Annotated in this window: 61 protein-coding genes and 2 tRNA genes; 44 read left to right on the plus strand and 19 right to left on the minus strand. The window is 70.2% G+C overall.

Annotation, left to right across the window (positions count from 1 at the left end):
• The 7 genes from ABZ215_RS24485 to ABZ215_RS24515 form a co-directional block, all read left to right on the plus strand.
• Positions 1–249: aldehyde dehydrogenase family protein (locus ABZ215_RS24485; RefSeq protein WP_354951841.1), on the plus strand; the 249-nt coding region annotated here is incomplete at its 5' end.
• On the plus strand, positions 249–608 hold the full coding sequence (locus ABZ215_RS24490) for a DUF779 domain-containing protein (RefSeq protein WP_027934342.1): 360 nt from the start codon (positions 249–251) through the stop codon (positions 606–608). The genes ABZ215_RS24485 and ABZ215_RS24490, both read left to right, overlap by 1 nt.
• Before the next feature lie 214 nt (positions 609–822).
• Entirely contained in the window at positions 823–2,115 is a 1,293-nt protein-coding gene (mdo, locus tag ABZ215_RS24495) for an NDMA-dependent methanol dehydrogenase (protein ID WP_017984507.1), read from the plus strand.
• Between the two features lie 63 nt (positions 2,116–2,178).
• Positions 2,179–3,210 carry a MoxR family ATPase gene (locus ABZ215_RS24500; RefSeq protein WP_027934344.1) on the plus strand — a complete coding sequence of 344 codons (1,032 nt, stop codon included), beginning with the start codon at positions 2,179–2,181 and terminating at the stop codon, positions 3,208–3,210.
• Positions 3,211–3,219: 9 nt separating this feature from the next.
• The gene (locus ABZ215_RS24505) at positions 3,220–4,722 is read left to right on the plus strand and encodes a VWA domain-containing protein (RefSeq protein WP_354951843.1); all 1,503 of its coding nucleotides are present in this window, start codon (positions 3,220–3,222) and stop codon (positions 4,720–4,722) included.
• Positions 4,719–5,594: a mycofactocin oligosaccharide methyltransferase MftM gene (gene mftM, locus ABZ215_RS24510; RefSeq protein ID WP_020420250.1), complete on the plus strand. Its 876-nt coding sequence runs from the start codon at positions 4,719–4,721 to the stop codon at positions 5,592–5,594. Before ABZ215_RS24505 ends, mftM begins: the two co-directional genes overlap by 4 nt.
• Positions 5,595–5,623: 29 nt before the next feature.
• Positions 5,624–6,238, plus strand: a complete 615-nt coding sequence (locus ABZ215_RS24515; protein ID WP_027934347.1) for a GPR1/FUN34/YaaH family transporter — start codon at positions 5,624–5,626, stop codon at positions 6,236–6,238.
• A 36-nt stretch (positions 6,239–6,274) separates the two neighbouring features.
• Here the strand turns inward: ABZ215_RS24515 and ABZ215_RS24520 are convergent, their stop codons facing one another.
• From ABZ215_RS24520 to ABZ215_RS24530, 3 genes are read right to left on the minus strand one after another with little or no spacing between them, the layout of a single operon-like run.
• A complete protein-coding gene (locus tag ABZ215_RS24520; RefSeq protein WP_027936198.1) occupies positions 6,275–6,922 on the minus strand; it encodes a response regulator transcription factor in 648 nt (215 codons plus the stop codon).
• Entirely contained in the window at positions 6,922–8,259 is a 1,338-nt protein-coding gene (locus tag ABZ215_RS24525) for a histidine kinase (RefSeq protein WP_345070715.1), read from the minus strand. The genes ABZ215_RS24520 and ABZ215_RS24525 overlap by 1 nt, the downstream gene beginning before the upstream one ends.
• Before the next feature lie 3 nt (positions 8,260–8,262).
• The gene (locus ABZ215_RS24530; protein WP_354712399.1) at positions 8,263–9,615 is read right to left on the minus strand and encodes an iron-containing alcohol dehydrogenase; all 1,353 of its coding nucleotides are present in this window, start codon (positions 9,613–9,615) and stop codon (positions 8,263–8,265) included.
• 212 nt (positions 9,616–9,827) lie between these two features.
• Between ABZ215_RS24530 and ABZ215_RS24535 the strand changes: the two genes are divergently transcribed.
• Positions 9,828–10,895: a HoxN/HupN/NixA family nickel/cobalt transporter gene (locus tag ABZ215_RS24535; protein WP_354951846.1), complete on the plus strand. Its 1,068-nt coding sequence runs from the start codon at positions 9,828–9,830 to the stop codon at positions 10,893–10,895.
• Positions 10,896–10,908: 13 nt separating this feature from the next.
• Here ABZ215_RS24535 and ABZ215_RS24540 read toward each other — a convergent pair whose 3' ends face one another.
• A complete protein-coding gene (locus ABZ215_RS24540; RefSeq protein WP_354951848.1) occupies positions 10,909–12,435 on the minus strand; it encodes a TROVE domain-containing protein in 1,527 nt (508 codons plus the stop codon).
• Positions 12,436–12,739: 304 nt separating this feature from the next.
• Here ABZ215_RS24540 and ABZ215_RS24545 point away from each other — a divergent pair, with 304 nt between their 5' ends.
• Both ABZ215_RS24545 and ABZ215_RS24550 read left to right on the plus strand, forming a co-directional pair.
• Positions 12,740–13,951 carry a cytochrome P450 gene (locus ABZ215_RS24545; protein WP_354951850.1) on the plus strand — a complete coding sequence of 404 codons (1,212 nt, stop codon included), beginning with the start codon at positions 12,740–12,742 and terminating at the stop codon, positions 13,949–13,951.
• A gap of 455 nt (positions 13,952–14,406) precedes the next feature.
• A complete protein-coding gene (locus ABZ215_RS24550; protein WP_354951852.1) occupies positions 14,407–14,553 on the plus strand; it encodes a hypothetical protein in 147 nt (48 codons plus the stop codon).
• Positions 14,554–14,786: 233 nt separating this feature from the next.
• Here the strand turns inward: ABZ215_RS24550 and ABZ215_RS24555 are convergent.
• Positions 14,787–14,859, minus strand: a tRNA-Lys gene (locus tag ABZ215_RS24555).
• Between the two features lie 173 nt (positions 14,860–15,032).
• Here ABZ215_RS24555 and ABZ215_RS24560 point away from each other — a divergent pair.
• On the plus strand, positions 15,033–16,223 hold the full coding sequence (locus ABZ215_RS24560) for an Ig-like domain-containing protein (RefSeq protein ID WP_354951854.1): 1,191 nt from the start codon (positions 15,033–15,035) through the stop codon (positions 16,221–16,223).
• A 273-nt stretch (positions 16,224–16,496) separates the two neighbouring features.
• Here the strand turns inward: ABZ215_RS24560 and ABZ215_RS24565 are convergent.
• The 4 genes from ABZ215_RS24565 to ABZ215_RS24580 all read right to left on the minus strand — a co-directional run bounded on the left by ABZ215_RS24565 (position 16,497) and on the right by ABZ215_RS24580 (position 19,118).
• Positions 16,497–16,572: transfer RNA gene (locus tag ABZ215_RS24565), tRNA-His, on the minus strand.
• A 72-nt stretch (positions 16,573–16,644) separates the two neighbouring features.
• Positions 16,645–17,253 (minus strand): oligoribonuclease, encoded by a 609-nt coding sequence (gene orn, locus ABZ215_RS24570; protein ID WP_084506149.1) that lies wholly within the window; start codon positions 17,251–17,253, stop codon positions 16,645–16,647.
• 83 nt (positions 17,254–17,336) lie between these two features.
• Positions 17,337–18,263 (minus strand): trypsin-like peptidase domain-containing protein, encoded by a 927-nt coding sequence (locus ABZ215_RS24575; RefSeq protein ID WP_020420214.1) that lies wholly within the window; start codon positions 18,261–18,263, stop codon positions 17,337–17,339.
• A gap of 75 nt (positions 18,264–18,338) precedes the next feature.
• Positions 18,339–19,118 (minus strand): rRNA adenine N(6)-methyltransferase family protein, encoded by a 780-nt coding sequence (locus ABZ215_RS24580; RefSeq protein WP_354951856.1) that lies wholly within the window; start codon positions 19,116–19,118, stop codon positions 18,339–18,341.
• 247 nt (positions 19,119–19,365) lie between these two features.
• On the opposite strand from ABZ215_RS24580, the gene ABZ215_RS24585 reads away from it, so the two are divergent.
• On the plus strand, positions 19,366–20,313 hold the full coding sequence (locus tag ABZ215_RS24585) for a DNA-3-methyladenine glycosylase 2 family protein (RefSeq protein ID WP_354951858.1): 948 nt from the start codon (positions 19,366–19,368) through the stop codon (positions 20,311–20,313).
• A gap of 78 nt (positions 20,314–20,391) precedes the next feature.
• On the opposite strand, the gene ABZ215_RS24590 is transcribed toward ABZ215_RS24585, so the two are convergent.
• Positions 20,392–20,712: a hypothetical protein gene (locus ABZ215_RS24590; protein ID WP_354951860.1), complete on the minus strand. Its 321-nt coding sequence runs from the start codon at positions 20,710–20,712 to the stop codon at positions 20,392–20,394.
• Positions 20,713–21,163: 451 nt separating this feature from the next.
• On the opposite strand from ABZ215_RS24590, the gene ABZ215_RS24595 reads away from it, so the two are divergent.
• A complete protein-coding gene (locus tag ABZ215_RS24595) occupies positions 21,164–21,865 on the plus strand; it encodes a M50 family metallopeptidase (RefSeq protein WP_235716212.1) in 702 nt (233 codons plus the stop codon).
• Between the two features lie 51 nt (positions 21,866–21,916).
• Positions 21,917–23,158 (plus strand): aldehyde dehydrogenase family protein, encoded by a 1,242-nt coding sequence (locus tag ABZ215_RS24600; RefSeq protein WP_354951862.1) that lies wholly within the window; start codon positions 21,917–21,919, stop codon positions 23,156–23,158.
• Positions 23,159–23,222: 64 nt separating this feature from the next.
• Here ABZ215_RS24600 and ABZ215_RS24605 read toward each other — a convergent pair whose 3' ends face one another.
• Both ABZ215_RS24605 and ABZ215_RS24610 read right to left on the minus strand, forming a co-directional pair.
• Positions 23,223–24,431, minus strand: a complete 1,209-nt coding sequence (locus tag ABZ215_RS24605) for a tyrosine-type recombinase/integrase (protein ID WP_354951864.1) — start codon at positions 24,429–24,431, stop codon at positions 23,223–23,225.
• Entirely contained in the window at positions 24,418–25,389 is a 972-nt protein-coding gene (locus ABZ215_RS24610) for a helix-turn-helix transcriptional regulator (RefSeq protein ID WP_354951866.1), read from the minus strand. The genes ABZ215_RS24605 and ABZ215_RS24610 overlap by 14 nt, the downstream gene beginning before the upstream one ends.
• 217 nt (positions 25,390–25,606) lie before the next feature.
• On the opposite strand from ABZ215_RS24610, the gene ABZ215_RS24615 reads away from it, so the two are divergent.
• The 27 genes from ABZ215_RS24615 (at position 25,607) to ABZ215_RS24745 (ending at position 44,143) form a co-directional block, all read left to right on the plus strand.
• Complete coding sequence (locus tag ABZ215_RS24615) at positions 25,607–25,813, plus strand: helix-turn-helix domain-containing protein (protein ID WP_354951868.1); 207 nt, start codon at positions 25,607–25,609, stop codon at positions 25,811–25,813.
• A 31-nt stretch (positions 25,814–25,844) separates the two neighbouring features.
• Positions 25,845–26,375 carry a hypothetical protein gene (locus ABZ215_RS24620; RefSeq protein ID WP_354951870.1) on the plus strand — a complete coding sequence of 177 codons (531 nt, stop codon included), beginning with the start codon at positions 25,845–25,847 and terminating at the stop codon, positions 26,373–26,375.
• Positions 26,372–26,548, plus strand: a complete 177-nt coding sequence (locus ABZ215_RS24625; protein WP_354951872.1) for a hypothetical protein — start codon at positions 26,372–26,374, stop codon at positions 26,546–26,548. The genes ABZ215_RS24620 and ABZ215_RS24625 overlap by 4 nt, the downstream gene beginning before the upstream one ends.
• Positions 26,541–27,059 carry a hypothetical protein gene (locus tag ABZ215_RS24630; RefSeq protein ID WP_354951874.1) on the plus strand — a complete coding sequence of 173 codons (519 nt, stop codon included), beginning with the start codon at positions 26,541–26,543 and terminating at the stop codon, positions 27,057–27,059. Before ABZ215_RS24625 ends, ABZ215_RS24630 begins: the two co-directional genes overlap by 8 nt.
• Positions 27,056–27,466: a hypothetical protein gene (locus tag ABZ215_RS24635; protein ID WP_354951876.1), complete on the plus strand. Its 411-nt coding sequence runs from the start codon at positions 27,056–27,058 to the stop codon at positions 27,464–27,466. The genes ABZ215_RS24630 and ABZ215_RS24635 overlap by 4 nt, the downstream gene beginning before the upstream one ends.
• Positions 27,467–27,500: 34 nt before the next feature.
• Positions 27,501–28,124, plus strand: coding sequence for a hypothetical protein (locus tag ABZ215_RS24640; RefSeq protein ID WP_354951878.1), 624 nt, complete (start codon positions 27,501–27,503; stop codon positions 28,122–28,124).
• 82 nt (positions 28,125–28,206) lie between these two features.
• Complete coding sequence (locus ABZ215_RS24645) at positions 28,207–28,449, plus strand: hypothetical protein (protein WP_354951880.1); 243 nt, start codon at positions 28,207–28,209, stop codon at positions 28,447–28,449.
• A 514-nt stretch (positions 28,450–28,963) separates the two neighbouring features.
• Positions 28,964–29,365, plus strand: a complete 402-nt coding sequence (locus tag ABZ215_RS24650; RefSeq protein ID WP_354951882.1) for a hypothetical protein — start codon at positions 28,964–28,966, stop codon at positions 29,363–29,365.
• 82 nt (positions 29,366–29,447) lie between these two features.
• The gene (locus ABZ215_RS24655) at positions 29,448–30,773 is read left to right on the plus strand and encodes a terminase (RefSeq protein ID WP_354951884.1); all 1,326 of its coding nucleotides are present in this window, start codon (positions 29,448–29,450) and stop codon (positions 30,771–30,773) included.
• Between the two features lie 11 nt (positions 30,774–30,784).
• Positions 30,785–30,946, plus strand: a complete 162-nt coding sequence (locus ABZ215_RS24660) for a hypothetical protein (RefSeq protein WP_354951886.1) — start codon at positions 30,785–30,787, stop codon at positions 30,944–30,946.
• Complete coding sequence (locus ABZ215_RS24665) at positions 30,946–32,196, plus strand: phage portal protein (protein WP_354951888.1); 1,251 nt, start codon at positions 30,946–30,948, stop codon at positions 32,194–32,196. Before ABZ215_RS24660 ends, ABZ215_RS24665 begins: the two co-directional genes overlap by 1 nt.
• Positions 32,193–33,023 (plus strand): HK97 family phage prohead protease, encoded by an 831-nt coding sequence (locus ABZ215_RS24670; protein ID WP_354951890.1) that lies wholly within the window; start codon positions 32,193–32,195, stop codon positions 33,021–33,023. Before ABZ215_RS24665 ends, ABZ215_RS24670 begins: the two co-directional genes overlap by 4 nt.
• A gap of 139 nt (positions 33,024–33,162) precedes the next feature.
• Positions 33,163–34,455 carry a phage major capsid protein gene (locus ABZ215_RS24675; protein ID WP_354951892.1) on the plus strand — a complete coding sequence of 431 codons (1,293 nt, stop codon included), beginning with the start codon at positions 33,163–33,165 and terminating at the stop codon, positions 34,453–34,455.
• A 2-nt stretch (positions 34,456–34,457) separates the two neighbouring features.
• Positions 34,458–34,811 carry a phage head-tail connector protein gene (locus ABZ215_RS24680; protein ID WP_354951894.1) on the plus strand — a complete coding sequence of 118 codons (354 nt, stop codon included), beginning with the start codon at positions 34,458–34,460 and terminating at the stop codon, positions 34,809–34,811.
• On the plus strand, positions 34,808–35,164 hold the full coding sequence (locus ABZ215_RS24685) for a hypothetical protein (RefSeq protein WP_354951896.1): 357 nt from the start codon (positions 34,808–34,810) through the stop codon (positions 35,162–35,164). Before ABZ215_RS24680 ends, ABZ215_RS24685 begins: the two co-directional genes overlap by 4 nt.
• Complete coding sequence (locus tag ABZ215_RS24690) at positions 35,164–35,592, plus strand: hypothetical protein (protein WP_354951898.1); 429 nt, start codon at positions 35,164–35,166, stop codon at positions 35,590–35,592. Before ABZ215_RS24685 ends, ABZ215_RS24690 begins: the two co-directional genes overlap by 1 nt.
• Position 35,593: 1 nt before the next feature.
• On the plus strand, positions 35,594–35,938 hold the full coding sequence (locus ABZ215_RS24695) for a hypothetical protein (protein ID WP_354951900.1): 345 nt from the start codon (positions 35,594–35,596) through the stop codon (positions 35,936–35,938).
• Entirely contained in the window at positions 35,935–36,204 is a 270-nt protein-coding gene (locus tag ABZ215_RS24700) for a hypothetical protein (protein ID WP_354951902.1), read from the plus strand. Before ABZ215_RS24695 ends, ABZ215_RS24700 begins: the two co-directional genes overlap by 4 nt.
• 228 nt (positions 36,205–36,432) lie before the next feature.
• Positions 36,433–36,888 carry a hypothetical protein gene (locus tag ABZ215_RS24705; RefSeq protein ID WP_354951905.1) on the plus strand — a complete coding sequence of 152 codons (456 nt, stop codon included), beginning with the start codon at positions 36,433–36,435 and terminating at the stop codon, positions 36,886–36,888.
• The gene (locus tag ABZ215_RS24710; protein WP_354951906.1) at positions 36,888–38,900 is read left to right on the plus strand and encodes a hypothetical protein; all 2,013 of its coding nucleotides are present in this window, start codon (positions 36,888–36,890) and stop codon (positions 38,898–38,900) included. Before ABZ215_RS24705 ends, ABZ215_RS24710 begins: the two co-directional genes overlap by 1 nt.
• Positions 38,897–40,294, plus strand: a complete 1,398-nt coding sequence (locus tag ABZ215_RS24715; RefSeq protein ID WP_354951908.1) for a hypothetical protein — start codon at positions 38,897–38,899, stop codon at positions 40,292–40,294. Before ABZ215_RS24710 ends, ABZ215_RS24715 begins: the two co-directional genes overlap by 4 nt.
• Positions 40,291–41,403, plus strand: coding sequence for a DUF5047 domain-containing protein (locus tag ABZ215_RS24720; RefSeq protein WP_354951910.1), 1,113 nt, complete (start codon positions 40,291–40,293; stop codon positions 41,401–41,403). Before ABZ215_RS24715 ends, ABZ215_RS24720 begins: the two co-directional genes overlap by 4 nt.
• Positions 41,400–42,119, plus strand: coding sequence for a hypothetical protein (locus ABZ215_RS24725; RefSeq protein ID WP_354951912.1), 720 nt, complete (start codon positions 41,400–41,402; stop codon positions 42,117–42,119). The genes ABZ215_RS24720 and ABZ215_RS24725 overlap by 4 nt, the downstream gene beginning before the upstream one ends.
• 12 nt (positions 42,120–42,131) lie before the next feature.
• Positions 42,132–42,848, plus strand: coding sequence for a hypothetical protein (locus ABZ215_RS24730; RefSeq protein ID WP_354951914.1), 717 nt, complete (start codon positions 42,132–42,134; stop codon positions 42,846–42,848).
• Between the two features lie 10 nt (positions 42,849–42,858).
• A complete protein-coding gene (locus ABZ215_RS24735) occupies positions 42,859–43,104 on the plus strand; it encodes a hypothetical protein (protein ID WP_094004633.1) in 246 nt (81 codons plus the stop codon).
• Between the two features lie 11 nt (positions 43,105–43,115).
• Positions 43,116–43,952, plus strand: coding sequence for a hypothetical protein (locus ABZ215_RS24740; protein WP_354951928.1), 837 nt, complete (start codon positions 43,116–43,118; stop codon positions 43,950–43,952).
• An 8-nt stretch (positions 43,953–43,960) separates the two neighbouring features.
• A complete protein-coding gene (locus ABZ215_RS24745) occupies positions 43,961–44,143 on the plus strand; it encodes a hypothetical protein (RefSeq protein ID WP_354951916.1) in 183 nt (60 codons plus the stop codon).
• 71 nt (positions 44,144–44,214) lie between these two features.
• Here the strand turns inward: ABZ215_RS24745 and ABZ215_RS24750 are convergent, their stop codons facing one another.
• Together ABZ215_RS24750 and ABZ215_RS24755 are read right to left on the minus strand one after the other, a co-directional pair.
• On the minus strand, positions 44,215–44,388 hold the full coding sequence (locus tag ABZ215_RS24750; protein WP_354951918.1) for a hypothetical protein: 174 nt from the start codon (positions 44,386–44,388) through the stop codon (positions 44,215–44,217).
• Positions 44,385–44,642, minus strand: a complete 258-nt coding sequence (locus ABZ215_RS24755; protein ID WP_354951920.1) for a hypothetical protein — start codon at positions 44,640–44,642, stop codon at positions 44,385–44,387. Before ABZ215_RS24755 ends, ABZ215_RS24750 begins: the two co-directional genes overlap by 4 nt.
• Before the next feature lie 107 nt (positions 44,643–44,749).
• Here ABZ215_RS24755 and ABZ215_RS24760 point away from each other — a divergent pair, with 107 nt between their 5' ends.
• On the plus strand, positions 44,750–44,926 hold the full coding sequence (locus ABZ215_RS24760) for a MerR family DNA-binding transcriptional regulator (RefSeq protein ID WP_354951922.1): 177 nt from the start codon (positions 44,750–44,752) through the stop codon (positions 44,924–44,926).
• 32 nt (positions 44,927–44,958) lie between these two features.
• Here the strand turns inward: ABZ215_RS24760 and ABZ215_RS24765 are convergent, their stop codons facing one another.
• From ABZ215_RS24765 to ccrA, 5 genes are all read right to left on the minus strand, one after another.
• Positions 44,959–45,438 (minus strand): hypothetical protein, encoded by a 480-nt coding sequence (locus ABZ215_RS24765; protein WP_354951924.1) that lies wholly within the window; start codon positions 45,436–45,438, stop codon positions 44,959–44,961.
• Between the two features lie 171 nt (positions 45,439–45,609).
• Positions 45,610–46,563 carry an adenylate/guanylate cyclase domain-containing protein gene (locus ABZ215_RS24770; RefSeq protein WP_157358679.1) on the minus strand — a complete coding sequence of 318 codons (954 nt, stop codon included), beginning with the start codon at positions 46,561–46,563 and terminating at the stop codon, positions 45,610–45,612.
• A 6-nt stretch (positions 46,564–46,569) separates the two neighbouring features.
• Positions 46,570–47,019: a universal stress protein gene (locus ABZ215_RS24775; RefSeq protein ID WP_017984484.1), complete on the minus strand. Its 450-nt coding sequence runs from the start codon at positions 47,017–47,019 to the stop codon at positions 46,570–46,572.
• Between the two features lie 662 nt (positions 47,020–47,681).
• On the minus strand, positions 47,682–48,743 hold the full coding sequence (locus tag ABZ215_RS24780) for a chromosome segregation protein (RefSeq protein WP_354951926.1): 1,062 nt from the start codon (positions 48,741–48,743) through the stop codon (positions 47,682–47,684).
• Positions 48,744–48,757: 14 nt separating this feature from the next.
• The gene (gene ccrA, locus ABZ215_RS24785; RefSeq protein ID WP_237339243.1) at positions 48,758–50,095 is read right to left on the minus strand and encodes a crotonyl-CoA carboxylase/reductase; all 1,338 of its coding nucleotides are present in this window, start codon (positions 50,093–50,095) and stop codon (positions 48,758–48,760) included.
• Positions 50,096–50,306: 211 nt separating this feature from the next.
• Here ccrA and ABZ215_RS24790 point away from each other — a divergent pair, with 211 nt between their 5' ends.
• Both ABZ215_RS24790 and ABZ215_RS24795 read left to right on the plus strand, forming a co-directional pair.
• The gene (locus tag ABZ215_RS24790; RefSeq protein WP_020420204.1) at positions 50,307–50,681 is read left to right on the plus strand and encodes an SPW repeat protein; all 375 of its coding nucleotides are present in this window, start codon (positions 50,307–50,309) and stop codon (positions 50,679–50,681) included.
• A gap of 81 nt (positions 50,682–50,762) precedes the next feature.
• Positions 50,763–51,353 (plus strand): TetR/AcrR family transcriptional regulator, encoded by a 591-nt coding sequence (locus tag ABZ215_RS24795; protein WP_020420203.1) that lies wholly within the window; start codon positions 50,763–50,765, stop codon positions 51,351–51,353.
• The last annotated feature ends 91 nt before the right edge of the window (positions 51,354–51,444 follow it).

The following is a 51,444-nucleotide window of genomic DNA, read 5'->3' on the forward strand; positions in this document are numbered from 1 at the left end:
ATGGGGCACGGCGCGATGCCCGGGATGTCCGGCGTGGGCAAGTCCAACGTGCTGGGCGGCGACGCCGGGGACGTCAGCTACCCGTACATGCTGGCGAACTGCTACCACGCCTACCCGGCGCACGCGGCGTTCGGCGGCTACAAGAAGTCCGGCATCGGGCGCGAGACCCACAAGATGATGCTGGACCACTACCAGCAGACCAAGAACCTGCTCGTCAGCTACTCGGCCAAGAAGCTCGGCTTCTTCTGATGGTGCAACGGGTCTCGATGACCGGGGCCGCGGTCGCCCTGCTGCGCCGGCTGATCGAGCAGCACGGACCGGTGATGTTCCACCAGTCCGGCGGCTGCTGCGACGGCAGCGCACCGATGTGCTACCCGGACGGCGAGTTCCGGGTGGGCGACTCGGACGTGCTGCTCGGCCACGTCGGCGACGGCACACCGTTCTGGATGAGCGCCGACCAGTACGCCTACTGGCGGCACACCCACCTGACGGTGGACGTCGTGGCCGGGCGGGGCAGCGGGTTCTCGCTGGAGGCGCCCGAAGGCGTGCGCTTCCTGATCCGGTCCCGCCTGCTCACCGACGAAGAACTGGCCCTGCTGGACAACTGAAGAACCGCGAAGAAGGCCCGGACCCCGCGTCCGGGCCTTTTTCGCGTCCACGGGCACCTGTCCGATCGGGCAGGTGCGCGCCCCGCCGGTCGTGCGGAGTCGCGTGCCGGGCGAGGAGTATTGCGCCACAAGCGTTTCCGCGCCGTGCCAGGGGAGCTAGCTTCGGTGTGCGCGTCACCACAGTCGCTCGTCGCGCAGGAAGGAAAAGTGCGTCATGCAGGTCGACGAATTGCTGAAGCCGTTCCCCATCAAGGAGTTCCACCCGTTCCCGCGGGCGCTCCTCGGCCCCGGGGCCCACGAGATGATCGGCCCGGAGGCGCTGAAGCTGGGCTTCAAGAAGACGCTGGTGATGACGAGCGGGCTGCGCGGGTCCGACATCGTCCACAAGATCACCGAGTCGATGAAGTACCACGGGCTCGAGGTCGTGCTCTACGACAAGGTCGAGTCCAACCCCAAGGACTACAACGTCATGGACGCGGTGAAGCTGTACCAGGAGAACAAGTGTGACAGCTTCGTCTCCATCGGCGGCGGGTCGTCGCACGACGCCTGCAAGGGCGCCCGCATCTCGGTCGCGCACGACGGTCGCAACGTCAACGACTTCGAGGGCTTCAACAAGTCCGAGAACCCGCGCAACCCGCCGCACATCGCGGTGTCCACCACGGCAGGCACGGGCTCCGAGACGTCCTGGGCCTACGTCATCACCGACACCACCACCGACCCGGACAACCCGCACAAGTACGTCGCGTTCGACGACGCCTCGGTGGCGACGCTGGCGATCGACGACCCGGTGCTGTACTACAGCTGCCCGATCGACTACACCGCGCAGTGCGGTTTCGACGTGCTGGCGCACGCTTCCGAGCCGTACGTGTCGCGGCTGAACTTCGAGCCGTCGCTGGGCAACGCGCTGCGGGCCATCAAGCTCACCGCGGAGAACCTGCGCCAGGCCACCTGGAACCCGAGCGAGCTGTCCGGCCGTGAGGGCATGATGTACGCGCAGTACATCGCCGCGCAGGCGTTCAACTCCGGCGGGCTCGGGATCATCCACTCCATCTCGCACGCGGTCAGCGCCTTCTACGACACCCACCACGGCCTGAACAACGCGATCGCCCTGCCGCGCGTGTGGGCGTTCAACATGCCGGTGGCGTACAAGCGGTTCGCCGACATGGCCGAGGCGATGGGCGTCGACACGCACGGCATGACCGACGTGCAGGCGGCGGACGCCGCTCTGGCGGCCGCGATCCGGCTGCTGCGCGACGTGGGCATCCCGGAGAAGTTCACCGACGTCACCCAGGACAGCTACTCGAAGAACCGGCTCGGCCAGGGCCCGACGAAGTTCTACGAGCAGGCGAGCGTCATCAAGGGCGACGACGAGGACGTGGACCGCATCACGAACCACGTCCTCGGCGACGCCTGCACGCCGGGCAACGCCAAGGAATGCACCTTCGAAACGGTCCGCCCCGTCGTCGATCACTGCATGAACGGCGACCTGGACGACCTGCTCAGCTGACTCAACTGCCGGGGGCGGGCTGGACGGGGCCGCCCCCGGCACCCCTACCGAGGAGGGTTTGGCGTGACCGCATTCGACTCCGTCGAGGAGGCGGGGAAGGCGCTCGCGGCGCAGGGTTACCTGACCGACGACCGGCTCGCGACGATGGTGTTCCTGATGACCCGGCTGGAGAAGCCGGTGCTGCTGGAGGGCCCGGCCGGCGTCGGCAAGACGGAGCTGGCCAAGTCGCTCGCCGCGGCCACCGGGCGGCGGCTGCTGCGCCTGCAGTGCTACGAGGGCCAGGACGAAGCCAGCGCGCTCTACGAGTGGGACTACGGCAAGCAGCTGCTCTACACCCAGATCCTCCGCGAGAAGATCGGCCAGCTCGTGGCCGACGCGCCCGACCTGCACGACGCGGTCGACCGCATCGGCGCGCAGGAGAGCGTGTTCTTCTCCGAACGCTTCCTCGCCGCGCGCCCGCTGCTGGAGGCGGTCCGCTCCGAGGAACCGGTGGTGCTGCTGATCGACGAGATCGACCGCGCCGACGAGGCGCTGGAGGCGGTGCTGCTGGAGATGCTGGGGGAGTACCAGATCTCGGTGCCGGAGATCGGCACGTTCACCGCCCGCAACCGCCCGTACGTGATCCTCACCTCGAACAACACCCGCGACCTCGCCGCCGCCCTGAAACGCCGCTGCCTGCACCTGTTCCTCGACTACCCGTCGGCGGAGCGCGAGCTGGACATCGTGCGCAGCAAGGACACCGGCCTGCCCGAGGCGCTGGCCCGCCAGCTCGTGGAGATCGTGCGCGGCCTGCGTGAGCTGGAACTGCGCAAGTCGCCCAGCATCTCGGAGACCATCGACTGGGCGCGCACGCTCGCCGTGCTGGGGGTCGACGAGCTGACCGCGCCGGTGCTGTCGGACACCGTGTCGGTGGTGGTGAAGTACGACAAGGACGTGCGCAAGGCCCTCGAAGCCCTGCCGCGGCTGGTCGACCCGAACGCCGAGGTGCCCGAGACCCTGCACGGCCACGGACACGGGCACGGCCACGGCCACTCGCACGAGGCGCCGAAGGTCAGCGCCGACCGCGGCAGCCGGTCGTTCGGCCGGCGGTCCTAGGGACACGCGATGGAGGCCAGTCTGCACCGGTTCGTGCGGCTGCTGCGGCTGCGGGACGTCCGCATCTCGGTGCCGGAGACCATCGACGCCCTGCGCTGCGCGGCCGAGCCCGGCATCCTCGCCGACCGGGCCGTGCTCAAGGAGGCGCTGCGGCTCGCGCTCGTCAAGGACCACCGCGACGACCCGGCGTTCGACGAGATCTTCGACGCCTTCTTCGCGCTGGTGCGGGTCGGGCCGTCCGAGCACGGGCACGGCCACGGGCACAGCCACGACGACCTGTCCGACACCGGCGAGCTGGAGAGCTTCACCCTCTCCGAGGAGCCGAGCGAGACCCCGCAGCAGGGGCACGAGCACGGCAAGCCCAGCGACATCCGGGACTTCTTCGACCAGTCGGACCTGGCGCAGCAGTACAACCTGCACCAGGAGGCCAACAAGATCGACCTCGCCTCGATGACCGACGAGATCGTGTTCTCCACGGACAACGCCGTCGCCGGCGACGCCGGCTACCGGGTGCAGCTGGACACCGACCGCCTGCACGGCGCGGGCGCGCCCGGCCGGCTGTCCCAGGAGACCGGCACGAAGGTGGACGCCGAGCTGAGCATCGCCGAGCAGGACGCGCTGCTCGGCTGGCTCGAACAGGCCGCGGACGGCGACGAGGACGACGCAGCCCAGTTGCGCCGCCGCCTCGCCGGGGTGCTGGAGAACCTGCCGGAGGCGTTGAAACGGCACCTGGAAGCGTTGCTGGAGCTGGAGAACACGGTCGTCGAGACGCGGGAGAAGCGGGCCGCCCACGTCGACCAGGCCAGGGAGAGCGAGCGAGCAGAACTGGAGGAGTCGTTGCGCCGGCTCGCGTCGTCGCTGCGTGGCGCGCTGACGCACCGCAGGCGCATCGCCAGCGCGGGCCGGGTCGATCCGGGCCGCACCATGCGGCGCAACATGCGCTTCGACGGCATCCCGTTCAGCCCGGTCACCGTGCGGCGCGCGGAGGACCGGCCACGGCTGGTGGTGCTCGCCGACGTCAGCCTGTCCGTGCGGGCCACCGCGCGGTTCACCCTGCACCTGGTGCACGGCCTGCAGAACCTGTTCGCGCAGGTCCGCTCGTTCGCGTTCGTCGACGACATCGCCGAGACCACCGAGCTGTTCGCCGAGCACCCGGTGGAGCGCGCGCTCGGCCTGATCTTCGGCGGCGACGTCCTCGACGTGGACGCCAACTCGAACTACGGCGCCGCGTTCGGTGAGTTCCTGGCCGAGCACTCGTCGGCCGTGACCCGCCGGACCACCGTGCTGGTGCTGGGCGACGGGCGGGGCAACGGCAACGACCCGAACCTGGGCGCCTTCGCCGAGATCTCCCGCCGCGCGCGGGAGACCATCTGGCTCACCCCCGAGCCGCGTTACTCGTGGGGCCTGGGCGGCTGCGACCTGCCCGCCTACGCCGAGTACTGCAGCAAGGTCCGAGTCGTCCGCGATCTGTCCGGATTGGACCGCGTCGCGCTGGACCTGGTGACCCGATGACCGCCGCGCTGGACCCGCTCGCGCCGTTCCCGGTCGCCGAGTACCTCGACGACCTGGTGCGCGTGGTGCGCGCCGAGGACGACGGGCGGTCCGCGGTCGTGCGCACCCCGCACTTCCGGCTGCACCGCGCCGGGCGGCGCATCGAGGTGAGCCACTGCTTGCGTCCCGACCAGCTGCACAACGGCCTGACCGCGCTGCTGATCGACGAGCTGTTCACGCCCGGCTGGCTGTGCGGCCAGGACATCTTCGAGCGCGTGTTCTGCGGCGTCGTCCGCAGCACCGTGCCCGACCCGGCCCGCGCCTGGGAAACCTTCTACGCCAACACCCTGGAGCACCTGCGCGATCCCCGCACCGCGCCCGGACTGATCGCGGGGATCGCGCCGGTGTACGCGCGGGTGCTGCGGCTCGTGCCGCCGGGCAGCGTGCTGGACCTGGGCTCGTGCTTCGGGTTCCTCGCGCTGATGCTCGCGCAGCGCCCGCGCACGACCGTGATCGCCTCCGACATCGTGGCCGGAACCATGCGGGTGCTGGAGACGGTCGCCGCCGCCATGGACACACCGCTGCGCACGATGGTGTGCGACGCGGCGCGGGTGCCGCTGCCGGACCGGTGCGTCGACACCGTGACGGTCGTGCACCTGCTGGAGCACCTCGATCCCGCGACCGGCGCCGCGGTGCTGGCCGAGGCCCAGCGGCTGGCCCGGTCCCGGGTCGTCGTCGCCGTCCCCTTCGAGGAGGTCCCCAACGCCGACTACGGTCACGTGCGCCGCTTCGACCTCGCGACGCTCACCGGACTCGGGTCGGCGAGCGGATGGCGCCACCGCGTCTCCGGTTTCCACGGTGGCTGGCTGATCCTGGACCGCCGTCCCGCCTGACCGCGTTACCGCTCAACGAGGAGCACACGATGACCACTGCCGTTGCCACCGAAGCCCCCGTCCGCACCGAGATCACGGGCGATCCGGCCCTGATCGGGGTGCCCACCTTCATCGTCGGCGCGATCGCGCTCGGCCTGGTGCTGACCGGTTACGTCCCGGCCGGCGCCGTCGGCGCGTCCATCGCGATCATCCTGCCCGCCACCGGCCTGGGCCAGCTGGTCGCCGCCGTCTGGGCGGCCGCGCTGGGCCAGAACGCGGTGGCCGCCGTCTTCGGCGTGTTCACCGGTTTCTGGCTCAGCTACGCCGCGCTCGTGCTCGGCCTGATCCACGGCTGGTTCGGCATCACCGCCGACGCCGCGGTCGCCACGCAGGGCCTGTTCCTGATCGCCTGGCTGGTCACGGTGGTCCTGCTGACGCTGGGGACCCTGCGCCTGCCCGCCGCGTTCACGCTGTTGTTCACGCTGATCGACATCGCGCTCGCGCTGGTGCTCTACGGCACCGTGAGCGGTTCCACCTCGGCCACCACCGCAGGCGGGTACGTCGTGTTCGCCTTCACCGCGGTCGGCGTCTACCTGTTCGCCGGCGCCCTGTCGACGGCGACCGGCGGTCGCGGCCTGCCGCTGGGCCGTCCGGTCCTGCGCTGAGGCCGGGGCACCGGGCGGGCCACCCCGCCCGGTGCCTCAGATCAGGCCCCGCTTGCTCGCCTCGTACACCACTTCCGCGCGGCTGGAGGCGTCGATCTTGCGCATGATGTTGCGGACGTGGAACTTCACCGTCGTCTCGGAGATGAACAGCCGCGAGCCGATGTCGCGGTTGCTCAGCCCGCGTGCGAGCAGCTCCAGGACCCCCTGCTCGCGGCTGGTCAGCACCGGCTCCTCGGGCGCGGTGCGGATCGACCGGACCATCGCCGAAGCGGACCGCGAGTCGAACGCGCTCTCGTTGCGCGCCACCGCCCGGATCGACGACACCAGCCCGGTCGTGTCCACGTCCTTGATCACGTAACCGCGTGCGCCGCGGTGGATCGCCTCCACCACCAGCGCGTCGTCGAGGAACGTCGTCAGCACCAGCACCCCGAGGTCCGGGTACCGGGCGGTCAGCTCCGAGCAGATCTCCAGGCCCTCGGTGTCGGAGCCGGTCGACAGCTTCAGGTCCAGCAGCACGATGTCCGGACGGGTCCGCTCGACCACCGCGCGCGCTTCGGCCGCCGTGGCCGCCTCCCCGATGACGGTGATGTCCTCCTCGCGCTCCAGGATGGACCGCAACCCCTGCCGGACGATGGCGTGGTCGTCCACCAGCACGATCTTCAACGTCCGCTCACCCGTGATCATCACGCCGCCTCCGTGTCCAGCGGCAGCGGTATCTCCAGCAGCAACAGGATTCCCCCGATCCGGGACCGCCGGATCGACAGCGTCCCGCCCAGTTCCTCGGTACGGGCCCGCATGTTCGCGAGCCCGCGGTGCGCACCCGCCAGGTCCGTCGCCGAGGACAGCCGCAGCATCCGGCGCAGCTGCGCCGGATCACCGTCCCCGTCGTCGGCGATGGACAGCCGGATGGAGTCCGCGCGGTAGTCCAGCCGGATCCGCGCGCGGGCCGCGTTGGTGTGCATCACGGTGTTGAACAGCGCCTCGCCGGTGATGCGCAGCAGCGAGTGCTCGGCCTCGCCGGGCAGCGGGACCGGCTCGCCGTGCACCGACACGCTCACCGTCAGGTCCGTCGGCAGGTGCACTGTGGACAGTCGTTCCAGCAGCACCGGCAGCGAGCCGGACGGCTCGGACTCGGAGTGGTGCAACGCGTAGATCGCCGCGCGCAGCCGTTCCACCGCGTGCCGGGTCAGGTCCTTCGCCCCGGTGAGCTTCTCCCGTAGCGCAGCGAGGTCCGCACCCGGCTCGGTCATCTCGGCGCGGCAGATCTCGATCATCATCCCGGCCGATAGGACGTCCTGCGTGACGCTGTCGTGCAGCTCGCGCGCGATCCGGTGCCGCTCGTCGTCGAGCGCCTGCCGCTGCATCACCTCGATCAGCCTGCGCTGCGTCTCCTGCAGCTCGGCGTTGCGGGCGGCCAGGTCGCGCGCCTGCTGCTCGGCCGCTTCGGACAGCGCCTCGGTCCGCCCGCGCAGCTGCATGGTGGCGTGCACGAGGTAGGAGTTGTGCAGCGCGACCGCGGCCTGGTTGGCCAGCACCCGCAGCACCGCCAGGTCGGTGTCGGCGATGTCCATGCCGGGCGCGGGCCGGGCGGCGATCCCGCCGACGGGCTCGCAGTCCAGGGTCATCGGCACCCGCACCCCGGACTCGGCGGGGTCCCCGGCCTCCCACGGCCTGCTCCGCAGGATCCGCAGGTGCGCGAGCGCGTCGGGCGGGAACAGCCGCTCGTCCTCGACCAGCTCGCCGCCGGTGAGCAGCAGGAATCGTGGCCGCGCCGCCCGCAGCGCGCCGTCGGCGACCGCGAACAGCAGCCAGTCCGCCTGCACGTGTTCCGCCGCGGCCCGCACCACCGCCTCGACCAGCGCCCGGGGGCCTTCACCGGTGCGCACCAGCGCGCGGGAGATGCGGTCGAGGGCGCCGACCGCGCGCTCCAGCCGCTCCGCCGTGCGCACGTACTCCGGGTAGAAGGACCGCTTACCCGACCGCACACCGGTCAGCGCGCCGAGGTAGTTCTCCGTCGTCATGGTCTACAGCGCCTGCCGGAACAGAGCCGCCACGTCCGCCGCGCTCGCCGTGCGCGGGTTGGTCGCCAGGCACGCGTCCTGCAGCGTGGTGCGGGTCAGGGTGTCGATGTCGGCCTCGGTGACGCCGAGCGCGGCCAGCCCCCGCGGCACGCCGACGGCGTCGGCCAGCTCCCGCACCCGGCAGGCGAACAGCTCGGCCACCTCGTCCGCGGGCTTGCCGGCCACGTCGATCCCGGTCGCCGCGGCCAGCGGGACGAACCGCTCCGGCTCGGTGGCAGCGTTGAAGCGGATCGCGTGCGGCAGCAGCACGCCGTTCAGCACGCCGTGCGGGGCGTCCAGCAGGCCGCCGACCTGGTGACTCATCGCGTGGGTGATGCCGAGGATCGCGTTGGTGAACGCCATCCCGGCCTCCAGCGCGCCCTGCGCCATCGCGATGCGCGGGTCGGCCGCCCGTGGGTGGACCATCGTGTGCAGCAGGTTGCGGGTGATGAGCGTGGCGGCGTGCAGCGCGTGCTGATCGGTCAGCGGGTTGTGCGCGCGGGACACGAACGACTCGACCGCGTGGGTGAGCGCGTCCAGCCCGGTCGCCGCGTTCAGCTCGTCCGGCATCGTGATGAGCAGGCGCGGGTCGACGATCGAGATGTCCGGGACCAGCGTCCGGCTGATGATCGTGATCTTGGTGTGCTGCGTGGTGTCGGTGACGACCGCGAACTGCGACACGTCCGCGCCGGTGCCGGACGTCGACGGGGCCATGACCAGCGGCGGGATCGGCTGCACCACCTTGTCCACCCCGGCGTAGCCGAGGATCGTGCCGCCGTTGCCGGACAGGATCGCCACGCCCTTGGCGGCGTCGATGCACGACCCCCCGCCGACCGCGATGATCACGTCCGCGCCGACCGAGGCGTACTGCTGGTAGGCGGCCTCGATCTCGTGGTCCTTGGGGTTCGGGGTGACACCGGAGAACACCACCGGCCGCAGCCCGGCCAGCCGCAGGTGGCTCTCCGCCTCGTCGACCCAGCCGGCCTCGATCAGGCCGGGGTCGGTGACGACGAACGGGCGCCGCGCGCCCACCCGCAGCGCGGCGTGGCCGAGTTCGGCGAGCGAACCCGGGCCGAACACGACTTCCGGCACGTGGAACTTGGCCAGCTCAGCGGGCTCGGACCGGGTCCGTGCGACGCACGGTCCGGTGAGGCGCTCGGACTTGTCGAGGACCCTGCCCGTCACGGCGACCTCCCGCGGCTCACGGTCCCCGCGGCGGCGCGGCGACCGCTCCCACGGTACGTGACGGGGGCTGTCCGCGAGAACAGCGCCGGCCACGGCGCCGGGCAGTTTCGGCAGGTCGGACAGTCGTGGCATGGGGTGCTCCTTGTCCTTCGACCGCCTCGACGCTACCCCCTGAGGTGACGGCCGACACACTGTCCGGGTGGCTGCCCGCACCTGTCCGATCGGACAGGTTCTCACCCCTTGACCGGCGCCGTCCCCTCCGATCGGGCAGTGCCGCCGCCGGCGCCCGGCTGCGACGGTGCTGGTACCGGCGACGAGGCCGGGTGCGGCGGAGGGAGCGGGACATGGCGGTCCTCGACCGGCAGGGCAGGCGCAGCATCACCGGGATGGCCGTGACGGTGGCCCTGTTGCACGTGATCGGCTGGGGCACGCTGATGCTGCTGGTGGTGCCCGGCCACTACGCGATCGGGCAGGCGGGGGTGTTCGGCGTCGGCCTCGGCGTCACGGCGTACACCCTGGGCATGCGGCACGCGTTCGACGCCGACCACATCGCCGCCATCGACAACACCACCCGCAAGCTGATGATGGACGGCAGGCGCCCGCTGTCGGTCGGGTTCTGGTTCTCGCTCGGGCATTCCAGCGTGGTGTTCGGGCTGTGCCTGCTGCTCGGGCTCGGGGTGCGGGCGCTGGCCGGGCAGGTCACTTCGGACGGCTCGACGCTGCACGCCGTGACCGGCCTGATCGGCACGCTCGTGTCCGGCGGGTTCCTGCTGCTGATCGGGGTGCTGAACCTGGTGGCGCTGCGGCACATCGCCGCGGTGTTCCGGCGGATGCGCGCCGGCGACTACGACGAGGCCGAACTGGAGCGGCGGCTGGACGAGCGCGGTTTCCTGAACCGGATCCTGGGCCGGGTCGCGCGGTCGGTGCGCAAGCCGTGGCACATGTACCCGCTCGGCCTGCTGTTCGGGCTCGGGTTCGACACCGCGACCGAGGTGTCGCTGCTGGTCCTCGCCGGTGGCGCGGCGGCCTTCGACCTGCCCTGGTACGCGCTGCTGACGCTGCCGGTGCTGTTCGCGGCCGGGATGAGCCTGCTGGACACCGCGGACGGGGTGTTCATGAACTTCGCCTACGGCTGGGCGCTGGTCACGCCGGTGCGGAAGGTGTTCTACAACCTCACGGTCACCGCGTTGTCGGTCGCGGTCGCCCTGGTCATCGGCGGCATCGAACTGCTCGGCCTGCTCGCGGAGCGGCTGAACGTGACGAGCGGACCGCTGGCCTGGGCGGCGAGCATGGACCTGGCCGACGTCGGGTACCTGCTGGTCGGCCTGTTCGCGGTCACCTGGCTGGTCGCGCTCGTGGTGTGGCGCGCCGGGCGGATGGGGCAGCGCTGGGCGCCCGAGGCCGCCGACTGACGGCGGCCCCGGGTCAGAACGGCCAGCGCGCGACGCGGCCGGCTTCCAGCAGCGGGATCATCCGGAACGCCGCGTCGGTCAGCCCGCCGAACGTGTGCCGGTTGCCCAGCCCGGACGGCGTGCCGCCGTAGCGGTACCCGGCGACGTTCCACACGTACAGCGGAACCCGGCGCGGCAACCCGGCCGACGCGTCCGCCGTCGCGGACTGCTCGTCGGTCAGGAGGACGACCCGGTCGTGGCGGCGGTAGTGCCTGCGCACCGCCGCCGCGGTGTTCGTGGCCGAGTACATGTCGAGGCTTTCCACGAACGGCAGCAGCGCGCCGTCACGCGGAACCTCGACCTCCCGGCTGTCCCAGCCGAACACCACGACCGTCGGCTTCTCCGCCCGCACCGCCAGCGCGCACCCGAACACGGCCGCCTGATCGGCGAACGTGACGGACGAGCGCCGGTCCCGCGTCCACATGGAGGCGGACCGGTCGATCAGAATCAGCGTCCGCCCAGGCAGGGCGGGCACGTTGGCCAGTGACGCGTCCAGGGCACGCTCCAGAGCCGCGTGCCACCGCGACCGCGCGGAGCGGTAGGCGGACAGGAACCGGAACGGGAACTGCCGCGACCGCGCCACCTGGTCCGGATCGGCGAGCCGCGCCGCCACCTGGTCGGCCACCTCGTCCGGGATGCCGGCCTGGTCGAAATTCCGGAGGTTGCGCAGGAGCGCCATGTACCCCATGCCCGGGATGACGGCCTGCCAAGCCTCGGCGTCCAGCGGCCCCTGCAGCCACCCGGCCAGCGCCTCCCACGTCATGCCCGCCGCGCGCAGCTCCGCCGGGTCCAGTGCCGCCCGGCGCTGGTCGGCCGGGAGCGCCATGAGCGCCCGCCGCCGGGTCAGCACGGTCAGCTCCGGCGGCGGCGAACCGTCGCGCAGGATGTGCTCGAAGAGCGCGTCCTGCACGGCGTCCCGCGGCGCCGGGTGCACCAGCCGCAGCACGTCGGCGAACCGCACGCCGCGGTTGCCGCTGTCCCACTTCAGGAAGGACCGCTCGCCGTACAGCACGCGCACCGCGTCGGCGATCCCGCGCTTGACCGGCTTGGGCAGGCGGCGGCCGTACCGCGCGAACCAGTACGCGATGAGCTCACCCGGCTCGTCCGCGCGCTGCAGGACGCTCGTCACCACGGCGCGGTTCGACGGACCGTCGTCCACGCGGTTGTTCAGGCGTGCCTTGACGAACTCGGCCGCGCCGACGAGCGACGCGGAGCGCATGTTCGCCTCGGTGCGCAGCCAGCGCAGGAACCGGGCCGTCCACTGTGGATCGTCCAGGGCGACGCGGCGGACCAGGCCGGCGTACCGGCTGTCGCGGTCGTCCGCGGCCTCGTAGAAGGTGTCCTCGCCGACCATGTTCGCGACCGCGAGCAGGAACAGCTCGGACTTGGCGTCGCGGATGTGACCGGCGCCACCCTGGTGGTTGACGAGTCCGGGCACCGCGACCGTGACGATCGGGGATCGGGCCGCCGGTCTTCGGCGGAGCAGGTTGAACTTGGACATGCCGGCCTCGCAGGGGGAAGGGGAGAGCCGGCGACCTCGGACAGGCCCGAGAAGGGAGTCGGTGAAGGTCTTCACCTCCCGAGGGGAGGGCAGGAGTCGAACCTGTGGACCAGAAGTAACCCTCGCCTGCGCACCGGGCCTGTCCGAAGTGGCCGGCGTGCGGAGATCAGCATACGAGCGCCGCGCCCTGGCACAAACCGGTTTTCCGCTCCCGGTGACGCTGCGTGCCCGGCAGTGGATCACACTAGTCCGGATGGAGGCTTTTCCTTGCCCCGAGCTGGGCGAGTGTGGATTGTTGAGCGACGTGAGCCAGCCCAGTGATCCGGCGACCGCCGACCCGGTGCGGGACCGAGCCCGGACCTTCGACCACCTCGACCCGGCCCAGGCCGCGACGATCCACGAGACGCTGGCAGCGTTCCGCAAGACGTGCCCGGTGGCGCACAGCGAGGCGCACGGCGGGATGTACGTCGTGACGAGGTTCGACGACCTGCGGCACGTGGCCCGCCACGGCGACACCTTCTCCTCCGCGGCCGAGGTCGGCGCCGTGGTCGTGGCGCCGGAGACCGGCGGGGTGATCGCGCCGCTGTTCGAGCAGGACCTGGAGGAGCACGCGGGCTGGCGCCGTCACCTGCAGCCGTTCTTCACTCCGCCCGCGGCGGCCGCGCACGAGGACTACATCCGGCGCGTGGCGCGGGAAGTCGTGGCCGGGCTGGCGCCGCGTGGGCAGGCGGACCTGGTGCCGGACCTGTGCGCGAAGATCCCGCCGCTGGTGATCGCGTCCCTGCTGGGACTGCCGGAGGAACAGCGGCCGACGCTGGCCGCGCTCGTGCACGGCCTGGCGGCGGCCGACAGCGCGGCGGCCGCGGAGGCGATCGGCCGCGAGTACACCGAGTTCCTGCTGGCGCACATCCGCTCCCGCCGCGGCAAGACCGGATCGGACGTGCTCACGTCGGTGGTCAACAGCGAGATCAACGGCAGGCTCGCGAGCGACCACGAGCTGCTGAAGTTCGCGTTCCTGCTGATCGCGGCGGGCAACCTGACCACGACCGACCAGCTGGCCAGCATCCTGCTCGAACTCGCGCAGGACCCCGCGCTGTGCCGGCGGGTCGCCGCCGAGCCGGGGCTGATCCCGCAGCTGGTGGAGGAAAGCGTGCGGCACGAGTCGGCTGTCGCCGCGACCGGCCGCACGGTCGTGCGCGAGACGGAGCTGGCGGGCGTCCCGCTGCGCCCCGGCGACCGGATGCTGCTGACGTGGGGTTCGGGCAACCGCGACGAAGAGCACTTCCCGGACGGCGACGAGTTCCGGCTGGGCCGCCCGCGCCGGCCGCACCTCGGCTGGGGCGCCGGCGCCCACCGCTGCCTCGGCCTGCACGTCGCGCGGGTCGAACTGCGGGTCATCTGCGAGGAGTTCCTCGCGGCGATCCCGGAGTTCACGCTCCCGGAGGGCTTCGAGCCCGAACGAACCTACGGCGTCATCCGCGGTGTGAAAGCGCTTCCGGTGACCTGGCCCGTCTAGGTCGTACCCTCCGCCCGCCGCGAGCGGCCCAGCGTGATGAAGAAGCACTCGTGGCACTCGAACCAGATGTTGTGGCAGGAGCCGACGAGCACGCCCGTCAGGTGTGTGTCCGAACCGGACTCGAAGACCTCCCGCCGAGCGCGACATCCGGCCCGTCCACCTCAACACGAGAGATCACGACGACCGCGGGGCGCTGACGACCACCGGTGGCGGCGAACACCGCAGCCGCGAAGGCTCGGAGCGGCAACGGATCGCACGGGCAACGAGACATGCGGAGAACAAGCTCAGAGACGGCTCCTTGATCGTCAGACCGGATCCGGACAGATCAAGCCCGACACCAAAGCCGTGATGGTGGGGGAGAAGGGGCTGGAGGAGTTCCGTGAGCAAGTCGATCTGGGCAATCGGAGCGGGACGTCTCTCGACACCTACGAGCAGCGCTGGCGCACACTCGTGGGGTGCCGCGGATCGAGGGGCTGTCGATCTCCGAACTCACGGCAGGGCGTGATGAAGTCCTGGACATCTTCGTGAAGGCGGACGGTGCGAAGATCAACGAGGGTAACAGCGCCAACGCGCTCCGTGGCGTTCCGCTGGCTCCGACGTGACTGGCGAGCCTTCCGCAAGCGTCACGGCATCGGCGACTGGTTCACGCCTCGCACGTTCCGCCGGACGGCGGCGACGCCGGTCACTGACGCGCTTCCGGGTGTCGCAAACCACAGGCACCACGGGGGCCGCAACCTGCCGTCCCGGCGGTGGTGCTCGGCGTGCTGGACGTCGCCAAGAAACAGCACCAAGATCAGAAAGCAAAAACCCCAGGCCCTAGGACCTGGGGTGACTGTGCGCCATCAGGGACTCGAACCCCGAACCCGCTGATTAAGAGTCAGCTGCTCTGCCAGTTGAGCTAATGGCGCTTGCTCCGGCCGCCTGGTCTCCCTGGCGACGAAGAAAAGATTAGCACGCCTCCGAGGGCCCCTTCACGGAGGGTCCCCAATCACGTTTTGGCAGGTCTGGCCCCTGTGTGCGCGAAGATCGGGCAGACTGGGAGCAGGAAAACGAAGCGGGCGATCTTCACCTGATTGGGGGCATGATGCGGCGTTCGGTGGTGGCGGGCAGATGGGCTTGCCTGGTGTTGGCGGCTGGGCTGCTGGCCGGCTGCACGACGGAGCCGGCTGGTGGCGGGCAGGGGGCGCCTGCGTCGCAGTCGGCCGAAGCCGCCCGTCCGGCGTCGCTCGCGGTCGTGCCCTCCTCGGGTGCCGCTGACGTCGCGCCGGGGGAACCCGTTTCGGTGAAGGTTGCCGACGGCAAGTTGACCGAGGTCACGCTGCGCAACCCCGAGGGTGAGGCCGTGCCCGGCGCGCTGTCGGCGGATGGTTCGTCGTGGGAGTTCGCGGACGGGCTCGGCTACGGCAAGCAGTACACGTTGACCGCCGTGGCGGTGGGTGCCGACGGCAAGCAGGTGACGTCGACCTCGACGTTCACCACCGTCGCGAAGCCGCGGAAGACCATCTCCGTCTCGTTGAACATGCAGGACGGGGAGACGGTCGGGGTCGGGATGCCGTTGATCTTCACCTTCAACTCGAAGGTGGCGGACCGGGCGGCGGCGGAGCGGGCGGTGAAGGTGGTGACGGAGCCGGTCACCGAGGGCGCGTTCCGTTGGATGAGTGACAGCCAGCTGATCTGGCGGCCGAAGGACTACTGGGTGCCGGGCACGAAGATCTCGGTGGACGCCGCGATCTACGGGAAGTCGCTGGGCGGCGGGGCGTACGGGCTGGAGGACCGTGCGGCGAAGATCACGGTGGGCGACCGGGTGGAGGTGCTCGCCGATGGTGGTTCGCACCAGGCGAGGGTGTTGGTGAACGGCGCCGAGGTGCGGTCGATGCCGATCTCGATGGGCAAGCCGGGGAACACCACGCCGGTGGGGACGTACACGGTGATGAGCGAGCACGTGGGCTACACGATGGACTCGGGCACGTACGGCGTTCCCGCGGACACGCCTGGTGGTTACCGGACGTTCGTGCAGTACGCGGTGCGTTTGTCGAACAGCGGGATCTTCTACCACTCGGCGCCGTGGTCGGTGGGTTCGCAGGGGCGGCGGAACGTGAGCCACGGCTGCATCAACTTGTCGACCGACAACGCGAAGTGGCTGATGGACTTGTCGAAGAAGGGCGACCTGTTCACGGTCTCCAACAGCGGAGGCCAGCCCCTGGAGCCGACGGACGGCTGGTCGGTGTGGCAACTCCCCTGGTCAGCCTGGACAACCCCCACAACAAGCTGACAGCCCAACCCAGGCCCCAGCCCCGCAAGCCAGCGACAGCGGGGCTGGGCTCACCCCCACCCGAGGCGACCTAGCGAGACAGGTGCGGAGGTCACCAAACCCCACGAGGTCGACCAGCGACCGAGTAGGGGCACACGCTGGTCCCCGCCTTTCGTGCCCAGCGCTCGCCAGGGTGAGGAGCTCGCACCGTGGGGGCCCGGGGGCTCGGCCCCCGGACGAAATGACGAACCCCACCCGGCGAGGCCGCGAAGCGACCGAGCAGGGTGGGGCCATTGGGGTGAGTGACGGGACTTGAACCCGCGACTTCCTGGACCACAACCAGGTGCTCTACCAGCTGAGCTACACCCACCATGTGGGGCGTCTTGCGATCGCCACCAGCCGGGATATCGTAGCGTGCCCGTCGCGGGGGCCTCGCGGGGGGTCAGTTGCTGTGTTTGCGCTGCACTTCGGCGGCCGCGGCGCGGGCGTCGTCGCTGCTGGGCCCTGGCATGGGCACGAACGCGGTGCGCCGGTAGTAGTCGAGTTCGCTGATGGATTCCTTGATGTCGGCGAGGGCCCGGTGGGCGAGGCCTTTCTCGGGCTTGGCGTAGTAGACGCGCGGGTACCAGCGGCGGACGAGTTCCTTGACCGAGGACACGTCGACCATGCGGTAGTGCAGGTGGGCGTCGAGGGCGGGCATGTCGCGGGCGATGAAGCCGCGGTCGGTGGCGATCGAGTTGCCTGCGAGCGGCGCGCTGTTGGGTTCGGGGACGTGGGCCCGGATGTAGTCGAGGACGCGTTGTTCGGCTTCCTCGAGGGTGGTGACGGAGCGGCGGACCTCGTCGGTGAGCCCGGATTTGGCGTGCATTTCGCGCACGACGTCGGGCATGCCGGCGAGGGTGTCGTCATCGGCGTGGATGACGATGTCGAGGCCGTCGCCGAGGATGTTGAGGTCGGCGTCGGTCACCAGGGCGGCGATTTCGATCAGGGCGTCCTTCGCGAGGTCCAGCCCTGTCATTTCGCAGTCGATCCAGACAAGACGGTCGGTCACCGGGAAACCCTAACGCGGGCCGCGTGCGGGGACCGCCCGGCACAGCGGAACGGGCCGCCCCGACCGCGGCCCGTTCCGGTGTGTCAGTTGTTCTCGATCTGCTGGATGATCGTTTTGGCGTCGTTGATGGGGATGGCGAAGCCGATGCCGACCGATCCGGCGGAGGTCGACGAGGGGCTGTAGAGGGCGGAGTTGATGCCGATGACCTCGCCGTTCATGTCGACGAGCGGGCCGCCGGAGTTGCCCTGGTTGATGGACGCGTCGGTTTGGATGGCGGTGTAGCTGGGGCTGTCGCTGCTGGTGTCGGCGGTCTGTCCGAAGGGGGTGTCCGGTTCGCCGCTGGAGATGTCGGAGAGGTCGCGGTTGAGGGCGCTGACGATGCCCGAGGTGACGGTGTTCTGCAGGCCGCCGGGTGAGCCGATGGCGACGACTTCTTCGCCGACCTGCACCTTGCTGGAGTCGCCGAGGGTGGCGGCGGTGAGGCCGCTGGCGCCCTCGGCCTGCAGGACGGCGATGTCGGCCTTGGTGTCGGCGCCGACGACGCTGGCCTGGTACTTGGTGCCGTCGGACAGGGTGATGGTGACGTCGCCCACGGCGTCGGACACGACGTGCGCGTTGGTGAGGATCTTGCCGTCGGAGCTGAGGATGACCCCGGAGCCGATGGCCTCGCCTTGGCGGGTGGTGACGTTGACCTGCACGACGCTGGGCAGCACCTTCGCGGCGACGGCGCTGACGTCGGTGTTCGTGGTACTGGACACCGTGGTGGCGGAGGCGGCCGAGCTGGTCGGCGATCCGCTGTCGAGGCCCACGATGGCAGCTCCGCTGGCGCCGCCGATGACCGCCGCGGCGAGGGTGCTGGCGGTGACGAGCGCGGCGACGCGCTTCTTCTTGGGCCGCGGGGGCGTGAGCACCGGCGCGGCCGCGACCGGCTGCTGGTAGTAGGGGTGGCTGTAGGTCGGCGGGACTCCGCCGGCCTGGCTCGCCCGGAACTCGTTCTCGTTCATGCCCATGAGGTTCGTCCCCGTTCTTGTGAGAATCCTGTGGAGCAACCCAGAAATCCCCTGAGAAGAATTTCCTGAGAGTTCTCAGTCGCGGATCCGTTTCGGCAGGGCGGGCCAGGCGCGGCTGGGGGACAGGTGGCGGGCGAGGTGCGCCCAGCGCTGCGGCGTGACGGTGCCCGCGGGCTCCGTCGGCTGGATTCCCACGTGGCGCAGGGCGCGCCGGTCGAACAGCAGCTGCGCCGGCGCGGTGGGATGGCGGTAGGCGGTGGACAGCACCGTCCACAGTGCTCGTTCGGCCGATCGGGGGAAGTCGGTGCGGCGGATTGCCAGGTGCGCGGAGTCGACGCGGGGTGGCGGGGAGAAGTGCCGCGCGCCGACCCGGGACACCAGTTCGAGGTCGAAACGGGCGGCCCACCACGCTTGTTCGAGCCGGCTGGGCACGCTGGCGCAGATCCGTTTGGCGAAGCCCCATTCGACGAGCAGTGCCGCGCGGTGGAGCGCCGTGGGGCCGGTGAGGACGCGGCGGAGGATCGTGGTCGACAGCGCGTACGGGATGTTGGCCACGAGGTGGAACCGCCGTCGCGGCAAGGGAATGTCGCGGACGTCGGCGTGCACGACGCGAACGTTCGGCCGATCACCGAATCGGGTGGTCAAGCGGCGCACGAAGTGTTCATCTCGCTCGACAGCGAGAACACGTGCGCCGGTGGCGGCGAGGTGGCGGGTGAGGGCGCCCTGGCCGGCGCCGATCTCCAGGACGAGATCGTCGCCGCCGATGGCGCAGGACTGGACGAGCTGTGCGGCGATCGCCGGTGTGGCAAGGAAATGCACGCCGGCGGACCGCCCGGCACGAGGTGCCGAGGGCATGGGTACTCCACGTCATGAGAGCGGGCAGGAGCTCATGACGCAGCGACTGGCGTTGTGGTGGCTGGAAAAGCCGAAGTGTGCGAGGCAGCCGCTGCGTTAGGCGCGCCGCAAGCGGGCGAACACCACGCAGGACTGCAACAAGGTACCCATGGCTCCACCGTAGCGAGGCCGGCAACTGCTTTTCCCGGAATTGTCGGTGGGTCCCGCTACCGTCGTCCCATCATCGTCCGACCGAAGGAGAGCAACGATGACGAGCAGTGTGACGGGCACCGTCGAGATCGCCGTGCCGGGGCCGTTCGACCTCACGGCGGCGGCCGGTTTCCTGGAGGGGTTCGCGCCCGCGTCGCGACCGGATGCGGCGGAGGAGCCGGGCACGCTCCGGTTCGCCTTCCCGTTGCCGGGCGGGTGGGTGCACACCGGGGTGCGGGTGCGGCAACGAGCGCCCGGATCGGTCGAAGTGTCAGTGGTGGCGGGGGAAGCCGATGTCGCCGAGGCCGCGCGGCACGTGGCGCGGATCCTGTCGCTCGACGTGGACGGCTCCGGTTTCGCCGCGGTCGGCGAGCGTGATCCGGTGGTGGGTGCGTTGCAGGCGCGGTACCCCGGGTTGCGGCCGGTGTTGTTCACGTCCCCGTACGAGGCCGCCTGCTGGGCGATCATCGGGCAGCGGATCCGGTTCACGCAGGCGGCTCTGTTCAAGCAACGGATCGCCGAACTGCACGGCAGGCAGCTCGATGTGGATGGGCGTCCGTTGTGGTCGTTCCCGGCGCCGGCGGAGTTGCTGGAGATGCCCGCGCCGCCGTGGCTGCCGGAGATCAAAGTGGACCGTCTGCGCGTGGTCGCCGAGGCCGCGCTGACCGGTGTCCTCGACCCGGCTGCCCTGCGCGCCGCGGACCCCGCGGACGCCCTGGAGACGTTGCGGGCCTTGCCCGGCATCGGAGCGTTCTCGGCGCAGCTGATCCTGATCCGCGGTGCCGGGCACCCGGACGTCTTCCCCGCCGACGAGCGGTACCTGCTGGAGGAGATGCGCCACGCCTACACCCGCCCCGCCGCAACGCCTGCGGAACTAACGTCGATCGCCGACGCGTGGGCCCCGTACCGCAGCTGGGCGGCCCTGTTGTTCCGCGTGGCCCGCGACCGCCGCTCGAAACCCGCAGCAGCGGCGGCGACGAAGGAGGCGCCGACGCAAGCCGCCTGAGCCCGGCCGCCCTCCCCGCGCCAGCCCTCACCCAGCCCCGCCCGACAGCGGGCGCCCGCTTGCGACGATCTGGGTGGGTCAACGAGCCTTGCCGTTGCCGTTGCCGTTGCCGTTGCCGTTGCCGTTGCCGTTGCCGTTGCCGTTGCCGTTGCCGTTGCCGTTGCCGTTGCCGCTGCCGTTGCCGCTGCCGCTGCTGTTGGTGTTGGCGCCGGCGTTGGCGTTGCCGTTGCCGCTGGCGTTGGCGCTGGCGTTGCCGCTTCCGTTGGCGTTGCCGTTGCCGCTGGCGCTGGCGTTGGCGTTGGCGTTGCCACTGCCGCTGCCGCTGCCGCGCTTCGGTGCCGTCTTTCGGTGCCCGTGCCCGGTGCCGGTGCCGCTGCGCTCGGTGCCCGGTGCCGGCATCGGGCACCGGCGCGGTCGCGACATCGATGGCTCCCGGTGCCGGCGCCCGCCCGCGTGCGGTGCAACCAAACCACCGCACCTCGCAGGGTGCGGTTCCCGCTCGTGGGCGGCGTTCAGCTGAGCGGCCGGGTGCCGCCTGGTGCCCCAGCCCGGCCCCGTGGCCCGCTCGGCAGCCCTCCGGCCACTCCGCCAACGGGACGCCACCTGCCCGCGGCTGGGGCGCCGCAGCGGTGCCGGGCTGTGTCATCGGTTGCCGGCTCAGCCGACGGTCTCGCTCAGCCGCGGAACCCCCGGCGGGGCAGCTTCGGCGCCATCCCCACAACGGCACCACGCCGCCCCGCCCATCCCAACTACCAGTGAAGGAGCTGTGATCACGATGGGGGTGATAACAGGGAGCGCACTTCACATGTGGTGAGCTTCGCGCGTGAACGAGGCGACGGCAGAGCTCGACGTGCTGGCGGGTCTCTTCGGGGCGCAGCCGGATCCGTCCATCCCGGTGCCGCTGGTCACCGGCGGTGTGGCGCTCCTGCTGGTGTTGTCCGGCGCGCCCTGGCGGATGGCCCGCAACGTGATCACCATCGTCCACGAAGCGGGCCACGCGTTGATCGCGGTGCTGGCCGGGCGCCGGTTGCAGGGCATCAAGCTGCACTCGGACACCTCGGGCGTCACGGTCTCGCGGGGCAAGCCCGAGGGGCCGGGCATGGTCCTGACCGCGCTCGCGGGCTACCCGGCCCCCGGGATCCTCGGCCTGGCCTTCGCCAGCCTGCTGGCCGCGGGACGCATCACGGTGCTGCTCGCGCTCGCCGCGTTGCTGCTGCTCGGCGTGCTGGTCATGGTCCGCAACGCGTACGGCGTGCTGTCCGTGGTGCTCACGGCCGCCGGGCTGGCGGTGGTCGCGCTCGTCGCCGGGCCGCAGGTTCAGGCGTGGTTCATCTACCTGATCACCTGGTTCCTGCTGTTCGGCGGGCTCCGGCCGGTCATCGAGCTGCAGATCAAACGACGGCGCGGCGCGGCGCGGGACTCCGACGCCGACCAGCTCGCCCGGCTGACCGGTGTGCCGGCGGCGCTGTGGATGCTCATGCTCGGCGTGCTCGCGGTCACTTGTCTCTTCGTCGGCGGCGCGTGGCTGCTGGAACCCGCGCTGCAGCCCTGACCTGCCCGTGCGGCACACTGGAGGCTCCCAGTTCCCAGCGTGGAGGTAGCGGTGTCCGACGAGGTGGCGAAGGCTGTTGAGGAGTGCGCGCGGGCGGCCAAGGCGGCGTCCCCGTCGTTGGCCACCGCGTCCGACGAGGCCATCGACGCGGCCCTGACCGCCATGGCGAACCGCCTCCTCGACGCGCGTGAAAGCGTCCTGGAGGCCAACCGGGCCGACGTGGCGCGGGCGCAGCAGGAAGGCATGAGCGCCGGACTGCTCGACCGCCTCACGATCACCGAGGAGCGGCTCACCGGCATGGCCGAGCAGCTGCGCCTGCTGGCCGGCTCGCCCCACGGCGAGCGCGAGATCCCGGTGAAGGAGCTGTCCGACGGCCTGCGGCTGGTCGAGCGGCGCCGTCCGGTCGGTGTGATCGGCGCGAACTACGAAGCCCGGCCCAACGTGACGGTCGACGTGGCGTCGCAGCTCGTCAAGTCCCGCAACGGCGGGGTGCTGCGCACCGGCTCGGCCGCGCTCGGCTCGGCCCAGCGGCTCCTGGAGGTCGTCATCGCCCCGGCGCTGTCCGAGGCGGGCATCGACCCCGCCGTCGTGCAACTGGTGCCGCGCGTCGAACGGGAGGCCGCGGCCGCCCTGGTGCGGTTCCCGGACCTGGTGCCGCTGGTCATCCTGCGCGGCAGCGGCGAGAGCACCCGCGCGCTCGCGCTCGAGGCCGCCCAGCACGGCGTGCGCACGCTCGCCCACGCCGACGGCGGTGGCGTGCTGTACATCGACGAGGCTGCCGACGCAGGCAAGGTTCGCGACCTGGTGTTCAACAGCCTCGACCGGCTGGGCGTCTGCAACCGCCTCAACCTGCTGCTCATCCACTCCGCGGTGCACGACCAGCTGTGGCCGGTCATCTCCGAGGCGCTGGCCGAGCGGAAGGTGACGCCCTCGCTGCCGCCGCACGAGCACGCCATCGGCTACGAGTGGGCGCTCGACTCCGACCACGAGGCCACGGTGACCGTCGCGCAGGTCGCCGACGTGACCGAGGCCGTGTCGATCGCCAATGAGCAGACCTCCGGCCTGGCGGCGGGCATCGCCACCGAGGACGCCGGAACCGCCTCGGCCTTCCTCGACGGCTACACCGGCACCGGCGTGTTCTGGAACGCGCCGACCCGCCTGCTGGACGGTTTCAAGCTGCTGGCCGTGCCCGAGACCGGCATCAACCTGGACAAGGTGCCGGGCCCCCGCGGGCCGGTCACCTACACCGACCTGTACGTGCGCCAGTACGCGGTCCTGCCCGACGGGCGGTGACCTCGGGAAACTCGAATCGGGACCTGTGGTAACCGAAGGGGATTTCTGGGACTGTTATCGCAGCTCAGGCGGTATCCGTTACCTCCTCGCTGGGAGCGTCTGAGGACCCCTGGTTGTCGAGGTTCGTCCCACGGTCCGTCCCACGCCGTCCCACGGGCTCGACGGCAGACAGCGGGGCGCGCTCGCCGAGCGCCGCGAGCATCTTCGTGCGAGCCTCTCGCGTCTCCTGGACGTACCCGGCCAGCTCATCGAGGTCGGCGTGGCCCATCACGCGCTGGACCGCGAACACGTCGGCGCCGCCCTCGATGGCGCGGGTCGCGAAGCCGCGGCGGGCCGCATAGCCGCTCTTCGGCGTCAAGCCCAGGTCGAGGGCGGCCTCGCGCAGCCGGCGGCTCAGCACGTCCGGGTTGATCACTCCGCCGCGCACGTTGCGGAACACCAGCTCGCTCCCGCACTCGGCGTTGTCGGTGTGCGGGATCCCGCAACCTGCGTGCAGGTCGCGTCCCGCGATCCGACGCTTCGCGATCTCGATCGCCTTCGCGGTCAGCGGCACACGCCGCTCGTCGCCGTCCTTCGGCCGCGGCCGGATCGCCCGCCGACGCCGCACGTACACGTTGACCACGGTCAGCCAGCCGCCCTCAAGGTCGAGCTGATCCGCGTGCATCCCGGCCAGCTCACCCGGGCGAATACCGGTCTCCAGGATGAAGGCCGTGGCGTCCGCGTGGGCCGCGTTGAGCTTCGGCGCCAGCTTCGCCGGCTCGTCGGGCTCGAGGTACTTCTTGGCGCGCTTCCGCCGGGGTGGCAGCTTCACCCCGGCGACCGGCGACGCGTCGAGGATGTCCCTCTTGTAAGCCGCGTTCACCGACACCTGCAGCACGCCGAAGATGCCGCGCACGTAGTTCGCCGAGTGCCCCTGCCGGAACAGCTCGTCCACCCACGCCTGAACGTCGACGCGCTTGATCCCGTTCAACGGCACGTCGCCCCACCGGTCGAGCACGAACTTGTCGGCGATCCGCTGCTGCTCGATCGCGGTGTCCGAATCCTGCGGCCGGTCCGCGGCGAACGTCTCCCACCACGTCGCCCAGTTCGTCCTCGCCGAGAGTTCCCCGGTGGTCGCCGCGGCCTTCCGCTTGGCCTTCGCTTGGGCCTCGATCGCAGCGTCTCGCGCGTCGGACTTGCGGTCGAAAGTGCCAGGGACGCGCCGCTTCCGGCCGTCGGCGTCGACGTACAGGCCGCGCCAGCGGCCGGACGGCAGACGTTCAGTGCTCGCCATGGTCGGCCTCCTCGTGCAGCTCCTTAAACTGGTCGGCCGCTATTTGGACCTGCTCCCAAAGCGCCAAAGCCTGCTTCCGGTCGCTGTCGTAGCGCTCGCGGCGCATGCGCGCTACCGCCTCATTGCCCGGCGACGGATCCGTCGCGGCTGTTTGCTCAGCGCGCAGCATCTGGAAGTACGCCGATTCGACGGTGTCGAAGTACTCGTTATATGCGTCCGCGATCGATCGAAACTCTTTCCATGCTTCCCCGACAGGCACCGTCATGAGCTCGATCTCACGGGGGGTGTCGAGACTGCCGACGCTAGGAAGCCCGATCGCGCGATGTGCCTCGGCTCGTTTGGCGCGGATCGTGGTCCACGTCTGACGAACGAGGTCTTCGAGCGCGGGAACGTCAAGCTCGGCAAGTAGTTGTTCGATCTTGACTTGTGGGCTCTCGGCCTTTGCCACTGTCGCGTCGGCCATGATCTTGGCGGTGGTCGTGAGTTGGCCAACGCTGGTACGCGCCGTTGCGGCTGAGGGTTGGGTCTCGCGACCTGCTTCCGGGAGGCCGTACCTCTTGAAATCCTCCTTGGTGACCACAGCGATCAGGTAGTAGACGAACTCATTGAACTCAGCTGTTGAAATTGACTCCCGTCGTAGGTCTGTTGCCCACTCCGCATAGTTGGCAACGAAGGCGGCATCCAGCGTGGACGCGTCACCTGTGATGAGCGTGGTCGAAGCCCCCCGCGGCCAACCCAAAGCATTGTCGAGCGCGGCTAGTGTCTTTGGTCGGTATGAGTCAGATTGCCCATTCTCGATGCGGCGCAGAGCAGCTGCGGAGGGGCCGCCGAACCTCTCGGCTACGTCCTCCTGCGTGATCCTCAGAATCTGTTCGCGACGGCGGCGCGCGACGATCCCCAGCGTCTTGACGCCGGGCTGGAACTTCGGCCTGTAGTCGGTCGAGTCCTGATCGCTCACTGTCCCTCATTTTCGATCGTTATGGACACTTGAGGACACTAGTAGACACCAGCTGTGGCCGCGCCGCAACTAGTGATCGCTCATACCCGCTCAAAAAAGGCCTCCGCGTCTCGAAATCGGACACCGCTCACGACACGCCGTGCACCTAGTTGGCGGTTGACCGCTTAGTTAGCTACTGTGTGCGGACACCCGGACTGATGGGAGGACCTACCAGACCATGTCTGACACGACACCCGACCCGATCTATCGGCCCCAGACGGCGGCCGACTATGCGGGTTGCAACGTCAAGACGATCTTGCGAGCCCTACGCAAGGGCGAGCTGATCGGGTACCAGCGGGTGCCCAACGGCGCGTGGCGCATCTACCAGGAGGACCTCCACCGCTGGATTCGCGCCGAGCGGCCGAAGGCTCGGCGGGCGGCTTGATGTCTACCAAGTCTTGGCGGGAGGCCCAGCCGTGACCGCCACCGCCGTGATCGGCTGGGTCCTCGTCGCCCTCGCCGTCGCCCTCACGGTCGCCGTCGAGTGGCGCATCCGCGCCGCGGATGCGAGCCGGGGGGACCGCGACAACGCGCAGATCAACCAGAAGAAGGGCCGCCCGCAGCTTGCCGGCAACCGGGCGGCCCTGACGAACACCCGAGAGGACACTCAAGTGCTCGACATGCAGTTTAACCCGCCGTCGCAGCTTCCCGCCCCGCCCGCATGGGCGAACCACGTCTGGATTGATCGTCTCGGCGGCTCGTATCGCCTGGTCGAAGCGCCAATGGCGACCCGCGAAGGACGCATCCTGACGGTGGAGGCGCAGGCATGCGACTTGATCGAGCTGGATGGCACTGTGACCCGCTCCGGACCCGACTTGGAGGTGGCGATTCGCGACGCGGACGGCGACGAAGCCGCGGTGACGTGGCTGTCGATCGCTGCAGCGACCGCTCTGCGGGACACGCTCAACCGTTTGCTCGCCGCTGCGGCCGAAGGGGGCGTCCAGTGATCCCGGTCCTGTGGTTCGTGCTCCCGCTGGCTGCTCTGCCCGTCCATGCCGTCGTCTGGTTCCGGTACGGCGTCCGTGTTGGTCGTCGCCGCACAGAGGAAGCGCACGACGCCCGGTGGGCGCGGTTCCTCACCTCTCTGCGTGACGAGTTCGAGGGAGCCGACGATGTCTGACCAGCCGGACCTGTTCAGCTGCGTGATCGAACCTGAACCGCCGGTGGGCGCCCTGTCGCGGGTGCGCCACTTCGGTGACCTCGCCCGGCAGGGCCGACTGGACGCGCTCACGGCCATCGGTCGGATCGAGGCCGAGGTGGATGCCTTCCTCGCACGTGCCGCCGCAGCCCGGGATGCCGAGGTGCTCGGCGACACTGAGGGACGGTTGCGTGTCGATGCGAAGTCCACGTCGGAACGCGCTGCCCGGTTGGTACAACCGAAGACCGGGAACCAGCGCGGCAAGATCTTGATCGACATCGTCGAGCACGGCGGCTCGACTGACTACGAGCTGGAGCACCGGTTGGGGCTGCTAGCCAGCTCGGTACGGCCCCGTCGCGTGGAACTCGTCCAGTCCGGGTTCATCATCGACTCCGGCCGCGTCCGCCATCACCAGGGCAGCCAGTGGACGCTGTGGGTCGCCACCGAGGCGGGCCACGCCTGGTACTCCGCAAACATTGGGAGGGCCGCGTGACGGACGAACAGATCGACTACGCGCCCACCCTGCCCGGGATCGCGCAGATGATGAAGGACGCTGACGAGGGACTGTTCGTCGACCTGGTCGCCGAACTGCTGGAGGAAATCATCCGCGAACACGCGCAGACCGAGGACGACAACTGCAAGGAGTGCAGCGAGTCCTGGACCATCGCGTGGCCCTGCGGATGGTGGGCGACCGGCGAGCGGGTCGCGATCTCCTGGCTGATGGAAAAGGCGGCCGGTGTGCAGCGCGGACCACTGCAGTTGCCGCCAGAGATTGCCAAACGGGTCGCTGACCCCCTCAAGGTGTGGCGGGACCGCCAGCAAGCGAATCTCGAACCAGTGCACCAGCTCGCTCTCGAGGTGCTCGGACTGCCTGCAGAGCCTGACGAGACCAAGAAGTGACCGCCAGGCCCGGCCAGGGGCACGGAGACTGTCCGTGTCCCTGACCGGGCCACCGATGGAAGTGGTGAAAGGCCTGGTGTGGACCAAATTGGGCGACGAGTACCCCGACGCCACGCGTGACCTCAGCGACGCCGCGTGGCGGACTCACACCGAAGCGCTGTGCTGGTCGAACCGGCGCCTCCTGGACCTCGTCATCCCGAAGCGAGACCTCAAACGCTTCGCCGAGACCGAAGACCCTCAGCTCGCCGCGAAGGAGCTGGAGGAGACCGGATGGTGGCAGGACCTCGGCGACTCATGGTTCATCGGCGTGCGGTTCAGCGAATGGCAGCTCGAACGATCCGTGGTGGAGCATCGCCGCGACCTCAACGCTGACCGCCAGCGGCGTCACCGGCTGCACAAGTCCGGAGACCACTCGATGTGCACGACGGACCGATGTAACGCGTTACGTGATGCGTCACGAGACGCGTTACCCGGGACGGGTCGGGTCGGGACGGGTCGGGAACCAAAAGACGCTACAGAAGGAAAAGAAGCCCACGCGACCGTGTCGAACATCGACGGCAGGTTGTGCGACCGGTGTGGGGGTTCTCCGACCCGTGTCGACGGTGCTGGTTCCCGTCTCTGCTCGTCCTGTGGTCCGCATGTCTGGCGGGCCGCGTGAACCTCCGACAGGAAGCGCGGAGAACCGTACACAACTATGCACTCGCGAGACTGTCGCGAGTGTCCAGCGCAAGGAGCCGCTGATGCGTGAAGTGATGCCCGGTCGCCCGGACCCGGACCGCCAGCCCTACGACGACACCTGCCCGAAGTTCAACACCGACGACTCCCGCGCCCGCGCCCAAGCGGATCTGCGCGAGTACATCCGTAGCACCCGCGACGAGTTCGCCGAGGCTGCCCGCCGCGTCACCCGCCAGGACCGCAAGAGCGAGGCGTACCGGGCCGCTGAGCGTGCCCTGGGCGGCGAACCAGACGAGGACGCGGCATGACCCTCATCGAAGCTGTCAGCCGCTTCTACGCCTCGTTCGTCGCCGTCCTCGTCCTGACCGGGCTGTGGGCGCCCCGTGGATAGCCGCCGCTACGGCTCCAGTTCCTCACAGGGCTACGGCGCAGGCCACCGGCGCCTGCGCCGTGCCTGGGCGCCACGCGTCGCAGCCGGCGGCGTCGACTGCGCCCGCTGCCACCAACCCATCAAGCCACGCGAACCATGGGACCTCGGCCACGTCGACCACTCGGGCAAGCAGGCATACCAAGGCCCCGAGCATCGAAGCTGCAACCGGGCCGCAGGGGTCGAAGCGCGGGAAGCCGCCGACCCTCAACCGCGACCACGAGCCACCTGGATCAAGCGATCGTCCAGCCGCGACGGCGACACCCCGGTTTTTTGATCACCCCGGGCCGCCCGGAGATCCACGTCCTTATGCTTCTCCCTCCCCGAGGCCGTTGTCGGCGCGTCGCGGCTGGTCAGGCGGGGTACCGGGACGATCGTTCAGGTAGTCTGGTCGCATGGTTGATCGTGGCAGGTTGCAGAGCGCGGATCGGCTGCTCGGACCCGCTGTCGCGGAGACCTTGAGTAATCTCGAGCTTTCCGGGGAGGATCTGGCGCTTTCGCGGCTTGCTGGGGTCTACGCGGCGCAAATCGATCATGCTGCGGGTGCTGCTGCGCAGGCGGACAGGGTTCTGCGAGCGGCGATCGAGGACGGCGCGGATCAGGAGTTGGTGGATCTCGTTCAGGCGTTGAAGGCGAAGCTGGCTGAGCGGACCGCGGTGGCGGAGCTGGGGCCGAAGTTGCAGGCAGCGCTGACTGAGTTGGGGGCGACTCCGAAGTATCGGGCTCAGCGCACCAAGGGGGGTGCGCCTAGTGGGCCTGGTCGACTCGCCCAGCTCCGCGCCAACCGGGCCAGCTGAGCCTCTTCGCGGCAAGGAGACCCCGCGGTTGTTCACGGAGCCATTGCGCCCGTTGAACCGCAAGACGAGTCTTGGTCCTGAGGTGATCGAGTTCGCCGAGACAATGCTCGGTGTCGAACTGCTGCCGTGGCAGAAGTGGTGGTTGCTGCACGCGCTCGAACTGTTGCCGGGCGGCGGGTTCCGCTACCGCGTTCTGGTCACCCTCGTCGCACGTCAGTCCGGCAAGACCACGCTGATCAAGATCCTCGCGTTGGCGTTCATGTACCTCGGGCGGGTGCGTCTGGTTCTCGGCCTCGCACAGTCTCTGGACATCGCGAAGGAGTCGTGGTCGGGTGCGGTTGAGATGGCCGAAGGCGATCCCGAGTTGCGGGCCGAGATCGACGATGTGCGGAAGGCAAACGGGCAGGAGGAGCTGCGGCTGTGCAACGGCGCCCGGTACCGAATCGCTGCGGCCACACGCAAGGCAGGACGTGGTCTCAGCGTGGATCTGCTGATCGTGGACGAGGTGCGCGAACACCGTGACTGGGCGTCCTGGGGCGCGGTTTCGAAGACGACGATGGCGCGGCCGAATGCGCTCACCGTGGCGATAAGTAATGCGGGTGATGATGAGTCGGTGGTGCTGAACCAGCTTCGTGACACGGCGCTGGCCGGCACGGATCCGTCGATCTTCCTGGCCGAGTGGTCGGCTGAAGAGGGCTGCGAGCTCGACGATCGGGAAGCGTGGGCGCAGGCGAACCCGGGTCTTGGGTACACGATTACGGAACAGGCGCTTGCATCGGCGCTGGCGACCGACCCGCCTGCGGTATTCAGGACCGAATGCTTATGTCAGAAGGTCGATCAACTCGACGGTGCGATCGACCTCGGGGCGTGGAAGGCTTGCAGGGATGCCAGCATGACGCTGGACCTGTCCACCCAGCGCCCGATTCTCTGTGCCGACGTAGCACCGGACGGAGGGCACGTCACGTTGGTCGCTGCGGCGGAGAAGGACGGCGTGGTGCGCGTGGGTGTGGTTCAGGCGTGGTCCTCGACCGAGGATGCCCGCCGGGACCTGCCGGCGTTGCGGGACGAGTTGGATCCGCTAGCCGGGGCGTGGCTCCCCAATGGGCCCGCTGCGGCGCTCGCTCCGCTCTTCCGCGCTTGGGGATGGATTGAGATCAAGGGCGCCGCGGTCAGTGAAGCGTGCCAGGGGTTCGCCGACCTCGTGCGCGCCCGCCGCGTGCGGCACTCCGGCGACCCGCTGCTGGACGCGCACGTGGCGGGCGCTTCCAAGTACCACCAGGGCGACGGGTGGCGCTTCGTGCGCAAGGGGGCGGGCCACGTCGACGCGGCCTACAGCGCCGCAGGGGCCACCTACATCGCCTTGACGCTGCCGGAAGAGGAAGCCTCGCCGTGGTTCGGCGTGGTGTGACAGGAGACGACATGAAGAGTACGCGGGTGTGGCCGCTGGTGGCGCAGTACTCCGGTGCCGCTATGGCGCTGGCCGGGCTCTACGGCCTGATCGGTCTGCTGTGGACCGCGCTGATCGCCGGGGTCGCGATGCTCGCGATCGGCACGGTGGCCGAGCTGAAGGGCGGCGCGTGATGGGACTGGGCAAGCTGTTCACCCGCGGCGCATCCGTGCAGCAGCACTCGCGGACGATCGTGTCGGACGGCTGGCGCATCGGTCCCTCCGCCCTCATCAACGGCGATACCGGATGGGGTGGCGGCGGGTACGTGCGGGCGCTGGGTATCCCCGGCGTGGACCGGGCGGTGATGCTGATCGCCGACCTGCTCGGCGGGCTCCCGTGGGACGCCTACACCGACCGCGGCCGCAACTACGCCGAGAAGATCATCCCGCGGCCGATCCTGCTCGAGCAGCCCAACCCGGAGGAAGCACGGATCAACACCGTGTCCAACTGGGTGGCCGATCTCGTGCTGAACGGCAACGCCGTCGGCGTGATCGCCGAGCGGAACCGGGCTGGCCTGCCGACCGCGATCGTCCCGGTCCCGGCCCGCAACGTCGGCGTGCGGCGGGCGGGCGGCACCACGTACTCGGCGCTGCCGACCGGCGCGATCGAGTACAGCATCGGCGGCCTGTCCTTCGCCGCCGATGAGGTGCTCCACGTCAAGGGCCCCTGCGAGCCGGGCGCGTTGCGCGGCGTCGGCGTGCTGGAGAAGCACCTCAACGGCAACGGCAGCCTGGACCTGGCCGAGGAGCTGGCCCGGCAGGCGCGCAACCTGGGCAACACCGGCATCCCCACCGGCGTGCTGAAAGCGACCAGCCCGGACGTGACCGAGCCGCAGTTGCGCACCGCGAAAGAGGCGTGGCTGCGCGCGCAGCGGGACCGCACGGTGGCGGCCCTGGGACCAGGAACCGAGTTCGAAGCGCTGGCCTGGAACCCCGAGGAACTGCAGCTGATCGAGGCGCGCAAGCTGTCGCTGCTCGAAGTCGCCAACATCTTCGGGCTGCCGCCCCGGTTCCTCGGCGCCCCGTCGGGCGGTTCGATGGACTACACCAACGCCGAGGCCGAGAGCATCGACCTGCTGAAGTTCTCCCTCGGCGGGCACGTGGGCCGGTTCGAGCAAACCCTGTCGCTGCACTTCCCCCGCGGCACCTGGGTCCAGGCGAACCTCGACGCGGTGCTGCGCGCCGACACCCTCACCCGCTACCAGGCGCACGAGATCGCCGTGCGCAACGGCTGGCTGCTCAAGTCCGAGGTGCGCGAGATCGAGGACCTGCCGCCGGTGCCCGGCATCGACGACGACCCCGAACCACCGCCGCCCACGCCGGCCACGCCGCCGCACGAGCAGCAGACCAGCGAGACCGACGAGCAGACGGGAGCGACTGCATGACCGCCGAGACGACGTTCACCCGCCAGTGGATGCCGGACCTCGAGGTCCGCTCGGCGGGCGACGGCCGGACCGTGGAGGGCATCGCGGTGCCCTACGGCAAGCCTCAGGTCATCGACAGCCGGTTGACCGAGCAGTTCGCGCGCGGGGCGTTCAACGCGCAGATCCGGGCCGCGCACCGGGTCCCGTTCTTCCGCGACCACTTCGGCCGCAACGGCGAGATGGGCGGGACGCTGATCGGCCGGGCGATCGAGCTGCGCGACGACGCGGCCGGGCTGTTCACCCGGTTCCGGGTGTCGCGGACCGAGAAGGGCGACGAGACCCTGGAGCTGATCAAGGACGGCGCGCTGTCGGAGCTGTCGATCGGGTTCCGGGAGGGCCAGAACCGGAAGCTGCCCGGCGGCGTGATCGAGCGGCGCTCGGCGACCCTGACCGAGGTCGCGATTGTGATGGCCGGTGCCTACGGGGAGTCCGCGACGGTGACCGCGGTCCGGAGCGCGGACACGGCGGACCGGCGGGCGCAGCTGGACCAGATCGTGGCGACGCTGCCGGTGCTGTCGGCGGATGCCGAGGCGCTGACCCGCGCGAGCGCGCACGGCGGCTCGAACCTCAAGTACGGGCCCGGCTCGCCCCTGTGGGAGTACTGGGTCGGGCCCGAAGGGTTCGCCCGGTACGCCGCGTCCCCGCACCCGTGGACGGCGCTGCGCGACGCGCTGATCTCCGAGGGCGTGCCGACGAGCATGGCGGATGGCCTGGCCACCAACATCATGCAGGCGACCCCCGCCGGGCGGGCGCTGTACGCCAAGCACCACGGCGGACACGCGGCATAACCGGCTAACCGCTGTCATCGGTTAGACTGGTCGCGAGCAGTAACGCAGGACGCCGACACCCTCGCCGCTCACGGAAGCGAGCACCCCGGCCAATCGGTGCGAATGACCCCATTCGTTTCGACACCGGGAGGACGGCGCCATGCCGAACCCGTACCTGGTCCGGTTGCGCGAGCAGCACGACGCGCTGCGCTCCTCGATCGAGGGCCTGCAGACGCGCGCCGCCGAGGGCAACCGCGACCTCACCGAGGACGAGCTGCGCAGCGTCACCGAGCAGGCGACCCAGCTGCGCACCCTGTCCGAGCAGATCGAGCAGCTGGCCGAGGTCGAGACCCGCAGCCGCCGCGTCGGCGAGCTGGCCGCTTCGCTGGACGGGGATGCCGGCGAGCAGCAGAACCTCGGTGGCGAGCAGCACCGCAGCCGCACCACCACCCGCGACCGCGACCCGGGCCACTACCGGTCCGAAGTGGATGGCGGCGAGCGGTCGTTCTTCGGTGACCACTTCCGGGCCAAGGTGCTCGGTGACCGCGAGGCGCAGCAGCGCCTCGACGAGCACATGCGCGCGGTCACCCAGGCTTCCGGCGGCACCGGCATCATCCCGCCGAAGTGGCTGACCGACGAGTACCAGGGCCTCGCGCGGGCCAAGCGGCTCATCGCCGACCGCGTGCGCCACGTCTCGCTCGGCCGCGACCCGCGCCCGCTGATCCTGCCGAAGCAGACCGCCGGCACCGACCAGAACATCACGGCGCAGACCACCGAGGGCCAGAACAACGCCGGCTGGTCGGCGGACCGCTTCGCCACCGACAAGGACACGCTCACCCCGGCCGCCTACTCGGCGTCGCAGATCGTGTCGCGCCAGCTGCTCGACGCCTCCACCCCGGCTGCGGACAGCCTGATCATGGGCGACCTGCGCGCCGCGTGGGACGCCAAGGTCGAGAGCCTGGTGTGCGCGGCGATCCTGTCCGGCGGCACGGCCGTCGCCACCCCGGTGGACCTCACCGACGAGGTGGCAGCGCTGGACGCGGTGATCGACGCGCAGACCGAGGTCGCTGAGGACAAGCGCGGGACCGCGGACCTGATCGCGCTCACCCCGGCGCAGTTCGGGTCCTTCCGCAAGATGCGCGACACCACCAACCGGCCGCTCATGCCGGTGTCGCGCTACAACCCGACCAACGCCACCGGTGCGCTGGGCAACGTGCTCGTCGGCGACATCGAAGGCTCCGACGCCTACGCGTCGATGGGCTTCGCCGACAACACCAAGTTCGCGGTGCTGTACTCGCAGGCGGTCTACCTCGGCGAGTCGGACCTGTTCGACTTCACCTACGAGCAGAACGTCGGCCCGGCGGATGTCCAGATGGGCATCTGGGGTTACGTCGGCGTCCTGGTCCGCAACCCGGGCTCCGTGCAGGTGCTCACCCTCGCCACGGGCGCGTGACGATGAGCTGGCCGCCCACGCTCGACGACCTCAAGCTCGACTTGAAGATCACCGAGCCAGACGACGTGCGCGACGACGCTGTGCTTGAGGTGCAGCTCGACGCGGCGGTGGCGTTCGTTGAGCGTGTGCGGTCGGACATCGACTACACCGAGGACGAAGTCAACCCCCAGCCCAAGCCCGACCCGGACCTCGTGCTGGGCACGATCCGGCTGGCCGGCCGGTGGTTCACCCGCCGCCGGTCGCCGGACGCGCTCGTGGCTATGGGCGAGCTGGGCTCGGCGCGGATCCCGTCGTTCGACCCGGACATCGAACGGCTGTTGGGCATCGGCCGGTACCGAGGGCCGGTGTTCGCATGAGGACCGTGTTCGAGGCCGCACAGCAGCTCGAAGCCGTCCTCAAGACGGCCGACAGCCGGCTGCGCTTCTACACGATCGGCGACAACCTGGCCCCGCCGGCGGTGCTGCTCGGCGCGCCGCAGCTGACCTGGGGCACCTACGGCCCCGCACCCACGACGGCCACGTTCCCCGTGTTCCTGATCGTCGACCTGGATTCCCGGGCCCTGGAGCGGCTGTGGCAGCTCGTCGGCCCGGTCACGGCTGCGATCGACACGGTGCCGGACGCGGTGGTGCAGAGCGCGGACCCGGGCATGTACCCGACCGGCAGCCAGAACCTTCCCAGCTACTCGCTCTCCGTGGAGGTGAGCCTCTGATGGTGCATCAGCGGCGTCTCAAGATCATCAACTTCACCATCGATGGCCAGTCCTTCGAGTGCCAGGTGCAGACGTGGAACCTGGACCCGGGTGTGCAGGACGGCGACCGCCAGTACACGTTCTGCAGCAGCGGCGCGAACAGCTTCGTCGAGGAGACCGACGACGAGCCCACGCTGGAGCTGACGTTCTTCAGCGACTGGCGCTCGAACGGGCTGTCGGACTACCTGTGGGCGCACGCCAACGAGGTCGCCGACTTCGTGCTGGACCACCACCCCGACATCGTCGGCGAGCACGTCCGGTGGACCGGACAGGTTCTGCTCAAGCCGCCGCCGGTCGGTGGGGACGCACGCGCGACCGAGACCAGCGAGGTCACGCTGCAGATCATCGGCACGCTCGGCGACGGCCTGACCTACGAGAGGGTGGCCTGACATGGCGCGCACTTCCGTTGCCACGCAGCAGATCGTCAAGACCGGGCTGGCCCCGGCGCTGACCGCGCCGGTCGCCGACGGCGACATCATCGACACCGGCCTCGTGTTCCTGCAGGTGACCAACGGTGGCGGTTCGCCGGTCACCGTGACCGTGCAGGCCACCGTCGAGGTCGACGGCCTGGACCTGGAGGACCTGGTTGTGTCCGTGCCCGCGGCCGGCACCCGGCTGATCGGGCCGCTGTCCTCGTCGACCTTCGGGCGGCCGAACGGGACTGCGGACGCCAAGCGCGCCTACGTCGACTACTCGTCCGTCACGGACGTTACGAGGGGAGTGTTCAAGCTGTGATCGACTTTACGATCGCGCCGGACGGTGGCGAGAAGTTCGAGGTCAAGGCCACCACGCGCGACATCCTGAACTGGGAGCGCACCACCAAGGGCGGCTCGCTGAAGCAGCTGATGGAGAACCTGCACACCGCGGACCTGTACAAGGTGGCGCACTTCGCCGCCCGCCGCACGCAGCAGTTCACCGGCACGCTGCAGGAGTTCGAGGCCAGCTGCGACCTTGAGTTCGAGCTGGAGGAGACGGTGAAGGAGCCGGACCCTACCCAGTAGGCAGCCTGCGCCGGACCCTGATCGCCCTCGCGATCGAGACCGGGATTCCGCCCAGCGTCTGGGTTGCCGAGGACGACCAGCACCACGCGACCGTCGTCACCGCACTGTCCATCTTGGAGGAACGCGAGAAAGCCGCCTCACGGGGCAAGGGCACAACCGCCCACCGTGAGCCCGGGGCCGGGGGCCCGCAGTACTCAGGCTGACCGGCCGTCCCCGGAGGTGATTCTCGTGGCCAAGACCTCGCTCACGGTGAAGATGAGCATCGTCGGTTTGCGCCCGACGCTGCGCGCCTTCAACGACCTGCCGAAGGACGCCACGAAGCGGCTCAAGGACGCCACGCTCGAGCTGTCCCGCGCCCTGGCCGCCAAGGTCAAGGCCGAGGGCATGGCCGACGAGGCGCCGCAGTCGCGCCTCGTCGCCACCACGGTCGCCGCGGTGCGCGACCGGGTGCCGGCCATCCGGGCGGGCGGCACCAAGCGGCTGGGCCGCAACCGCGCCCCGGCGTACAAGCTGCTGTTCGGGTCGGTGTTCGGCTCGAACTACTACCGCCAGTTCGGCCGGCCGCACCAGGGCCGTGACGCCTACTGGTTCTTCCCGGTCGTCGAGAACAGCCAGGCCGAGATCGCCGCGAAGTGGACGGCGGTGGCCGACGGGATCATCCGCGACTTCAGCGAGGACGCCTGATGGCCGCCGGAACCCGCACGATCACGATCAAGTTCGACGGCACCGCCAAGGGCCTCGTCGCCGCGACCGGCGTCGCCTCGGCGCAGCTGCGCGCGCTGGAGCAGCAGACCGAGACCAACCGGAAGAACCTCGGCAAGTTCACTTCCGCGGTCAACAGCACGTTCGGCGCGCTCGCCCGCGGCGCCCTGACGATCTCCAACCTGTCCGGCGGCATCGCCGTCGTGATGGGCCTGACCACCGCGCTCATCGCCATGTCCGGCGCGGCCGGGCTCGCGCCGGCGGCCCTGTTCCGCGTGGCTGCGGCGATGATCGCGGTGAAGCTCGGCGGCGAGGGGATCCAGCGCGCGTTCGACCAGCTGGGCCCCACGCTCGACGGGCTCAAGGCGAAGGTGTCCGACTCGTTCGAGAAGTCGCTGACACCCGGGGTGAACAACCTGAAGGGCACCCTGCCGCAGCTCACGGGCGGGTTTCAGCAGGTCGCGACCGCGATGGGCGGGGTCTTCACCAAGCTGACGATCTGGCTGAAGACGCCGGCCGCGATCGGGCAGGTGAACACGATCCTGTCCGCCACGTCGCGGGTGATCCAGAACATCGGGGCGTTCCTGGTGCCGGTGATCGCCGCGTTCGTGCGGATCGGCGCGGTGGCGGCGCCGATTCTGGTCGAGCTGACCTCGGGGCTCGGTGCGGTCGGTGAGCGGTTCAAGGCGTGGGTCGACCGGATGGCCGAGACCGGCAACATCGAGCAGTGGATCCGGACCGCCATTGAGGCGTTCCGGGAGCTGTTCGCGATCCTCGGTGACATCGGCGGGATCGTGGCCGCGGTGTTCGGCGCGCTGACCGACGCCGGGGTGGGGCTCGGCGGCGTGCTCGGCCCGGTCATCAAGATGGTGCGCGAGTTCGTCGAGTCCGCCGAGGGCCACGACGCGATCGTGGCGCTGGCGCAGGCGGTCGGCACCGTGGGCCAGGCGGTGTCCGGGGTGCTCGGCGCGGCGCTGAAGGCGATCGCCCCCGCTTTGCCGCCGCTGCTCGACGCCTTCGCCCAGCTTGCTACACAGATCGCGGCGTTCCTGGTCCCGGCGATCCAGTTCCTCGGCCCGCTGCTGCAAGGGCTGGCGACGTTCCTGGCGCAGAACATGACCTGGATCGGGCCGCTGGTGATCGCGGTCGGCGGGCTCGCGCTCGTGATCCAGACGGTGACCACCGCGGTGAACCTGTGGCGGACCGCGGTCGCCGCCTACACGGTGGCCCAGTGGGCGCTCAACGCCGCCCTCAGCGCGAACCCGATCGGCCTGGTCATCGCCGCGATCGTCGCGCTGATCGCGATCATCGTGCTGATCGTGTCCAACCTGGACTTCTTCCGCGGCGTGTGGGACGCGGTGTGGAAGTTCGTCTCCGACGTGATCACCGCGGTCGTCGGCTGGTTCCGCGACCGGTGGAACGACGTGTGGAACTGGTTCGTCGGCGTCTTCAACACGCTGGGCGGGTTCTTCTCCGGCATCTGGAACGGCGCCCGCAACATCATCGGCGGCGTCATCGACTGGTTCCGCCGCACCTGGGACGGCGCAATCAACGCGGTGCGCGGGTTCTTCTCAGGGCTCGCCGACTTCGCCGGCGGCATCTGGGACGGCATCGTCGGCGGCATCAAGTCCGCGATCAACGCCGTGCTCCGCGTCATCAACGGCGCGATCAACGGCGTGAACAACGTGACCGGGCTCGTCGGCATCCCCTCGATCCCGAACATCCCGTACCTGGCCAAGGGCGGCACCGCGCGCGCTGGCCAGTCCTACCTCGTCGGCGAGCGCGGGCCCGAGCTGTTCACCCCGGGCCGCACCGGACGCGTCACCAACGCCAACACCACCGCCGAGGCGATCGGCGGCGGCACCGGAGCTGAGGTGCTCGAGCTGCACGTGGATCTCAGCGAGGGGATCTCGCAGGTGTTCCAGATCAAGCTCGACCGGCGCGACCGGGCGACTCGCCGCGCCGTGCTGCAGGGAGTGGGGGCCGCGCGATGACCCTGACCGCGACCTACGCCGACGACCTGTCCCGCGTGCGCCTGGCCGTCACCGGCGCCCCGGCGCAGGCTGACTACGCGCTGATTGAGCGCAGCACCGACCAGATCACCTGGGCCACCGTGCGCGGCGGCGACACCGTGCCGCTCACCTCCGGTGCCGGGCAGCTCGACGACTACGAGTTCGCGCCCGGGGTGCCGAACTACTACCGCGCGTCCTACGTGGACAGCGGCGCGATCACCTCCGTCGGCGTCACCCCGGCCGGGCCGGTCACCGGCGACAACGCGCCGCTCACACCGGCGCTGCCGACCGCGGTCGCGGCGGGGGATCTGCTGCTGCTGTTCGCCACGATCCGCAATACCGCGGCCGCGCCGAACGCGCCGGCGGGGTGGTCGACGCTGCACACCACGGGCAGCACGAAGATCTTCGGCCGCCGCTACGTCCCGGGCGACGCCGCCCCGACGGTCACGTTCACCGGCGGCGCCGCGGGCGACTCGACCGCGGCGGTGGTGTGGGCGCTGCGCAACGCCGAGCTGGCGCCCGAGGTGTCGGTGTGGCAGAACAACGCCTCCGCCCAGAACATCGCCTACCCGGGCATCACCGCCGGCGGCGCTGGCGACCGGCTCACGGTGCTGTTCGCGTGGAAGCAGGCCCAGCACACCGGGTGGGGCACCCCGGGCGGGTTCGTCGACGTGACCCGGGTCAGCAACACCGCGGGCTCCGGCGACAGCCTGTTCGTCTTCCTCGCCGCCTACCCCACGACCATCCCGGCCGGGACCGTCACGATCACCGGCGGGGCGGCCGCGATCTCCAAGGCCACGCTCGCGACGTTCCGCCGCGCCGACTACGTCACCCGCGACACCGCCGTGGTCACGCCGGACATGCAGGTGGCGTGGATCAAGAACGTCCAGCGCCCGTACCTGAACCGGGCCGTCACGGTCACCGACTGGTCGGCGATCACGCGCCCGGCCCGGGCCGGGATCATCGACGTGATCTCCCGCTCGCTGCCGGTCGCCGTCACGGACCTGCGCGGGTCGAAGCGGTACACGCTCACCATCACCGCTGTCGACCTCGACGTGGCCGAGGACCTGGACCTGTGCTTCTCCACCGGGGAACCGGTGCTGCTGCACGTCCCCGCAGGCGCGCCGTTCCCTGGCGGGTACTACGTGATCGGCGACATCACGATGGACCGCCACTCCAAGCGCACCAAGCGCCGGTTCTTCGACCTGCCGCTGACCGAGGTCGCCGCCCCGGCCGGAACGATCGTCGGCTCGACGGTGCTCTACGCCGACATCCTCGCCACGTTCGCCACCTACGCCGACCTCCTGGCCGCGGAGCCGCAGTACGCCGACGTGCTCGACCGCATCGCCGACCCACCGGACGTGATCGTGCCATGAGGCCCGTCTCCGACCGCTTCCTCACCACCGTGCGCGGTTCGCACGCGATGGCCTCGCGCGCCCGCGTGTGCACGCCGGGGCAGACCGGGGTCAACCCGGTGGGCGTCGAGATCCCGATCGTGTCCGGTGACGTGAAGCTGGACGCCACCGCCGACATCCGCGCCACTCTCGACCTCACCACCGAATGGGAGTTCCCGGCCAGCGCCGGCGGGCTGCTCACCCCCTACGGCAACGAGGTGTTCATCGAGCGCGGCATCGTCTACGGCGACGGCGGCACCGAGTGGGTCTCGCAGGGCTACTTCCGCCTCTACGAGACCGACCAACAGAACGCCCCGAACGGCGAGATCCAGCTCGACGGCCGCGACCGGATGTCCGGCATCATCGACGCCCGCCCGCTCGCACCGCGCGAGTTCGGTGCGGGCACCTCGGTCGCGGCGATCTTCGACTTCCTCGTGGGCGAGGTCTACCCGGGCGCGATCATCCTGTTCGACTTCGACGCCGGCGCCACCACGTTCCCGTCCAGCCACGTGCTGGAGGACGACCGGTACAAGTTCCTCAAGGACATCGCCGAATCGCTCGGCAAGGTCATGTACTGGGACTACGCCGGGCGCCTGCGGGTGGAGACCGCGCCGGACCCGACCCAGCCGGTGTTCACCGTCAACCACGGCCGCGGCGGCGTCGTCGCGACCGTGGCCCGGCGCCTGAAGCGCGACGGGGTGTACAACGCCGTCGTCGCCACCGGTGAGCAGGCCGGCGAACAGCCTCCGGTGCGCGCGGTCGCGCTCGACCTCAACCCCAGCAGCCCGACCTACTGGAACGGGCCGTTCGGCAAGGTGCCGCGGTTCTACAGCTCCAGCTTCATCACCACGACCGAGCAGGCGCAAGCCGCCGCAGACGCGATGCTCGCGCGGCAGCTCGGTCTGCCGTACAACGTCGACTTCTCGATGGTCCCCAACGTCGCGCTCGAACCGCTCGACCCCATCGAGCTGTCCTATTCGGACCGGCACAGCACCGAGCGACACGTGATCGAAACGCTCACCGTGCCGCTCGACGCCGCAGGCGTCATGCAGGCCACCACCCGCGAACAGATCCTCGGAGGTGTCGCATGAGGGCCGAAGAGATCGCCGCGCTGATGGTCGCCGGGTTCCAGCAGCAGACCACCGGCAACACCGACATCGGCTACCACACGGGCGTCATCGAGTCCTGGGACACGCTGACCGGGCTGAACACCGTCGACATCAACGGCGTCACCTTCACCAACCTGAAGGTGCTCTCCACCGGCGCCGGAATCGTGCTCTCACCCGGCGACACCGTCGTGATCATGCGGTTCCAGACCCAGTACTTCATCCTCGGCCGCGTCTCCGCGCCCGGCGCGGGCGCCGCGCTCGGCGTCCGGCAGGACTTCGTCGAACCGCAGATCGACATCACCTCCGGCACCTTCGTCGCCTCCGGCGGCCCCACCTGCACCGACGTGTACGTGTCCTCGTCGCGCCGGGTCCTGGTGTTCCTCACCGCGCAGATCGCGGCCGCCAACTGCTACGGATACGCCTCCGTCCAGGTCTCCGGTGCCTCCAACATCGCCGCGGGCGTGGGGGACAACGCGCCGGCCTCCGGTGGCGGGTTCGACCTGGGCAATGCCTCCTCCACCGGGATCGTCTACCTCGGCGCGACCGCCACCACCGTCCAGCTCTTCGACCAGACGATGGGCCTCAACGAGGGCCTCAACACCTTCACCGTCCTGTACCAGCGCGCCACCGTCACGGGCTACACCCCGGCCAGCCCCGCTGCTTTCCGCCGCCGCCGACTCGTCGTCATGCCCTTCTGAGGGAGGAGAACCATGCCCAGCACACCCACCTTCGGCTTCCGGTACCCGGCGCTGACCGATCCGCCGAACGTCCCCGCCGACATGCAGGAACTCGCCGAGGATGTCGAGGGCCAGTTCCTCAAGACCCTGCGGGTGGTGTCCTCGCTGCCGGCGTCCGGGGCGACCAACCAGCTGCTCGTGTCCGCTGTGGACTGGCGCGTCTACCGGTGGACCGGGACCGCGTGGGTCCCGCTCAACCCGAGCATGCCCGCGTGCGTGCTGTACAACGACACCGCGCGCTCGATCTCGCCCGGCGTCCCGCAGACGGTCCCGATGACCGGGTTCGAGCAGAACGACAGCGTCGGCGGCAACCCGATGTGGCGTCCCAGCTCGTCGGGCGGCGACGACTTCGCGCTCATCATCCGCGAAGCCGGTCTGTACGACGTTGGCGTGCGGACGCAGTGGTCCGCCGACACCGTCGGCTACCGGGTGCTCGGCATCACCAAGAACAAGACCACGGGCGGGTTCGCCTACGCCAACACCGTGGCCTACAACCTGCTGCCCAGCTCGACCAACGCCGCCGAGGGCAACGGTCAGGAAGCCACCAACCGGCGTCGCCTAGCTGTCGGTGACGTGCTGCGCGTGAACGCCGGCCACACCTCCGGCAGCACCCGGTGGCTGGAGGGCGGCACGACCGGCAACAACGGCGGCGGTCTGACCACGTTCTGGGCCATCAAGATCAAGGACTGAGGGAGGAGTCATGGCACAGCCCGGTGACGTGGTGATCACCACCAAGGAGATGTACGACGAGGTGCGCGCCACGCACGACGCCGTGAAGGAAATCCGCGGCGAGATGAAGACCCTGCGCGAAGAGGTCAAAGCCCAGAGCGCGGACCACGAGACCCGCATCCGCGCGCTGGAGCGGCGCGTGTGGGTCGCCACCGGCGGGGGCGGCGCGCTCGGCGCGCTCGCCGGTGCCCTCATCACGGCATTCACAGGAGGCTGAGCGTGCGCACGATGTACGACTCCACCCGCGCGAACAACATCCCCGCCGACGCCGGGATGGTCGCCGGGTACGTCGACCAGTACACGATCCCGAAGTGGTCCGCCGAGGAGTGGGCCCGCTTCCCGCGCGCGGTCAAGGTCCGGATCGCGAAGAAGGCCAGCACCAACGACGGGCACGTGCTCGACGTGGAGCCCGGCCTGGCGATCCCCGCAGAGGCGCCCGGCTGGGCGCAGATGCGCCGCCGCGCCGGGGTGGCGCCGACGATCTACTGCAACAAGGCCACGTGGGGCGAGGTGCAGGAGGCGTTCAACGACTTCCGCGTGCCGCAGCCCCACTACTGGATCGCCCACTACAACGGCGAGCGCGAGCTGCCCACGCTCAACGGCATCACCGCGGTCGCGAAGCAGTACGCCGACGACAAGCGCCTGGGCAAGCCCTACGACCTGTCGTGCGTCGCCGACTACTGGCCCGGCGTCGACCCCATCCCCCCGGCCGCCGCGGCCGCGATGAACCAGGAGGACGAGATCATGTTCACCCACACCCTGCCCCGCGGGGCCGGCTACCACCGCGACACCCTGACGCTGGAGTCCGATGGCGTCTCCACGCTGGTCCAGGACGTGTACGTGAGCCTCGCGTCCGGGTTCGACGGGCTCCGCAACGTCAAGGTCTACTTCCCCGGCGGCGGCGACCCGGCGGCCGGCTCGGACGACCGGTTCGTCGACGAGCTGCCGAAGGACACCCGCGAGTGGTGGAAGCTGCCGAAGGGCTGCTTCGCCTTCTCCATCGAGTACGAGTGCGTCTCCGACGGCTCCTGCCCGTCGTTGTCCGTCGTCTACACCCGGAAGTGAGGGCGGTCGTGAACCTCGGGAAGGCAGCGAAGGCGATCGTGGCCGCGGTCGGCGGGCTGTGCACCGCGCTCGCCCCGATCGTCGCCGACAACGTCATCGGCGCCGGGGAACTCCCGGCCGCCCTGTCCGCGCTCGTCGCCGCCGGCGCGACCATCTACGGCGTGTGGCGGGTGCCGAACAACGTCGAGTAGCGGAACCCCCGGCCCGGGGACTTGGAGGTGTACGGGCCGGGGGCTCCTCGCGCGCCTGGTCTGCCCCCTGATCAGGGACGGCGCACGTCTTCGCCGGCGTGCTCGCCCGGCTCCGGGGGCAGGGTCTCGCCGGTGTCCAGCAGCGTGATCGTGCCGTCGTGGGCCTCGAAGTACGACGCGCGGCGTGCTCGGTTCACGTCTTTGACCAGCGGATCCTTCTGGAACTCCGAGTACGAGAACGTCATGAGGTCCTCGCAGCCAGGTAGGCGTCGACTCCCTGGGCCATGCCGGGTTCGAGCAGGCGGCAGGCCGGGCAGCGCTGGACCTCGTCCGGGTCCAGGCGGAGGTCGAGCGCCGAGCGGGTGGCGATCAGCCCGCAGGCGGTGGCGCACATCTCGTCCAGGTAGCCCTCGCGCATGGCGCGCTGGATCCGCAGGTGAAGACGCTCGGCGATCACCAGCCACTCGGGCTCGACGTGGGAGACGGACACGTTCGGCACCGGTGACCTCCGTTCGCGACTGACCCATGTGACCTATCCGACCTAACATAGCGCATCTGACTCATCGGACGTGCCACGAACGATGATCAACATCTAACGTGCGCGGAATGGCGCTCTTGACCTCGTCGCAGCTTGCGAAAGCGCTGGACGTGTCGCGCCAGAGCATCGCCCGATGGGCTAAGGACGGGATGATCACACCCGAGTTCGTGACGCCGGGCGGTCAGTATCGCTGGGACCTGGAGAAGGTCAAGGCCGAGCTGCGCCGCGCGCGCCAGAACGAGTAGCGAACACGGGGCAGATCCCGCGACATCGCAAGCTAGCGCTTGAGCAGCAGTTGCCGCGCATCCCGCAGGTCCCGCTCGGAGCACCCGCCGGCCAAGTCGACGTAGGGCGTGTACCGAGACCCAGCCAGCAGCGATGCGCAGTCCGCCACGATCTCGATCCGGTCAGCGCCGAGCACGAACGCGGCAAACCGACCCGACCCGAACTGGCGGACCTGCTGCAGGTGCATGTGCTCGTGTCGCACCACGTCGGCGACATACCGGCAGGGCACCAGCGCGTCGACCACCGCACCAGCATCGCTGGCCTCACCCCAGCCCGTGTCGGGCACGTCGCCGACGCGCCACAGCGCCCGGTTCTCGCCGAGCTCGTCCAGGGTGCGGTTGTACTCCGTCGCCCACGCGCACTGCTTCGGGGGAGCGGCGGCGTCAGCCGGTGCGCTGACCGGGCTCGTGCCGGTCAGGAACGCGAGCAGAACGAGGATCGCGACGAGCGAGCGGGCTCGGGTCTGGGCCATTGGTACCTCTCGGGCTCATGGCCCTTCGGTCCCACGTTTGTCCCATGATCTTGCTTCCGCTGCTGGTCAGAGCTTTACCTCTGCCAGTACGCGGTCCTGCCCGCGAACTGAGCCTGACGATCGATGCGGCCGCCGGGGCACCGGTGGTCGCATCGATTTCCGCTCGGCCTGCTAATCCCGCCTGAGCACGTACGGGTGCAGCCGCGCGTAGCCGCGGACCGTCGCCGGGCGGCGGGATCGCACCGTGAAACCCGGCAGTTCCGCCAGCTCGCCCGCGAGTTCGCGGTCGATCAGCACCGTGCCGGGGCGCGCCACCGACGTGAGGCGTGCGGCCATGTTCACCACCGACCCGTACACGTCGCCGAAGCGGCTCAAGATCCTTCCCGCCGCCAGGCCCGCCCGGACTTCCGGCAGTTCGGCGTCCGCCGCTGTGCGTTCGGTCAGCGTCAGCGCTATCTCAGCGGCATCGGCCGGCGCGTCGGCGACGAACAGCACCTCGTCGCCGATCATCTTCACCACCCGGCCGTGGTGGTCGGCGATCACCTCGGTCGCGAGCAGCTCGAAGCCCTCCAGCACGGCGCTGAGCTCGCTCTCGTCGAGGCGGCGGGTCAGCCGCGTGTAGCCGACCATGTCGACGAACCCGACGACCTCCGTCCGCGCCTCCAGGTCCTCCTCCGGCGAGGCCAGCGCCCGGCCCGCGAAGGCCGCCAGGTGCCGCCGCCACACGAAGTCCTGCACGCGCTGCAACTCCGGCAGCAGGCGCTCGACCAGCGTCACGACCTGCGAGTCGTCCTGGCCGAGGTGCTCGTTCTCGGTGATCAGCGTCCACAGCATCCGCACCTGCCACTCCGCCAGCCGGGACAAGTGCAGGCCCAGCGTGCGCGCCACCGGCGCCTCCAGGCCCTGGTCGAGCAGGCCGGAGGAGATCAGCTGGTCGGTGGTGCGGACGGCCTCGACGTCGGCGTCGGTGAAGACGACCTCGTCGTCGCCGACCGTGGCGAACCCCAGCGCCCGCCACAGGCGGGTGGCCCGTTCGATGGGCACACCCGCCTTCTCGGCCACCTCGAGCCGCGTGTAGCGGCGCTTGCCGCCGAGCAGGATGCTCTCGAGGCGCTCGGAGTCCACCACGGCCTACGTGGTGTGCACGATCAGGACGTCGACGCCCGACTTGCGCGCCGCCTCCGACGGCACCGACCCGAGCAGCCGCCCGGTGAGCGTGTTCAGGCCCCGGTTGCCGACGACCAGCAGGTCGGCCGACTTGTCGGAGACGACCTTGCGCAAGGCTTCGACCGGCTCCCCGACCACGGCGATCGTCTCGGTCGACCCCGCGCCGGCCTTGAGGGCGCGGTCGCGGGCACTGCGGAGCGTGTCCTCGGCCGGCGCCGAGCCGACCACCTGGTAGGCCTCCTCGCCGAGGACGTCCTGGGCCTTCTCCACGTCCTGCCTGCTCGCCGGGTAGTAGGCGCACACGATGACGAGCGTGGCGCCGGAGTCCGCGGCCACGGCCGCCGCCCGGTCGACCGCGCGGAACGATGAATCAGACCCGTCCGTACCGACAACCACGGTCCGGTATGCAGCCATCCCAATACCTCCGGCAAGGGTGCGCGCCTGTGCGCTTTCGCAAGTGGCGCCCTAGGTTACTCGCCAGTCGGTTTCTGCGCAGCCCCACCACCGGGGACGGTTTCACGTTCTTCGGCGGGCCGTGACAGCTCACCCGGCACACCTCGTCTGGCGGGGACAACCGCGCAGGCCACAGTGGCTGCGAAGATCGCGGCGAGCTGGATCCTGCCTCCGGTGGCCGTGGAGGTCGAGCGGGATCGAGCCTGACCGACTGGAGTCCTGGGTCGGATTGACGGCTCGGCCCGCCCGGGATGTGCAGAGCGGGGCGCAGCTTGCCTGGTGGCAGGGCGTGCCTGGTGGGGGAAGCGCCTGGTGGAGGTGGTTCGGCTCTGCCGCCTTGGCGATGTGCTCCGGGCGGGATGTGTGGTGGCGGGAGGGGCTGGCCAAAGTGGCTCAGCCCGCCCCGCCAGGCGTTACCTCCGTCCGGGAGCGCTGCCGCGCTGAGGTGTCACTTCCGTCCGGGAGCGCTGCCGCGCTGAGGTGTCACTTCCGTCCGGGAGCGCTGCCTCGCTGAGGTGTCACTTCCGTCCGGGAGCGCTGCCGCGCTGAGGTGTCACTTCCGTCCGGGAGCGCTGCCGCGCTGAGGTGTCACTCCGCTCGAGAGCGCTGCCCCGCCCGCGCCTCTACTGCCTCCCGGAGGGCTTCCCCGCCGGGGCGGTCTCGCGCTCCTCGGGTAGGGGCTCGATCACCGGTTCGGCTTCGCCGAGCACCGAATTGGCCTCTAGCAGCACTTCGCGCGCTGCCTTGACCTGTTCGGCGATTCCCGCGCGCAGCTTGCGCAGCGCCTCCACCCGGTCGGCGGCCGCGTTGATGCGGCGGTTCGACTCCTCCGTGGCTTCGCGCACGCGGCGCGCCGCCTCGTCGGACGCCTCCGCCACCCGGGCGTTCGCCTCGGTGATCGACTCCGTCTTGCGGCGGTTGGCGTCCTCGATGGACTCGCGGCGGCGGCGTTCGATCTCGGCCTTCGCGGCGGCCTCCTCCTCGGCGACCTTCTTGCGGATCGCCGCGGCCTCGTCCGTCGCTTCGCGGACGCGGCGTTCGGCTTCCGCCTTGCTGGTCGCCTCCTGCTCCGCCAGCACCCGCATCGCCTCGGTGCGCCGGGCCGCCATCGCGATCTCGAAGTCCTCTTCGACCTGCGTGCGGCGCTGCTCGGCCTCGCGGTCCAGCCGGTCCCGCTCCTCCTTGGCCTTGTTCGTGATCGACTCGGCCTCGGCGCGCGCGGTCTCCAGCACCTTGCGGTGCTCGGCCTCCATCTCCTTGCGCCGCGCGTCCAGCTCGGACAGCAGCTGCTCGTAGCGGGCGCGCATGGCGCTGGCGTCCGACTCGGCCTTCGCCCGGATGTGCCCGGCCTCGGCCTCCGCGCGGGCCCGCGTGTCGGCGGCCTCCTCCTGCGCCAGCCGCAGCATGCGCTGCAACCGCTCGGACAGGCCCTCGACCGTCGTCGGCGGCTGGCCCAGCCGCTCGACCTGGCCGCGCAGGTTCTCGATCTCGCCGCGAGCCTGCTCCAGCTGCCGGGCGAGGTCGCCGGCCTGCGAGATGGCGGCATCCCGGTCGGCGGCGAGCATTTTCAGGTCGCTGTCCAGCCGTTCGAGGTGCTCGTCGACCTGGTGGCGGTCGTAACCGCGCTTGGCCAGGTCGAAACCCGCGCCGAGCGGTACAAGCTCTCGTTCGTCGCCAAGGCTCATGCGGCCCAGACTACTTAGGCGCCGCGGAACAAATTGATCCGGTCGATGTGCTTGGACCGCTTCTCCACATCACGCACGCCCAAACCCTCCTCCGGGGCGAGACACAACACACCGACCTTGCCCTGGTGGGCGTTGCGGTGCACGTCCAGCGCCGCCTGCCCGGTTTCGGTCATCGGGTACGTCCGGGACAGCGTCGGGTGGATCAGGCCTTTCGCGATCAACCGGTTGGCCTCCCACGACTCACGGTAATTCGCGAAATGCGAGCCGATGATCCGTTTCAGGTTCATCCACAGGTACCGGTTGTCGTACTGGTGCAGGTATCCGGAGGTGGACGCGCAGGTGACGATCGTGCCGCCCTTGCGCGCCGCGTAGACCGACGCGCCGAACGTTTCCCGGCCCGGGTGCTCGAACACGATGTCCGGGTCCTCACCGCCGGTCAACTCTCGGATGCGCGCGCCGAAGCGCTGCCACTCCTTCGGGTCCTGCGTGTTCTCGTCCTTCCAGAACCGGTAACCCTCCGCATTGCGGTCGATCACCAGTTCGGCACCCATCCGGCGGACGATCTCCGCCTTCTCCGGGCTGGACACCACGCACACCGGGATCGCGCCGCCGTTGAGCGCGAACTGCGTGGCGTACGACCCGAGCCCGCCGGAGGCGCCCCAGATCAACACCACGTCGCCCTGCTTCATGTTCGCCCCGTTGGGGGTCACCAGCTGCCGGTAGGCGGTGGAGTTGACCAGCCCGGGGCAGGCGGCCTCCTCCCAGGTCAGATGGTCCGGCTTGGGCATCAGCTGGTTGGCCTTGACCAGCGCCAGCTCCGCGAGCCCGCCGAAGTTCGTCTCGAAACCCCAGATCCGCTGGTCGGAGTCGAGCATCGTGTCGTTGTGCCCGTCCGGGCCCTCCAGCTCGACGTTGAGGCAGTGCGCGACGACCTGGTCGCCCGGCTGCCACCGGTGCACGCCCGGCCCGGTGCGCAGCACGACGCCGGCCGCGTCCGAGCCGACCACGTGGTAGGGCTGGTCGTGGCGCTTGGCCAGCGGCGAGAGCTTCCCGTAGCGCTGCAGGAACTTGAACGTGGGGATCGGCTCGAAGATCGACGTCCACACGGTGTTGTAGTTGATCGCGCTGGCCATCACGGCGATCAGCGCCTCGCCCGGCCCAGGCTCGGGGGTGGGCACCTCGTCGACGTGCAGCGACTTGCGCGGGTCCTTGTCCCGGGAGGGGATGCCGTCGAACATGCCGGCCTCGTCGGCGTGGACCGTCACGCCGCGGTAGGCCTCCGGCACCGGCAGAGCGCCCACTTCGGCGGTCTCGCCGGCGAGGATCGCATCCCGGATGTCCGTGATCGTCATGTGGGCCTCCCTGCGCTGGGTTGGAGTGCCTGACATTACTGGCCAGTAACGTCATCCGCCACTGCCCGGGAGGAGGGCTACCTCACCCGTCCGTTGTGCCGGGTTCGCCGTAATCCAACCTTGATTGACCGGCCGGCCAATCAAGGCGCACCATGGCAGTGCGGAGACCGCGCCGCGTGGTCTCCCGGATCGGGTTCGGAGGTGATCACGAATGGCTGATCGTTCGAAGCGGGCGTGGACCCGTCCGCACGACTGGGCCGAGGTCGTGCTCGGGGTGGTGGCGGTACTGACGCCCCTGTGGGCCGACACCGACACCACCACCATGTGGACGATGATCGTGCTGGGCGCCCTCATCGCGCTGGACGGCCTGCTTTCGCTGTCCATGCCGGGCCTCGTCTACGGCGAGGGGGTCCAGGTCATCCTCGGGGCGCTGCTGTTCATCGCACCGTGGGTGATGACCTACACGGCACTGGACGTGGCGGCGTGGTCCTCGTGGATCATCGGCGCCCTGACCGCGATCGCCGGGCTGGCGGCACTGCCGGTGGCGAACGCGGTGCACCGCGGTGGGATGACGACCGCGCACTGAGGCAGTCACCCCGGTCGGCCCACGACGAGCCGGTTTTCGGTTAGCGTTGTGGGCCGGCGAGCTGTACGAGAGGCGGGCGGAGTGGCGCGGACCGAACACGGCGACGACCTCCCGGCCAAGGAGCGGATCCTCCGTGCGGCCGAGGACCTCTTCGCGGAAAGCGGTTTCGACGCCACTCCGACCTCCCGGATCGCCGAGCGGGCCGGCGTGCCGAAGGGTCTCGTGCACTACTACTTCCGGCGGAAGGCCGACCTGCTCAGCGCCCTCATCAAGCGCCTGCCGGACGAGCAGATCGACGCCGCGCGGGTGGTCGTGCCCGGCGACATCGCGGAGAGCCTGCGGCGGCTGGTGTCCGAACTCGACGCGCGGCTCGCCCGGTCGCGGATGCTGTCCCACCTGCTGTGGCGGGAGGCCGACACCCACCGGGCGGTGCGGGACGCGCTGCACGACCGGTTCCAGCAGCTGGTCCGGCAGGTCCGCACGGTGATCATCGCGGCGGGGGACGGCGACCTCGCGGTGGCCGACGTGGACAGCGCGGCCGGGCTGCTGGCGCTCGCGGTGAGCTACCGGCACTCGGTGGCGCGGCACGGCGGGGACGACCCGCCGGACCTGATGGAGCGGGAGCTGAACTTCATCGCCGACGCGCTGATGGCCCGGCCCGCCCCGGGTTAGAGCGTGTCTTACGTGGTGATCGACCGCTGGTGAGCGATGATCTTGGCTGTGGTTGATCGGTTGTCGCTGCGGTTGGTGCCGGATGAACTAT

Origin of the sequence: Amycolatopsis sp. NPDC006131, from assembly GCF_040614175.1 — a bacterium.
Lineage (GTDB): Bacteria > Actinomycetota > Actinomycetes > Mycobacteriales > Pseudonocardiaceae > Amycolatopsis_E > Amycolatopsis_E tucumanensis.

Bases quoted from the DNA above. Each gene is read 5' to 3' on its own strand.
- ABZ215_RS24490 (WP_027934342.1), top strand. From the start codon at position 249: ATGGTGCAACGGGTCTCGATGACCGGGGCCGCGGTCGCCCTGCTGCGC.
- mdo (WP_017984507.1), top strand. From the start codon at position 823: ATGCAGGTCGACGAATTGCTGAAGCCGTTCCCCATCAAGGAGTTCCAC.
- ABZ215_RS24505 (WP_354951843.1), top strand. From the start codon at position 3,220: ATGGAGGCCAGTCTGCACCGGTTCGTGCGGCTGCTGCGGCTGCGGGAC.
- mftM (WP_020420250.1), top strand. From the start codon at position 4,719: ATGACCGCCGCGCTGGACCCGCTCGCGCCGTTCCCGGTCGCCGAGTAC.
- ABZ215_RS24515 (WP_027934347.1), top strand. From the start codon at position 5,624: ATGACCACTGCCGTTGCCACCGAAGCCCCCGTCCGCACCGAGATCACG.
- ABZ215_RS24520 (WP_027936198.1), bottom strand. From the start codon at position 6,922: ATGATCACGGGTGAGCGGACGTTGAAGATCGTGCTGGTGGACGACCAC.
- ABZ215_RS24525 (WP_345070715.1), bottom strand. From the start codon at position 8,259: ATGACGACGGAGAACTACCTCGGCGCGCTGACCGGTGTGCGGTCGGGT.
- ABZ215_RS24530 (WP_354712399.1), bottom strand. From the start codon at position 9,615: ATGCCACGACTGTCCGACCTGCCGAAACTGCCCGGCGCCGTGGCCGGC.
- ABZ215_RS24535 (WP_354951846.1), top strand. From the start codon at position 9,828: ATGGCGGTCCTCGACCGGCAGGGCAGGCGCAGCATCACCGGGATGGCC.
- ABZ215_RS24540 (WP_354951848.1), bottom strand. From the start codon at position 12,435: ATGTCCAAGTTCAACCTGCTCCGCCGAAGACCGGCGGCCCGATCCCCG.
- ABZ215_RS24560 (WP_354951854.1), top strand. From the start codon at position 15,033: ATGATGCGGCGTTCGGTGGTGGCGGGCAGATGGGCTTGCCTGGTGTTG.
- ABZ215_RS24575 (WP_020420214.1), bottom strand. From the start codon at position 18,263: ATGGGCATGAACGAGAACGAGTTCCGGGCGAGCCAGGCCGGCGGAGTC.
- ABZ215_RS24580 (WP_354951856.1), bottom strand. From the start codon at position 19,118: ATGCCCTCGGCACCTCGTGCCGGGCGGTCCGCCGGCGTGCATTTCCTT.
- ABZ215_RS24585 (WP_354951858.1), top strand. From the start codon at position 19,366: ATGACGAGCAGTGTGACGGGCACCGTCGAGATCGCCGTGCCGGGGCCG.
- ABZ215_RS24590 (WP_354951860.1), bottom strand. From the start codon at position 20,712: ATGCCGGCACCGGGCACCGAGCGCAGCGGCACCGGCACCGGGCACGGG.
- ABZ215_RS24605 (WP_354951864.1), bottom strand. From the start codon at position 24,431: ATGGCGAGCACTGAACGTCTGCCGTCCGGCCGCTGGCGCGGCCTGTAC.
- ABZ215_RS24615 (WP_354951868.1), top strand. From the start codon at position 25,607: ATGTCTGACACGACACCCGACCCGATCTATCGGCCCCAGACGGCGGCC.
- ABZ215_RS24630 (WP_354951874.1), top strand. From the start codon at position 26,541: ATGTCTGACCAGCCGGACCTGTTCAGCTGCGTGATCGAACCTGAACCG.
- ABZ215_RS24645 (WP_354951880.1), top strand. From the start codon at position 28,207: ATGCGTGAAGTGATGCCCGGTCGCCCGGACCCGGACCGCCAGCCCTAC.
- ABZ215_RS24650 (WP_354951882.1), top strand. From the start codon at position 28,964: ATGGTTGATCGTGGCAGGTTGCAGAGCGCGGATCGGCTGCTCGGACCC.
- ABZ215_RS24660 (WP_354951886.1), top strand. From the start codon at position 30,785: ATGAAGAGTACGCGGGTGTGGCCGCTGGTGGCGCAGTACTCCGGTGCC.
- ABZ215_RS24665 (WP_354951888.1), top strand. From the start codon at position 30,946: ATGGGACTGGGCAAGCTGTTCACCCGCGGCGCATCCGTGCAGCAGCAC.
- ABZ215_RS24670 (WP_354951890.1), top strand. From the start codon at position 32,193: ATGACCGCCGAGACGACGTTCACCCGCCAGTGGATGCCGGACCTCGAG.
- ABZ215_RS24675 (WP_354951892.1), top strand. From the start codon at position 33,163: ATGCCGAACCCGTACCTGGTCCGGTTGCGCGAGCAGCACGACGCGCTG.
- ABZ215_RS24680 (WP_354951894.1), top strand. From the start codon at position 34,458: ATGAGCTGGCCGCCCACGCTCGACGACCTCAAGCTCGACTTGAAGATC.
- ABZ215_RS24685 (WP_354951896.1), top strand. From the start codon at position 34,808: ATGAGGACCGTGTTCGAGGCCGCACAGCAGCTCGAAGCCGTCCTCAAG.
- ABZ215_RS24690 (WP_354951898.1), top strand. From the start codon at position 35,164: ATGGTGCATCAGCGGCGTCTCAAGATCATCAACTTCACCATCGATGGC.
- ABZ215_RS24695 (WP_354951900.1), top strand. From the start codon at position 35,594: ATGGCGCGCACTTCCGTTGCCACGCAGCAGATCGTCAAGACCGGGCTG.
- ABZ215_RS24710 (WP_354951906.1), top strand. From the start codon at position 36,888: ATGGCCGCCGGAACCCGCACGATCACGATCAAGTTCGACGGCACCGCC.
- ABZ215_RS24715 (WP_354951908.1), top strand. From the start codon at position 38,897: ATGACCCTGACCGCGACCTACGCCGACGACCTGTCCCGCGTGCGCCTG.
- ABZ215_RS24720 (WP_354951910.1), top strand. From the start codon at position 40,291: ATGAGGCCCGTCTCCGACCGCTTCCTCACCACCGTGCGCGGTTCGCAC.
- ABZ215_RS24725 (WP_354951912.1), top strand. From the start codon at position 41,400: ATGAGGGCCGAAGAGATCGCCGCGCTGATGGTCGCCGGGTTCCAGCAG.
- ABZ215_RS24730 (WP_354951914.1), top strand. From the start codon at position 42,132: ATGCCCAGCACACCCACCTTCGGCTTCCGGTACCCGGCGCTGACCGAT.
- ABZ215_RS24735 (WP_094004633.1), top strand. From the start codon at position 42,859: ATGGCACAGCCCGGTGACGTGGTGATCACCACCAAGGAGATGTACGAC.
- ABZ215_RS24740 (WP_354951928.1), top strand. From the start codon at position 43,116: ATGTACGACTCCACCCGCGCGAACAACATCCCCGCCGACGCCGGGATG.
- ABZ215_RS24750 (WP_354951918.1), bottom strand. From the start codon at position 44,388: ATGACGTTCTCGTACTCGGAGTTCCAGAAGGATCCGCTGGTCAAAGAC.
- ABZ215_RS24760 (WP_354951922.1), top strand. From the start codon at position 44,750: ATGGCGCTCTTGACCTCGTCGCAGCTTGCGAAAGCGCTGGACGTGTCG.
- ABZ215_RS24765 (WP_354951924.1), bottom strand. From the start codon at position 45,438: ATGGCCCAGACCCGAGCCCGCTCGCTCGTCGCGATCCTCGTTCTGCTC.
- ABZ215_RS24775 (WP_017984484.1), bottom strand. From the start codon at position 47,019: ATGGCTGCATACCGGACCGTGGTTGTCGGTACGGACGGGTCTGATTCA.
- ABZ215_RS24780 (WP_354951926.1), bottom strand. From the start codon at position 48,743: ATGAGCCTTGGCGACGAACGAGAGCTTGTACCGCTCGGCGCGGGTTTC.
- ccrA (WP_237339243.1), bottom strand. From the start codon at position 50,095: ATGACGATCACGGACATCCGGGATGCGATCCTCGCCGGCGAGACCGCC.
- ABZ215_RS24790 (WP_020420204.1), top strand. From the start codon at position 50,307: ATGGCTGATCGTTCGAAGCGGGCGTGGACCCGTCCGCACGACTGGGCC.